Below are 57,671 nucleotides of genomic sequence, written 5' to 3' on the forward strand. Positions count from 1 at the left end.
ATAGGCTGTTGGACTTGCCGGACCCCGTTGTCGAGAGGCTTTCGGCCGAGGTCAAGAAGTTCTGGACCCTGGGCGAGAAGTACGCCGAGCGCGAATTCTTGCACAAGCGCGGCCTGCTCATGCACGGGCAACCCGGTACTGGCAAGACCTGCGCAATCGGGCAAATGATAAAGGCTGTCGTCCGAGATCATAATGGCTTGGTCGTCCTTGTCGATCACCCGCAAGTGGCTAGCGCGGGCCTCCGTCTGCTGCGTCCCATTGAGCCCGAGCGGCTCGTGATCACCGTTATGGAGGATCTGGACGAGCTTGTGAAAAAATACCGCGCTGAGGGCTTCCTTGCGTTACTCGATGGCAACGCTGAGATTGGGAAGGTGCTGCATGTCGCGACCACCAACGAGCTAGACCGTCTGGACGGGCGCTTTGTCCATCGCCCTGCTCGCTTTGACACCATCATAGAGGTTGGTCCGTTGGCCGCCCAGGGCCGCCGCGCCTATTTCAAAGCCAAGGAGCCGTCGCTTGATGATGCCACGCTCGACCGCTGGGTTCATCAAACCGAAGGCTACACCATAGCCCATCTGCGCGAAGTGATCATCGCCATCAATTTCTTTGGCCAGGACGAGCGCGCGGTTTTCGAACGGTTAGACAGCATGCGTGAGGGAGCGGAGACAAACAAGATGCCCTACTCGTAAGCTATGGCGGCCCTGATCTCGTCTTAGGACCCGAATAGCTCAACCGGAAGGTGGTGACTCGGCACGCGTAATCACGCTTCTCACTCGGGGCCGACGGACAATGGCACCTGCCCGCCTGAGGCGCGAAGTACGCTACACTCCATGATCCTGACGAACTTCTCGCGGGGCGCTGTCCACACCCCGCGATAAGTTTTTGTCGGGTCGCCGCTGGCGCTGCGGCATCGCATGCATTTCGTGGTGCCCGCTACGCCTCGCGCCAAAGCGCGGGCGCGTTGATCAAAACAGGAACCTTCAAGCCTCGAAGACCCGGCGGGTGGCGATGCTGTGTAGAGGCCTCACAGCCTGACGGTGCCGCCACCTCGAAATGATCGCAGCCAATGAACCGATTGTGGAAGTAGAAATAGATCCCTCCAGCATCGCTCCCGTACGGGTTAGCCAAGGACTAACCGCTGATCGCCAACCTCGAAGTGCGCGCTCTTGGTGGAGGCGCCGCGCGGCGGGCAGGTCGGCGCGGTCTCTGGTTGGCCAAGAACGCGCGACCGCGATCCTAATCAGCGGCAGTGATGACGGCTGCTACGGAAGACTATGTACTCATTCCGCCATCTCATCGAGGCCATCCGACAGAGGGTTTAAACCCGAACAATGCAGGGATCACCAAGGACGACATCGCGCGTGGCATTGAAATCCGGAGTGCGTGTCACGCGTAGCTTGCCGTTGTGTTGTTTCGAACAGGTCGAATGGAGGGCACACGCTCCGATGTCAGCTTGCAACAACAGCGGTCACGGTAGGTGAGCGCTATCCAACTGCAAATGCGTGCATTTTTGCCTCCAGGCAGCGACTGGCGCCCTCCTTGCAACACACAAAAGTCCAGGAGCCTAACCGCACCGGTATGGGCCTATACAGTGGAGACTGAGAACGTGCACAACAATGACTTTTCTCACCCGTAAAACAAAATGGAGGATCGAGACCGAGACGCCGCTAGTGTTGAAGCATTCCGACGCCCGGCTGGAAATAGTAGGCAAGCGCAATACCGAATACCAGGGCAATGGTGGTGATGGCCTCGAAGTACAGCAGGGAGCGGATTCCAACCCGTCCAACCTTCGAAAGATCGCCGGCTGCGGCGATGCCTTGGACCACGACGCAGAATACGACCACCGGCACTAGCATCTTGATCAGCTTGATGAATCCGTCGCCCATCTGAAGCGCGACGTCCGGGTAGATCGCGCCAACCGCAATACCCAGTCCGAGTGCGATGACAACCTGGAAGAAGAGCGACTTGAGCGCATTCCCCGCTTGGCTGATGTTCCCATCGATGCGGCTTGGCCGGCCTCGGCGCGCCGCCACTGTTGTCTTGACTGGCGATCTTTCGCCGCCTGGCAGATTTACTGCATGACCGTGATCCTGCCCGGCGCTTGTCTGACCAGTTGCTGGCACAGCGCTTTGGACCTGAGCTCGCCCAAACAGCTCCACCGCGCATTCGTTGATGATGCGGAACCGGGTGTCCAATATATACGACGACACGATCTAGAGGTTTTTACCATCAATCTTCGCCAGCTCCGGTACTTCATCACGGTCGCTTAGGAGCGCAGCTTCACGCTTGCCGCACGGCGCCTGAACCTGTCGCACTCCCCCGCTGAGCCAGCACATCCAGACGCTCGAAGCGGCATTGGCAAGCCAGCTTCTGTTGAGAACCAGCCGCAGGGTCGAACTGACCCAGGCCGGCGAGGCACTGCTGCAACGGGCTCGCGCTATCCTGCACCAGGTCGAGCTGCGTCCAGTCGATCGGCGCCGGTCTGATCGGAACGCTCGATGTGGGCGCAACAGGCTCGATTCTCCGCTGGTGTCTTGCAGACTTGCTCGCGGCCTATCGAAAGGTCGCACCGATGTCAGAATGACGGTGCATGAGCAGTCACCAGCGTTACAGATCGCGGCGCTTCTCAATCACACCACAAGTATCAGTCTCATCCGGACTGCCCCCGCCGCGCATGGCCTCACGAACATGCTGGCGTGGCGGGAAGAGGTCGTGCTCGCCCTGCCGAGAGCGCATCCGTTGGCCCGGCGCAAGCGCATCGCGCTCCGGGAACTTGCGTCGGAGGATCACATAATCCTCGACCCGGATAGCTCGGACTTCGCGCGGTATCTTCAGAAGTGCTGTGTCGACGCCGGATTCCTGCCGCGAGTCACTCAACAGGTTATGGATGCCCAGTCGATGCCCAGCTGATCGCCGCAGGGATTCGGAGTGGCGCTGGTACCGCAGTCCATCGCACGCTTCACGACGGACGAGATCGCACTCCGCCCTATCCTGCCGGCTCTGCCATCAGCCGACGTGTTCCTCTTCAGAGAGGATGAGACATCCATGGTGGTGCACAATTTCGTCAAACTACCCATCGTCTGCTCGGCCAGCAGAAGCTGGGCCGGGGTAGGATCGGGTTGTGACTGTCCCTCGCTCTTCAGCGACGTCTCGCCGAGCAATCGGGCAGCCTTGAGCACCCGCAGCAAGCCGGTCTTCTGAAACGCGATCGAACACCGTCTTAGTGCCTGCGGCTCCCGGCTCAGGGATTGCGCGACAATCTGGCTGAGAAGCCGTATTGCCTCATGGAAGAATGCTCCCGAGGACACGATCGTTGCCTCATTTATTTTGCTCCCAAGAAGACGACGGTCGATGTGGGGAAGGCCGGTCGTGGAGCTGGTCGGGGTTGCGCAACGACCGGCCTTCCCCGTGCCGAAAGCCGGCGCTGTTATGGCGCAACCGGTGTGTCGATCCGGGTCGCATGAGCCGCCGATCCAAACAGCAGCGCGCTTGCCTGCTCGCTGCGCCAGGATTTGAGGCGGCGCTGAAGCGTTCGCAGCAGCTTATCCGGGTACGCGCCCGGATATTCCGCCTGTAACCTCGTCAGGAGTTCGGCGCCGGTTCGCCACGGTCCGGCTTTGAACCACTCCTGCAGCTGTGGTGTCGCCTGAACGAGCGGATCAGGGCGACGACGACCTCGCTTCACTTTGCCGATCGGCTGGTCCGTTGGTCGAGATGCGCCCTCTTTCCAAGCCGTTCGCAAGCTGGCGAGGAACAATTCGATCGGCGGGGCCGCAGCAATCGAATCGCCCTCCGACTTCAGGTCGGAAAGACCGGCCAGACGTTGCTGTGCAGACCGAATGTCGCGCAGCAACGCGACGGGGTCCAAGCTGACGCAGATTTCCTGCAGTCGGATCCGAACCGCATCGGAGGTCCGTGGGTCGGCTGCCAGCCGCTGATGCGGCGTCGTCGGCGCGCTGTAAGATTTCCGGACGTGCGCGCCATCGCGCTGTTTTCCGATCAGCTTGAACGACGGCTGGAAGAAGTTCACGAACAGGCGCACTGAGCGATACAGTTCTGCGAGCAACGCAGCCGGTTCGAGCCCTCAAACCGTCGATAACCAACCATCCGTCGGACCACGGCTCCGTTCTTCTGTTCGACAAATGCCTGGTCGTTCTTGCGGTAGGGTCGGCAACGCGTGAAGACAATGTTCGCCTGCTCGCAATACGCTTTCAGCGTTTTGCTCGCGCATCAGCAACGGCGCACACTCCGTCCAGCCGGTCGCAATATCGGTGAGCACCAGCGTCTGGATAAAGCTGCCGCGCGCCGAGGGCCCGCTGTGGGCGACCAAATCGGCGTCGACAAAGCCCGGCGCCGGATCCTTCCAATCGGCGGACGTCCGTACCGGGATGCTCCGTCGCAATGCGCTCGCCACCGGCCGCCGGCGTTGGCGCCCACCCTCCTGTCGGATCTTGCCCAGCGCCCGGTCGATCGTCGACGCGCTCATCACCAGGAGCTTCGCGCGGATTTCTGGCGCCAGGCTCATGTGGCCGTTCCGTTCCATCGACTCGATCAGGAGCGGCAGCAGCGCTTTCAGTCTCTTGCCGCAAATCCGGTCCGATGCCTCCCAAAGAACAACCAGCGCATTTCGTTCAGCTTCCTCGTAAATCCGGCGACGCGTGCGCCGAACCGAGGATTGCCCGATATCGCCTCGGAGCAGGCGCATCGCATGCTTTCGATGGAAGCCGGTCACAACCACACACTCGTCGAGAATTCGCGCCTTCTCCGCGCGGCTCGCCTCTCTGTAGCGCTGCTCCACAGCGGCCGTCAGCTCTCTTCGAGTCGCCATGCTCAGTTGCCTCATTGTCGCCCCCGCAGTCCCATCCCACTGGGGAGCAAATTACGTGAGGCAATGGCCCAGCATTCAGGAACATTTCAGGCGACGCAATGCGCCCAACCAACAAGCTGGTGGTCGCCAGGGTGGGTCACGCATCAGCGAGCACCTACGCAACGATTGATTTTCGGAAGATTGGTCGCACTGGTGAGTCTCGAGGTGGGCCGACATCAGGGTTGGCTGGCACGATCTCAAGGCTCATCACCTCCCCCAGCAGACATTCAGCGACGCCGAGGCGCTGGATCGCGCCACCACAATGCCGTACTGCCGTACTCACCTTGAACGCAAGCGAAACGTCGACCCGTTGCTCAAACAGAGACTCTCTGTTTAGCTTGCGCTATCGCCAAATCGGACATTATCCAGCGAAATCCCGAGGGGCATGGTCCAGGTCCAGCCCGCGCATCACCTGCGCGCCATCACTGCACAGCGATGCTGTCGCGGTACGCATCGGGATCGCAGAATGTATCGAATGTATATCCGCCATCGGTCGCCGCGCAGGAACACATTCTCATAGGTTACCGTAGATCACCCGCTCTGCTGCGACCCGGCCGAACGTCAACGCAAGGACTCGACGCTCCAACCTGACGCAAGCGATCCGCCACGGTGCTACATGGATTCTTCTTACCGCGGCCCACCAGAGAAATGGGCGAACTACCGGGTAACAAATTGCACGCCTTCTGCATATTTCCTCCTCCGGTGGCCGCGCTTTGGCATTCAGGAGATTTGTTTTGTGGGGCCAAACACAAAGCCCTCTAAAGCTTTCTCAGTGCTGTACTTGGCGGCCTGGAACAACGGCCGCACATAGTGCTGTCTCTCTTCGTCCGGCACGGGCTTCGGATGGTCCAGCGATCCCAGTGCCAGTTCGATCAACTCGATCGCGCGTTCCTTGTTGCCGCTCAAGAGTACTGAGCGATCGCCCCATAAGACCGGAACTTATAGCCGTCGCCTTCCGGAGGATTCAGGGCTAGAAGGTGTTCAGACAAATCCCTGCCCATCGCAAAGCGTTCGGCACGCGGGAGGTGGGAGGTATCATTCGCCGGATCGAAGCGTTGGCTTAGAGCCACCGTCATCAATTACTCGGACCCTTTGTCGATCGCCTCGCGAACCAATTGGCGCATGATGGGCAAGCCGGTCCGCAAGTCGCGAATTTTGTGAAGCAACAGATTGGCTTGAATCGCGCGGAAGTCGATTTTGTGCGGCATCAAGGCGAGTCCCTCTTCGACCGCCGAGAGCGCTGTTGTCCACTCCTTCGCCTCCAGCGCCCCCCGAAGCTTAGCGTAGATTGGTCCGGTCACCGCCAGTTCGCGGGCTGTGCGTTGGTTTTTGCTCGATCCACTTCGCATCGGCGGCTTTCGCTTCATCGCTGGTTCGCCAGACGCCTTGGAGAACTTTCGGCAAAACATCATTGAGTCGCTTCGGACGTACGGTGAAGGCGATGCGCAGCGCCATGTTTCTCTCCAACCTATTGCCAAACGTTACGCGACTTTATTATGCGCGCTTGTCTCTGTGAAGAACGGGTGGATAGCATCGCTCGTCGTGTACGTGCACTCAGCCCTCACTTAGTGTTGCTGTATGCTCAATAGCAACGGGCGTGCCAGTGGCGATAGCGCATTAAGCTCTGATCAGGCTTTGAAAACCTCCACGGCTGCGCACCCGCCATTCGGCGGGCCCGAACAGGTGCTGGCTTATCTCGGCCGCTATACGCATCGCGTCGCCATCGCCAACAGTCGGCTGATCTCGCTCGCCGATGGCAAGGTGAGCTTTTCCTGGAAGGACTATCGGCAGAACCGCAAAACCAAAGTCATGACGCTTGATGCCGACGAGTTCATGCGTCGCTTTCTCCTGCACACGCTGCCGGATGGCTTCCACCGCATCCGCCACTATGGCTTCCTCGCCAATGGCGGACGTAACGATAAAATCGCCCTCTGCCGTCAACTCCTTGCTGTCCGCAACGCGCCGACCGAGCGAGAAGCCGGCGGCGTTCCCCTCGTCAAATGCGAGATCCCCGTCTGCCCACATTGTGGCGGCACCATGCGGCGCGTCGATGTCGTCCCGCGAGCCTGCGCGCGCGACCAGCCGTTTCGTTGTGATACGTCATGACCAGCGCCTGCACCATCCACCCCTTCTGTGATCACCTTCGCGGTGGCAACGTCCGAGGTTGCCGTGGCCGCGTTCGTCGCCGAACACCCCGCCAATCGTCCGGCCACGCCTCCCAACGCAGCAAATCCCTCCCTGGATCGCGCCCTTGGCCTGATCAATGGGGCTGCTTACATCCGATGAATGTCTCGCCGACGCACGGCGACCACAGGCGCGCCTTCCTAGCAGCCGCACCCGCTGCACTATTCCCATAGCGCCCACAACTCCGCAGCTTCGTTCAATCCAGCTTCTATGAGGTCGCACGCACGACAGAGCGCGCGGCTCGCGCCTGCCACGCGACCTCACAGAACCCTCAAGATTCCCAAATCAATTTTTCAATGATTCATGGGTGGTCGGCTCTTGGAGGGCTGACCATGGCGGGATGGGAAGACGAACTCGAACGCTGGCTGATGCCGTTCTTGGACCGGCTGGGCCATAAGACTCGATCGAGCTCACGAAGCTGGATCGCCAGGCATTCGCTCCAATTGCGTGCGCAGACGCCGGGCGGATCGAATTTTTGCAGCACCGCCAAGACGCCCGTGACATCCTTCTGCGATACACCAAGCCGCTCGGCGGCCTGGCCCAGATCGGGCGGCAAATAGCCGGCTTCATCGACGAGATCGATGAGATATTGTCCGATCCTGCGCTGCGCCGGCGCGGTGAACGCGACCGAGAGCTGCTCGGCGAGATGGTCGGCCAGCGTGATTTCCGCCGCGACGAAGGCTTCGAGATTGTAGTCCTCGTCACCGGACGCGCCGCCGCCCCATTCGGTGTAGACGCTCGGCGCGGCATCCTGCGCATTGCGTGCCATAGCCTCCGCAGGCTCTTCCGAAAAGACGTTGTCCAGGCCGGTATCCAGCGTCTGCTCGATCTCGGCGCGGGTGCCGACATCCTTGCTTATGGCGCCGCAAGTTGTGTGAATCCGGGCGTACTGAAGTTGTTGACGTGAACTTCCGAACCATCTAAGCAAGGAATAGACCAGCTCTGCGGGCCTCGAAACACTCTCATCACTCCCGGCGCTTGGATCCCGGTAGAGTGGGCTGTCGCTGCAATTTCGTCTACGCGAGTGCGGCAACGGCCTCCACTTCCGGGTCTCAGATTGTCGACAACCTCACAAGGAATGTCCGGAAGCCATCCAGCGACCTCAATGTCGGGGTGGCCATCGCGCACTATAAGCAAGGCAGCCAGCCCCTTACTCCGCGAGACTAAAGCGGCCAAAGGCCGCTTCGGACACCGCATCGCCACTTACATCCTCGCCTTCGAAGGCGAGAGCCATGTCGAATGGTTCGAAGGCAACTTCCAGGATTACCAGAAGGACAAGATGCGTCATCTCGACCAGGACTCGATCATCCCGCATCGCGTGAAGTACAAGAAGCTGACGCGGTGACGGCACTTAAGCGACAACTGCTGCGGCCACTTGTCGCCTCCCACCACGAGGAGATTGCGTAGATATAACGCTCCGCAATCTCAGATTCCGCAGGGGTGATTCATAATGTCTGCCACTTCCGACGCCCCCGTGCCGTCCAAGAGCGGATCGCTGCGGCCGCTTCCGATGCTAATCTTCGGATCGCGCTGGCTGCAATTGCCGCTTTATGCCGGGCTGATCATCGCCCAGGGCATCTATGTGGTCCGGTTCATCAAAGACCTGTGGCACCTATTCGCCAATGCGTTAAACTACAGCGACCACCAGATCATGCTGGAGGTGCTCGGCCTGATCGACGTCGTCATGATCTCGAACCTTCTGATGATGGTGATCATCGGCGGCTACGAGACCTTCGTCTCGCGCCTCAACCTGCAGGGACATCCCGACGAACCGGAATGGCTGAGCCACGTGAATGCCAGCGTGCTCAAGATCAAGCTGGCAATGGCGATCATCGGCATCTCCTCCATCCACCTGCTGCGGACATTCATCGAGGCGGGCGCGCAGACGTCGGACAAGAGCATGTGGCAGACCATCATCCACTCTGTCCTCATTCTGTCCGCGATCGGTATTGCCGCCGTCGACAAGCTCTCGAATGCATCGATCGAAGAAGCCAACCAGCGGCCGGATTGAGGGGCAGACGGTGTCGTGTTGTGCTAGTGGTTTATCACAGTGGTTTTGACTCTTTGGAGGAGTTGGGATAGGCGCGGCGGAGTTTGGCGCGGGCTTTGTCGGTTGTGAACATCCACTTGATGCGTTGTCGGGTTTTATTTCGCGGCCGTTGCCATGCAGCGATCTCGTTTCGGAGCCTTTTGGGGTCGTCGATGCGACGGCCGAGACATTGACGATGCAGCACGCTGATCTCGCACTCGACCATGTTGAGCCAACTTGCGTGTTTCGGGGTGTAGTGGAATTCGAGGCGGCGCAGGATACGGCGGGCCTCTTCAGGCGCAAATGCTTGATACAGCGCGCCGGCGGTATGAATCGACAGATTGTCCTGAACGACACGGATGCAAGCGGCGTCGGGATAATGGATGTCGACGAGTTCACGCATGCAGTGCGCGTAGTCTACGGCGGCGCGGCGGTCTGTAACCTTGACGTTGCGCCAGCCACGATGCGGGTCGAAGGTAACGAAGAGATTGACGGTGCCGTTGCGGCGGTACTCGTAATCGTAGCGCTCGCGCTGTCCCGGCTCGGCTGGAATCGGCTGACGGACCTCGCCGATGAGCTGGACGGGGGTCTCGTCGAAGCAAACCAGCGGCCGGACGGGATCCGGCGCCTCGGCGTAGAGGTCGAGCACGTCCTCCATGCGGGCGACGTATTCGCCATCGACATGGGGGATGCACCACATGTCCCTGCGCCATGGCTTGAGGTCGTTCTCGGCCAGCCGGCGACGCACGGTCTCGCCCGACAGGCTGTCATGATCGGTAAGCTTGACGATCGTGTCGGCCAGCAGCGTCAGCGTCCAACGTTTGCGGCCGGCCGGCGGCTTGGCGCATGGAGGGTGTCAGAAAGAATGTGTAAGTAGGTTTCTGTGAGTTTACCTTACAAAGGAGACTCACATGACGACCGACACGACGATTACACCTGAACTGCTGGATCAACTCCTTGCTAACTATGAGAAGCCTGAAGACCTCACCGGTGCGGACGGGCTTTTCAAGCAGCTGAAGAAGGCGCTGATTGAACGGGCGCTTGGTGCGGAGCTGAGCGATCATCTTGGCTACGAGAAGGGGGACCCGGCCGGCCGCGGCAGCGGCAACAGCCGTAACGGGACCAGCGCGAAGACAATCCTGACCGAGGACGGCGAGATCGACATAGCTGTGCCACGCGACCGGGCCGGCAGCTTTGAGCCGCTCTTGATCGCCAAGGCCCAGACCCGTTTCGACGGCTTCGACGATAAAATCCTGAGCCTCTACGCGTGCGGCATGACGGTGCGCGAGATCCAGGGGCATTTATCTGAACTTGGCTTCAGCTCCCAGTCCTTGCGGCCGGCCAATCTCAGCCATACGACGTGCGAGGACTCGCCATACCCTCTGCCGTGAGCGAGTTTGGTCAGCTCCGGGCTGAGGCACTCATCGATCAGGAATTTCATCCAGCCTTCCTACGGCGAGGAGTTCGTCGATCGGCGACGATGACTGCGCCCTTAGGAAGTTCGTCGTTCGTCCGTGGACGACCCCGCGCAGGGTTGGCCTCGGCATAGATCGCGGCAAGCTCGATCTTGTCCGCATCTAGCGAAGGATAGGCCGCGACGATGCGGTCTATCGGAATGCCGGCCGCGACCGAAGCAGCGACATCATGGACGGGAACGCGTGTTCCGCGCACAATGGAGAGGCCCCCGAGAATCTCAGGATCGGAAACCACCATTTCTTGGGCGGCCGACAAACGCTCCAGGCGCTCCTTGGTCCGCCGGACGAAGGGGGCCAGGTCGATGGTGAGGAATTCGTCGCGCACGGTCCAATCCTCCTCGACCAGCGACGCCAGGGCCCGGGCGCGGAGCCGGTGAAGACGGCTCCCAACCTCGCGGATGGCGAACAGCCTCTCCTCGGCGGTCAGACGTTTGGCGCTATCGAAGTAGAACGAGATGAGCGTGCAGGCGGTCGCCGCAACGCGTCGCCCGTCATCAAGCGAAAAGAAGCCCTCTGGCAGGATGCGCTCGTCGATAACCCGATTGACGTCGCGAAGTGCGACGCGCGCGACCACGGCGGCTTCGGTCGGCTTCAGCATATGCCCGGCAGCGCCCATGGCGGCCTCCATAAATCTTTCCGATCGATCGGAATATATATTAGGGGTAGCGGATTTCAATGGGGCGGGCCGCGTTCCGCAGAACAAAGATGGCTTTTCGGGCTTACTGACCAAATTTTAGATAGAAATTTCGGTCAATTTCGGTCAGCAAAACGGCCCGTATTGCTACTGACCAATTTTTATATACAATATTCGGACCGAATTGGTAGCAAATGCCCGATCCGACGTCCGACACCCTCAATCGTATTCACGACCGGATCGCCCAGTCGGCGCCCGCTGGCGTCTGGTCGCGGGCCGATTTTCTCGACATCGCAACACCGAACGCCGTCGAGAAGGCGCTGCAGCGGCTGACCCGGCGGGGCGACATCCGCCGGCCGTATCGCGGTCTCTATGACAAGCCGGGAACCAGCAAGCTGACCGGCAAGATGGTGTTTCCGCCGCGAGCATCGTTCATCGACGCGATCGCCCGCCGCGACAAGCTCCGCGTGCTGGTCGACGGCATCACAGCCGCGAACGACCTCGGCCTGACGACGGCCGTTCCGGCGCGGTCGACGATCTATGCCGATACCTATCCGCGGACGATCGAGATCGAGGCGAGCGCCGGTGATCCAAAGGCGACCAAGCCGGTCTTCTACAAGCTCGACTTCAAGCGCATTTCGGCCAAGACGGCATTTTGGGCCGGCCGTCCTGCCATGCGCGTAGTCCAGGCCCTGACATGGTATCGGGACGAGCGATCGAGCCTCGATGCGGTCGTGAACGGAATCGTCCGGCATCTGTCGCGTGATCCGAACCGGGAAAACATCGCACAAGATCTACGCGACAACATTCACGCGATTCCCGCATGGATGTACCCGCTGGTCGACACGATCACCCGCAAACTCCACGCGGAGGCTCACGGCGACGACGAGCCGAATCCCGAGGGCGCAAAAGGCGGCCATGCAGAAAACGCTCATTGAAATCCTGCGCTCGAGCGCCGACGAACGCCGCACTCTCTTTGAGACGGTTGCTGCCTATCTGGAAACGCAGGCGCAGAACATCGAGAAAGACCTCTATGTCTGCTGGGTGCTCGACTTCCTGTTCAACCGGCGGGGTGATGATCCCATCGGTCTGTATTTCAAGGGCGGCACAAGCCTCAGCAAGGCGTATGGACTGATCCGTCGCTTCTCCGAGGATATCGACATCGGCATCTACAAGGCCGATTTGCACGTCCCGCTGGAAGCCGAGATTGCTGCCCTCCCCTCCATCAATCAGCAGCAACGCGCGCTCGCCGAGAAGGTCGACGAGGCCGCACGGCAATACATATCGGGGCCGCTCAAGAACGAGTTGACGAAGGAGATCGTAAGCGTCGAGGCTGCCGCCGAACAACCGGAGCATTTCTCCCTCGGCTTCGGCTTCGATACGTATCGCAACAAGGAAGCGCTCGACATTCTAGACTAGCGACGCTTATCACATGTCCCTTCCGCGCATTAAGCCGAGCACATGACGGAAGGCGCAAACTAGGTTAGTTTGCGCAGTTTTCAAGGATTGCCGTGATCGGCACAATCTTTCTTGGATCTGCAAAGCTATCGATCCGGTCAGCCCAGTGCTGCATCAGCTTCGTGCGCGAGCCGATCAGGGCAAGCGGTCCGTGGCGTTTATAAATCGCCTTCACCGAATCACTTTCGAGATGCGCCAGCTACAGTTCAATGACATCGCCATCCCACACCTTGGCGTCCTTGATCTCCTCGTGGTGGCAAAGGGTCGAAAACGTCGTGCGGAAACCATGAGCGCAATGTTCGGTCTTGGTGTCGATGCCGAGAGCGCGCAGCCGACTACAGAGCGTTCTGTTGGACAGCGGTGCATCTTCGGCGCAAGCGAAAACATAGCGTCGATTGCCGGTGACCTTCTGCACGCCTCGCAGGATAGTAATGGCTTTTCCACAATGATTTGGGCCAATCACTCCATGCGAACTGCAATAGCGGAAATGCGGCACGTCTGCGGCCGCATTATCGCCGAGGAAGGCATCGCGGGCATTAGCCGCATATCGAAGGAGACGATCGCAGACTAATTCGCGATTCAAGAGGCGCAAGCGATAAGCATCCTTGTCAAAGTTCTAGGCAGGGATGAGGAGAGCTATTCGCAAAGAATCGTATGATGCCATCCCCGCAGCACTCTCAGGACATTTGAGGACGTCCGGAACGCTCGGATCGTGGTAGCTGAGCCTCGCACGAATGCTGCTCGCTCCGAACACGTTGCATAACTCAGCATCGGAGCTGGCACCGCCGCAGACATGCCAAGACCTCAAATCAGATTGAGGCGAATTGCTTTCAGGACGGCCACGGTCCTGCTCGTCGTCTCGAGCTTTCGCATAGCGTTCTTAATGTGAAAATTGATCGTATTCTCGCTGATCTCCAGTATCTGTGCGATTGCCCATGACGATTTTCCTTTTGCCGCCCAACGCAGGCACTCTTTTTCGCGATCGGACAGCTTAACTTCGCTGTCGCCGCTGCTACCATCTAACATGCGGTGCTCCATGAGTTCCGACAACATAGGATAAGACAGCAAGCCTTGTGCCATTTGCGTCGCTCGCGAGATTCAGGCGTGAGGACACGCGCTTGGGAGAATTGGCAATCGATTGCGTCGCGTAGCGAGTCAAGCAATTGCGACACACGTCGGAAACGCGACATCGTCGTTTCAGTAACTGCTGCAGATCAAGAAGAGCGCAAGCTTAAAGCGGAATGCGTTTTGTTCCGCTCAACTGCGGCGAGGACAAGAAGGTGAGCGGCCGCATCGTCATGAGGACCGAAGCTCCGTAGCGAAATCGCGCTGACAATAGTTCGCTCCGTCATGAGTAAGTCTAGATCACTTGTCATCTCGATCAGAGCAATGAAGTGCTACGTCGACGAGACCTTAACAACTGTCGAACAGTGCTTCTTTGCATTTTCGGCACCAGCGATCGAGCATCTTGTTGTTGTCAGGGCTTTGTCCGGAGTCCCGCGGCGCGGCTGGTCCACTACCAACGCCTATCGCTAATGGACGTCCAGATGAAAGACGCAGGCCACCTATCGGTCGTTCCGTAGAACACCTGCAGCAGCAAGGCGCTCAGCAACTGCTCCGGCGGAATCGGAGGCGTCCCTTGCCGGCGTTGAGCCTCCCAAGGCTGCGGTTACAAATCACTTAAAACATCCTGGACAAGTTCCCGGACGTTCCGCAGCGGATGGTTTGCTGGCACCCCCTTATCCAGCGCGATGTACGAAAACAGGCCGCCCTGATCCGTAAACCTGCCGCGCATGATCGCCTCCACCGAATCGAGATGATAAAGTGAATCATCAAGCCCACTCTGTGGCGAGCGAGTTCTTCAGACTGCTAGTCTTACTGCGTCATAAATTTCGATAGCTACTTGAGTTGAGATGGCTCTGATGCAACAAGGGCATCGAGATAGTGTAGAGACGAGAGCGGCATTCAATTTTCTCCGAACGGTCGCAATCGAATGTGGAACGTGCCGTTCAGCAAGGGCGGATCCCCTCGGCCGATGATTTTCGGGAATAGTAGCTTCCTTGAAGATTTGGTGGAGGCTGCTTCTGAGGGGGGAATCGTCTCTCGCTCCGCTTCGTTTTGAAGGTGATTTCCTTGGGGGCCTCCAGCTTTGCGCCGATGTGCACGGTCTGTCACCCACTCCCGTGGTAGATATAGCCGATAGGCGACCGGCAAGCTCGCATGATGGTTCGCTAGCGAAAGCGTCACGGCAACCTGACAATTGTCTTGCTTGCCGAACTGACTGCAATATTGCCGCGCAACCCCGACCGAATGCCGCCCCTTCTTAGGAAAGCCCGTATCATCGATGATCCAAGCTTCGATCTCTCGGTGGCGTTCGATTCCGGCAGCACTAACTCACGGACCTTGGCCGACACTTGCCGGTCCGACCAGTCGCCTTGACCGACGAAATGCAACAACGCCTGATGTTGCGCTGCTGTCCGCTCAGGAGCCGTCATCGCCGCCATCGGCTCGACGCTCTTGCGATCGCACGGCATCATCAGCCCGGCACAGTGGTCGCGAAGCGGTTTGGCTCGCCCCACATGTCCGATCACGCTCGCAAGGCCCTCAATTTATGCCGAAATCCGCGACGCTACGTCCAGCGATTTATCAGACCCATCTCAGCCCCCGCATGCTGAAAAGTGAGTCTTCTCATGATTCCTGTCGACAAAGGCCGCGACACTCTGACTCAGTAAGACTAGCCGTTCCAGAACCATCTTGGGTAGATCTTGGAAGTCGTACGCTGCGGAGCATGCAACGTTCAGCGCCACTGCTGACCGGGCAAGCAACGCGTTCTTGCAGGGCCCACCTCAATTGGACGGGCTGCTGCTTGCCTCAGGCTGCGCCGAAGATCCCCGTCACTTTCTGCCAGCGGCAGATAGCGCAACAGCTCGACCTTGTCTCGGCGCATTGCGGAAGTCTTCGGGTCGACCCAATCTCGACGTCGGTATCCTTGGTCGTCGATACCAGTGCTCGCCAATTAACAAGCTGGTGGGCCTAAGGTCGGTGGTGCAATAAGCGATCACCTGCGAAAGTACGAAGCCGCGCTCCGATCAGAAGACGGTGCGTAGGTAGCCCGACGCGTGCGGTTGGCGACGCTGGATTGTCGGGTTGGCGACGCGGGACTGTCGGGTTTGCGGCACAGCAGTGAGCAATGCATCTTCTATCTACTTCTAAACGCTCATTTTTCTGTTCAAGCTCATTTGGCCTAGTGCGTGCAAATCCTTACTGGCCCGATAGAACGGGTCACATGGAGACACAAATGACTACTTGGCGCAAGCGCCGGCTTCTCTTGTCCGCAATTGCCACGCTCTCGCTGGTCGGGGCAGCATTTGCCGATCAGACTAACTCTGCAAGTTCGGTGCCATACACCTTCGCCATTCCAGATCAGGCAGGTAAGTGGGTCAACCCGAATCCAGAGGGAGCGATCAGCCGCCTGGATATTGGCCCGCAGCTCGACCACCCCTCTGTTCGCGCATGGATCAACTGTCCTACGAAGGAGTGCGATTTAGGCATCGCCGAGGCGCAGCCTTCCGATGCTGATGACGGAGGCGATGCTGATGATGGAGGTTGGAAGGTTAAATGGGATCATGTTTACTGTACGACACAGATGACGTGGAAGCTCGATGAAGATGGTGAACTGGACGTAACGACGGAGGTTCAGTTCACCGATGGCTCCGCCACGTATAAGCACAAAACGCTCGATCACCTTGTGCGGGAGAGCGCTCCGACAGTAGACGCACCGTCCAAACCTGACGACGCAAACTAAGCGTCATCCGACCATCATACCACCGACTGTGGTGCTCGACCGCGTCCGCGTGGCCGAACGAGCGCCTTGGCAAGGAACTCGGATCCGTGTCTTTCTGGGTTGCACCACAGTTCGCCGCTCAACGGGACTCATATTGAAGCCGAATGGAGGAGATCACTTGGACCAGGGTCATTGGGTAGGCGAGTTCGCGATCTGGCCCAGCAACAAAGGGCGGGTTCAAACAGCTAAGCACCACAATCTCGGGGTGGGGAGGCATAAAACAATGTGCGACTATTGGAAGGTGTTGTTCGCTTCGGCGGCGATCGTGGGTAGCGGCGTGAGCCTCGGTCACGCTGAGGAAGAACTGCCTCCACAGAAGACGATTGCGAGCAGTCAGCACGTCAAGGGCCTCGGCTGCAAAGAAGAGTTGAAGACGTCTGAAAAGAAGGCTTCAGAAAAACAAGTTCTGTCAAGGATCGCATGAGGCCCCCATGTCGCAATCGCTGTTCATCGCGTTCGTGATGTTCGCCACTGTGATGTTCTTCACGCCGGGACCGAACAACATCATGCTGCTGTCGTCGGGGCTCACTTACGGCTTCCGTCCGACCATCCCCCACATCATGGGGACCACCGTCGGCTTTGCCTTTATGGTCGGTGCGGGCGGCTTTGGGCTTGGGACCATCTTCATCGCCTATCCCGTGCTGCAGACCATCCTGAAACATGCAGGCGCGGCCTACATGATCTATCTGGCCTGGGCGATCGCAATGTCTGATCCGCCGTCGGCGGAGGAGGACAGAAGCCGCGGCCGCCCGATGACGTTTTGGGGCGCGGCCATGTTCCAATGGGTCAACGCCAAGGGCTGGGTCATAATGATCGGCACCATCACCGCCTATGCGGCGATCGCGGCCTATCCCTGGAACATCATGATCCAGGTCGGGCTCAGCCTCGTCCTGGGCATCCTCTCCTGCACCGCCTGGGCGCTGTTCGGCACCTCGCTGCGGCCGGTCCTGACCTCCCCCCGGGCGGTGCGGGCCTTCAACATCGTCATGGCGGTGCTGCTGCTGGCCTCGCTCTATCCGGTGTTCATGGACGCATGATGCCGCACCGGGCCATGCATAAACGGGTTTTCTTTGACGCGAAAAATGCTCTAGACAACGCCGAAAATTCGCGGGCGACCGGCGGTCCTATTCCCCCAAATGCCTGATTAACCGGCCGATTTTGGCCATCGATTAAGGAAACGACCATGCGTGTTTATTACGATCGTGATGCCGACCTGAACCTGATCAAGGGCAAGGCGGCGGACGGGCGCAGCACCCGGTCGATCGCCAAGGAAGTTGGGGTCCAGCCGCGGATTGTCAGCCTTTGGCGGCATCGCTATGCCGACCAAGGCCTTGAAGGGCTGCAAGACAAGCCGCGGCCCGGCAAGCAGCCTATCTATACGAAGACGACCGACAAGCGGATTCTGAAGCTGCTGGATAAGCCGTCCCCGCAAGGATTTGCGCGCTGGACCGGCCCTCTGCTGGCCGAAGCGCTCGGCGAGGTTGACGTCCAATATGTCTGGCGGTTCCTGCGCAGCCACAAGATTGACCTCGCGGCTCGCAGGTCCTGGTGTGAGAGCAATGACCCGAACTTTACGGCCAAAGCCGTCGATGTCGTTGGCCTTTACGTCGCCCCGCCGGCGAAGGCTATTGTGCTCTGCGTGGACGAGAAGCCCTCGATCCAGGCTTTGGAGCGAGCGCAGGGCTATCTGAGTTGCCCAATGGCCGCGCCTTGACCGGCCAGAGCCACGATTACAAGCGGCATGGCACCACAACATTGTTTGCCGCGCTCGAAGTCGCCACCGGAAAGATCATCGCTACGCATTCCAAACGCCGTCGCCGTGTCGAGTTTCTCGATTTCATGAACAGCCTCACCGCGGCCTTTCCGGGCCGAAAGCTTCACGTCATCCTCGACAAACTCAACACCCACAAGAAGAATGAGAACTGGCTCAAGGCCCACCCCAACGTGCAATTCCATTTCACGCCGACAAGTGCGTCCTGGCTCAACCAGATCGAGGTATGGTTCTCAATCTTGCAGGGGCAATCGCTCAGCGGCACCTCCTTCACAAGTCTCAAGCAGCTCCAGGAACACATCGATGCCTACGTCAACGCCTACAACGACAAAGCCGAGCCCTTCGTCTGGACCAAGAAAAAGGTCCGTCAACGCCGTTTCAAAGGCCGCCGTATCACTCAGCTCTGATTCCGGGTATTAGCGCCACTGCTCGACCGCTCGCCAGCGCATCTTTCCTCTGGTGAGCGGCAGCGCGTCGCCATCGGCCGGACGCTGTTGTCTCAACCCAGGCTGCTGGTGATGGACGAGCCGCTTGGCGCGCTTGACCGATGCGCCAGGATCGCCCGCAGCAGCTTCTCCGGCGGGATCGACGGCCGCCCAATCGGCGAATAGAGCGCGGCAAACTCGCGCTCCAGCACCGACAGTGCCTCGTTCACAATCTCTGGATCGCTCGCAGCGGATGATCACGCCGCACCCGCGCCTCCAGATCAACGTAGCTGAACAGCTCGCCTGTTCGATTGTCGCCGCCGCGCACGCACCATCTCCGAATCGCATCGCAGGCCAATTAATCATGCTCGCCGGTCGGCGGCGAGCGCCCTTTTTCAACAGCCTGCTCTCATGTTTGCTGTCAAGCGACTCGATCAAGCGGAGCCGCTTCCGGCTGAGCGCCCGGACGCTGGACTTCGAAGGTGCCCACGGTAGGAGCCAGGGCCAAAGACGACGGTTGATCAAGCTCTCATGCGCGGGTTGAATACCGCATGACCGTGGTTTCGTCTTAGGGCTGCCTCGGTCTAGGGGGCGAGCGTCGACAATGCCGGCTCATAACAGGCCACGAGGATTCCCCACCGCGCCCTGCCTCCTGCCCTGGGCACCGATATGGTCGAGCAGCGCTCTTCGAGCAACGCAGCCCTTCGAGCCCTCAAACCGTCGATAACCAACCATCCGTCGGACCACGGCTCCGTTCTTCTGTTCGACAAATGCCTGGTCGTTCTTGCGGTAGGGTCGGCAACGCGTGAAGACAATGTTCGCCTGCTCGCAATACGCTTTCAGCGTTTTGCTCGCGCATCAGCAACGGCGCACACTCCGTCCAGCCGGTCGCAATATCGGTGAGCACCAGCGTCTGGATAAAGCTGCCGCGCGCCGAGGGCCCGCTGTGGGCGACCAAATCGGCGTCGACAAAGCCCGGCGCCGGATCCTTCCAATCGGCGGACGTCCGTACCGGGATGCTCCGTCGCAATGCGCTCGCCACCGGCCGCCGGCGTTGGCGCCCACCCTCCTGTCGGATCTTGCCCAGCGCCCGGTCGATCGTCGACGCGCTCATCACCAGCAGCTTCGCGCGGATTTCTGGCGCCAGGCTCATGTGGCCGTTCCGTTCCATCGACTCGATCAGGAGCGGCAGCAGCGCTTTCAGTCTCTTGCCGCAAATCCGGTCCGATGCCTCCCAAAGAACAACCAGCGCATTTCGTTCAGCTTCCTCGTAAATCCGGCGACGCGTGCGCCGAACCGAGGATTGCCCGATATCGCCTCGGAGCAGGCGCATCGCATGCTTTCGATGGAAGCCGGTCACAACCACACACTCGTCGAGAATTCGCGCCTTCTCCGCGCGGCTCGCCTCTCTGTAGCGCTGCTCCACAGCGGCCGTCAGCTCTCTTCGAGTCGCCATGCTCAGTTGCCTCATTGTCGCCCCCGCAGTCCCATCCCACTGGGGAGCAAATTACGTGAGGCAATGGCCCAACATTCAGGAACATTTCAGCCGGCGCAATGCGAGTTCCATCCTGTTTGCCGCGCGGCAATCGCGTCGGCATGTAGAATGGAGGGCGGCAATGAGGGACCTCGCGACATATACGCTCCTCCGATTGTGCATCTGCATTGATCGCATCCTGGGTTCAATCTAGATCGTCTTGCGACCGCGCGAGATCTATATCACGAGGCGCTTGCTAGCCTTCTGTACATGGCAAATCCACCGCATCACCTCGAGCGAATCGCATTCCACCTTTCGAGCATTCTGGACAATCAGCGTCCTTACGCGGTTCGACCAAGTGCAGCTTCCCGCTCAGGGCATTGATGTGCTGGTAGTGCAAGGGACGATCAGCGCGCAGACTCAGATAATCCATTAGAAAATCATTCACGGCGTGCCCCGCGGAGAGCGCATTAAGACTGATAACGCTGGGGTTCGGCTCCTCAACGCCATAAGCCTGCGCCTTTCGTTCCGCATCTGTCTTGGCCTCTTTGGCCAAGAGATTAGGATCAATCAGCTGATTGCACCAAAGGCAACCCGCACCTGGACGAATCGGGCGAATGGCACTGAACGCATCGATCACCCGCCCCTGCTCATCAGCGCGGATTTTCGAGCCCAGCTGAACAGCTGGAATAAGATACTGATGAACCAGCGCGTTCACTACTAAGCGTGCCCGCATTGAGTCCGCCGCAAGGAAGATATAATCGCAACCTTTCAGGCGATCTGCCACTGAAGCTTTGGTCACATCCGCATTGAAGTGCTCGATGTGAGCGGATGGATTGGCCTGCTGGATAAGGCGCCGCGCCAACTGAACCTTGGGCGTCCGATTTGCAGCATCGGAATGCGATGCTCCGATAAGTCGTGCAAGGTTGGACGCTTCAACCGCATCGTCATCAACAAGCGTGAAGTGACCGACGCCCAAGCGCGCCAGGTATTCCACTACAAGGCTACCGATCCCGCCTAGGCCGATCACCGCAACATGAGCGCGCGATAAGGTCTGCTGGCCCACTCGACCGAACATACGAATCTGGCGATCGTATTGATCGTCCATCGAGCTCAAATTTCTCGATAGATGCGGTGCGAGACGATCAATCTTCATACCAACTACGCTCGCCTGATCGAGTTCGCAACGGCTGCCGTCTGGCATCCAGAGATCTGCCTGCATGGCCCGCCGCCCCAATACCAGAGCACCAACCGGCTTGCCTTTGGCGATTTGCAAGAGAGCTGGATAGCCGCGCTCATGAGATCGGACATCGATATCGCTGAAGCCGACCTGCCGATCGCTGCCGTGATTATGAACGGCCAAATAGACTAACCGCTCGTCGCGGGCGCGCGTAATCAGCCGATGAATGAATTGCGGCGTTAGGGCGCGGTGACCGATTGCGCCCGCTACATAGTCGACCCCGTCCTTAGCCAGATGCACTTCCCGAACAGTGAGGAGTGGAATCGTATCAAGTTCGGACAGACCAGCGAGTAGGATGGCTCCGTGCTCATCACCATCCTCCTGGTAGAGATGATGCCAAAGTAACTCGTAATCCGGACGGGTGATGTGGAGCCTGCACTTGGACATCACGACGTTCTCTCTAAGAAATCCAGAACCTTGAGAACCTTGGCACAAACTTTTTGCTTGCCGTTCTGGGCCGTGCTGTTGCGGCGGGAGATCTGCAGCGCCGGCCTTCCTTCGAACGCATGTCCTGCAGTGACCGGCGGCGCAAAGCCCTGACCGTCAGCGCGCCGAACCTCCCCACCGATAAACATGGGATAGATGTCGGCATAAGGATATTGCGCCGGGATGTGAAAGCCGACCCACGTCTTGTTAGGGACAAACCGGTCGCTAAGCACGACCGGGTCGACCGTTAGATAGACGCCGCCCTGCCCATCATCCCGCGTGTTGAGGGAGGCAGAGGGAAACTGCTTCTTCAGATCTTCGATGGCGGCAGAAACTTCCACTTTCATGGCAATTTCTGCCTAGGAGTTATCGTCCGGCGCGATCGCCGTGAACCGAAGATGTTCGCGCAGACGGACGACGTCATGATCGCCGACGATACGGCTGGTACCGTTAGGCAGTTCCTCCTGCAGCACAAAATTGGGCTGGATCGCCACACCTTGAGCAATGGCGGCGGCCTTGATCTCTGTGCCGCTGGCGGAGTGGCCTATGAGGTTCACCGACTGTTCGTTGACGGTGATTATGACTACGTGTTCAGGCTTTCGCGCCACGAACACCATTTGATCTTGGAGTTCTACCGGCTCATGGTCTTCGACGCGGCGATGGGTACCATCGTGGAGCACCTGGTCCAGCAAATAGTCATTGCCGATCTGAACGTCCTGCTCGATCGCAGCGATCTTGATTTGCTCGCCCATTTCACGCGGGCCCAGCAGCTTTACCGGGCGCTCGTTCACTTTCACCGTCACCAAGTGGTTGCGTCCGAGGCCTTCCGTCTCAAGGATATCCGCGCGTTCGGTAGCCATACGTTTTCTCCTTGCAATTTCGAAGTCGAATTGCTATTAAGCAATAAATAGCAACACCGAAAGAGAAAGTCAATTGCTAAATGGCAATTTCCGAAACTGCAAGAAACGCCAATAACACCAAGGGCTTTAACGGAGATGCCTTCTATCGAGCGCTGGAGACGACCGTTCAAGCCCGCGATGTCAACTGGAAAGAGGTATCAGAAGCAACCGGCGTTAGCGCTTCGACCCTGACACGCATGGCGCAGGGACGGCGTCCGGACGCGGCTAGTTTGGCCGCGCTTTCTGCCTGGGCGGGGCTTAATCCGTCGGATTTTGTCGACGCGCCCTATCGCGCTAGCCCACCAGAGCCATTGGTGCAAATTTCTAGCCTTTTGCGGGCTGATCCGGCCTTGGACGCTGAGGCCGCGGAAGCAGTGGAAGCAATCGTACGCGCGGCTTACGAGCGCCTGAAGAGGCCCCTCAAGTAAGCCCGCTAACCCCTCAGCATTTTAGCTGCCACTGACGGCTTTCTGCTGCTTGCAAACGCCTCTCCTCCACGACCTTGACGATGTCGGGGATTACGTGCTCGTCCATCTCTTTGAGGAACTCCTGCACCAACTTGGCATCGACAGGCGCAAGCCCCTGAAGTACTTCAGGTTTTTCATTTGTTTTGTCGTGTGCATCGTCAGCCATCGGTGATCTCCCTCAAGTCGAGAATGGGCTTCGCCGCCCATCGATAACGCTATTTCGTCTGAGTTGGTCGCAAGTTGCGGTCCATGCGCGAGAACCCTCCATGACCGGTATTGGCAAGTTGCATGCCACCCATGCCGGAACCCGCCTGACCAACCTGCTTCCGATCGAAAATCAAGGCGTCGGTGCGGCTGTGGAACAGCCAGAGGGGCATCTGCTCGCGTAAGCTGGCCGTGGCGTCGATCACCGCCCGCGCTTCAACCCTTCCATTAGCCCACTGTTCCTCCGTTGAAAACTCCACTACCCAGATAAACTGGGCGTACGGCAGCGTCATGATGTACTGCAGGAGTTTCGGATCAAATTCCGATGCATGCTCTCGCGCGAAATGGCGGTAAGACGAGCCGGTGGTGATGAAGTAGCGGATGATAGTGTCGTCCTTGGGTGGGAGACCGAGGGCGGGACCCAGCTTGAACAAGGCAGGAGCCAACCGATCAACGGCGTCGGCCGGATAGTAGACCTTCTCAGGAAGCGCCACGATAAAGGCGTCAATTGCCTCCGCAGCGTAAGGACTTCCGATCGACTTCGGAATGGACATGTACGGCAAATAGTTGTCGTCGACGACGGCAAGCGTTTCAACTTCATCCCAAGCATACCGGAGACGGGCGTGACCTTTCACCGGTTGACGCCATTCGTAGCCCACGAGCGCGACCGCATGGCGACGCGAATGCATCGCGGCGAACAGAGGGAAGCCAGATTCTACGTACGCAATCAGTTGCCGATAGAACGGATGGTCCTTAGTGCCTGTCGTGGCGTTGCGCGCGATATGGATAGGGAACGTGCCGGCCTCTTGAAACACGCGTTCGGCATGAGCGATCTGCAATCCTTTAGACGGCACCAAACCGCCCGGATTGAACTCGTGAGCCATCATCGTGATCTCATGGACCAAATATTCTCGATGAACGTTGTAGCGCTCGCTGTAGTGCCGCAAGATGGACCAGCAAGCAGCATGCGCGCACACAGAAATATCGACATGCTGATCCATCGAAGGAAAGCCGCGTATCACAAGCTTATAGCCGAGCAGATGCACCTTATGGTCGGCAGCGATGATGAAACGACCCGCGCCGTTGCGGATGTCCGGAGAGAGCACAGTCCTGCCGATTGTAGCAATGCCGGTCGGCCGCAATACCATGTAGCCGAAGTAATGATCATTGAGCTCGCGATCGGGACAAACTACCGCAAAGTTGGCGTCATCGAACTTCACAGTCTGGTCAAAAAAATGCAGCCGCACGCAGTCGCCGCGATAATGCTGCCCCTTCTTTGAATAGAAATTATAGTAGGTGCTGCGATAGTCTTTATCGATGTAGTTGTACTCAATGAGGACGCCCTTCACTGCATCCGAGATCCCCTGGCTCAGAATCTTTGCGACCCGGTCTGGGTTGTACTCGGAGGTGATGTGATTAGATAACTGCGCGAGATCGGCGCTCGTCGCCAGAGAAATCCACTTATACATTAGAATCCGTCGTGGTCAGAAGCGACGCGCATATGCATCGTAGTAAAAGTCATCATTAGAAATCCTTGATCAAAAAAGGCGATTCCCTCCTACCGCCGGCTACACGGAGGTGTAAGCCACCGGCTCATCTTGGTCAAATCTAGAGGATGAGGCGTCCTAAACCGGCTGGCTGGTGAAGGTCACTTGGAGCTCAGTTAGGGCGTGGTCGAGTAGCTCGGCCATTTGGCATTGCCCTCACATATCCGGGCGAGCGGCTTTCCCGCACCCGGCTCTTCCCGAGAGTAACCCGCGTCATATCCGCGGCGATGGAGGCAAGCGATGAGTGAGCGCGTCAAGATTACGCCAAGTCATCTCTCTCGACAGGCTGTCGTCTATCTGCGCCAATCCAGCGCCGCACAGGTCGAGCACAACCGCGAATCAACGGACCGGCAATATGCGCTTGCCGGCAAAGCGCGTGACCTCGGCTGGCCCGATGAACGCATCATCGTTATCGACGAGGATCTTGGCCTCTCCGGTTCGGGCTCGGTGGCGCGTTCGGGCTTTGCCCGCCTCACCGCCGAAGTGGCGCTCGCGCGTGTCGGCCTGGTGCTCGGTCTCGAAGTCTCGCGGCTCGCGCGCAATAACGCCGAATGGTACCGCCTGATTGATCTGGCCGGATTTACCGACACGTTGATCGGCGATGCCGACGGCAGGCCGTCTTCAACGATCGCCTCTTGCTGGGGCTCAAGGGCACAATGAGCGAAGCCGAACTGCACGTGCTGCGGGCTCGCCTCAACGGCGGAATCCGCAACAAGGCGGCGCGTGGCGAACTGCGCCGCGGCCTGCCGGTCGGCTTCGTCTGGGGCGAGGCTGATGGCGAGGTCCGCCTCCATCCCGATGAGGCCGTCGTTACCGCCGTTCGCAGCGTTTTTGCGCGCTTTGCCGAGATGGGATCGGCGCGCCGCGTTTGGCTCTGGTTTCGGTCCGAGCGGCTCACGTTCCCGCTGCAGCTGCACGCCCGTGCGGATATCCGCTGGGTCGAGGCAAGCTACACCGCCATCCACCAGGTCTTGACCAATCCCGTCTATGCCGGCGCCTATGTCTATGGCAAAACGCGCCAAGAGACGATTCTCGATGGCACTGGTGCGCGCAAGAAGCGGATTCGATTCTTGCCGCGTTACCAATGGCAGGTTCTCATCCCCGAGCATCATCCAGGGTTCATCGACTGGCAGACCTATGAAGCAAATCAGCAACGTCTTGCCGCGAACACGCGACCCCAGCCGCACAAGGGCGGCGGCGCTGTGAGAGGGCGGCGCCCTCCTGCAAGGTCTTGCCAGTTGCGGCCATTGCGGCCGCCGCCTGCATACCCACTATCGCGGACGCAATTCTTCACTGGTTATCACTGTGCTGGCAAAGTGCTGGTCGAGAACCGAGGCGTCTATTGCCTCAACATCGGCGGCGTTCAAATCGATGACGCCATCACCCAGGCGTTCATCGCCGCCTTAGAACCCGCAAAGCTGGCCGCGACACTCACCGCCGCGGAACGGCTTGAAGCGGATCGCCAGGCGGCGCTCAAACGATGGCGACTTGCGGTGGAACGCGCCAGCTATGAAGCCCAACGCGCAGAACGCCGCTATCGCGCTGTCGACCCCGACAACCGACTGGAGGCCGCAAAGGCCGATCTTGCGCGTCGCGAGGCCACTCGCCCTCATATAATCAGCCAACAGGAGCATGACCGCCTGCTCGTGCTTGGGCCTGATCTCATCTCCGTCTGGAACGCAAGCACGACGACGCCGCGCGACCGGAAGGAGTTGTTGCGAACGCATCGACGAGGTCATCATCAAAGTCGATCGCAGTGCCTTTGCCGCCCATTTGACGCTGCGTTGGAAGGGCGGTGCGCTGACCGAGATCGATCTCGCCCTGCCCCGGTCGCGGCCAGCGACGATCCGCACGGACGAGGACACCGTTGCGCTCCTGCGACGACTGGCCGTGCATTATTCCGATGCTGTAATTGCCGGCATCCTCAACCGGCAGGGCCGCACGACCGCCTATGGCCACCGCTTCGACCGCAACCGCGTCGGTAATTTGCGCCGGCACTGGAAGATTTCAAGCTTCCAAGAAAACCCGCAAACCGCCGGCGATCTTCTGACCATCAAGCAAGCCGCCGACGCGCTTGGTGTCGCTCCCTCGACGATCCATCGTCTGCTCAACGACGGCATGATCGCCGGTGAGCAGCTCACGCCTGGCGCTCCCTGGCGCATTCGGCTGACCGATGAACTCAAGGTGCGCTTCAACGGCGAAACGCCCGACGGCTTTCTGCCGATGCGCGAGGCTATGTGGGCGCTTGGAGTCTCGCGCCAAACCGTATTGCAGCGAGTCAAGCGCGGCGAACTCGAAGCCGTGCACATTATGCGCGGGAAGCAAAAAGGACTCCGCATCAAGGTCTTAACCCCGCAATCCAGCCTGTTCGACCCAAACCGCATGAACCAGGGTGTATTATGAAGCCACGTCCAAATAATCCTTCAGATCCGCGTCTACGATCCACTCGTTCCCAGCCTGTATTTCGCGCCAGATCTTGGTTAGCGCATCGGCTGTCTTTCGACCCTTCCGATACCCAAAACTGCTGGGATCAAAGACCTTCTCAAAGATCGGCTCCAAGCGATTGGCCAGCGCCTGTTGGCACACTCGATCATAGATCGAAGGTATGCCCAAAGCTCTGGTCTTGCCGGGAGCTCCTCTTTTCGGGATCTCCAACCGTCGCACGGGCAGCGGCTGATAGGTGTCATCTCGGAGCGAGCCGGCGTATGTGGGTGCCCGCTCGCCCGCATAGTGGGCCGCGCCTGAGATCGCGATGCATCCGCTCGATAGGCGCGGACGTGCATGAGCACGGGAGCGGACGGGACAGCGACCTCGCGCAGCTGTCGCTGAAAGGCTGCGGCGTCTGCCGACGAGTCGGCCGGAGCGGCATCCGTTTTGTTGACGCACCCGATTCATTATCTGCACTCATTTTCGAAGATGAAGGGGAGCGCTGATGGTTGCGCCTGGACTGGAGCCGACACATCGCCGGCGTTTGACGGTTCAGCTGCCAAGCGGAAGTGGGGTCACGGCGCACCCGATCGATTTTCAATCGGGCCCCGTTGTCGACCTGTTCGACGGAGCCCGCGCCGGCTTCGAGCTCATATAGGATTTCCTCTCGGTGATAACGGTCTGCTTGAATGCGTCACCATAGCGACGCTCTAGCACGAGACATTCAGGTAACTACATCCCGAGCCCCGCGAATTGCATCGATGCGTGCTCAGTCTCGAGAAGGGGGTACCACGGGGCGATGCTCAACAACGACTTACAGAACGCAGGCGTGAGCTTGCCACGGTGAATCACAACGTTCTCCTTCCCCGTCGCAGCTCGAGCGCTCTGCCAATCCCGATTGTAGCCACGCTGTTCATCGGACTTCACGTGGCAAGCGGCGAATTCGGCGTCACCCAGCGACGCCAACTGCCACGCATGTACCGGCCGCGTCGTATGGATGTGCACCCACATCGGGCTTGGCGGCCTACCATTGCGCAGCGGCTTGGGCTGCAGCTTGATCTCGAACAGCGTCCCTGGCTCGCCCTTCAAGGCGCGCGGTGGATCCACAGACGCCAGTTCCTCTGCCGCCCGCAACCGTTCAAGGTACTTCTGCGACGGAAACGCGTAGGTCTTCATGCAATCGATCGTGATCGCCGCCTTTCGCGCGTCCAATGAGTTTGCCTGTCCCTGAATCTCGGATAACATCGCCTTAAGCCGGACTATTTTTTCGTGCACTTCGGGCACTTGCGAAGGCGTGAGTAGGCCACGTCGGCGAGGCTCCTCCAGCGCGGCTACACAGGCCTCGATCTCGGCGGCCTGCGTCTGCAGGCGCTTAATGACGAGATCCACGACGTGGTCGGCGTCCTCGGGCTTTATTTGGCGTGCTTGCGAGACGGCCCTTTGCTGAGCCGGTAGATCGAACTGCAGCAGCTCGTCCAATCGCTTGAGTAATCCCGTCAGTGCTTTGCTGGAGGGCGGAGCTTGCCACATCTCCAGGTGACGGGTCGCCGAGAATGCGCCCCTCGCGCGTGCCTCCTCTGCGCTGGCGAGTTTCTTCGTACCGAGATCCGAGAGTACGATAATATTGGCTGTCGGGGCCGTCGCAGCATCGGGCCTGGCGAGCTGCGGCTCGCGCAGCCTGGCCGTTGAACTCCCCTCGCCTGCGGCCGGTGCGCGCTTGCTTTCCCCTTCCTCCGCGCCGCGTGGCCCTCCAGTCGCCAAGACAGTATTTTCCGGTATTGCAGCCTGGGCAGGCGGTTCAATCAGGACTGGCTTCTTTGGCTGCACTGCCAGAAATCGCGTGACTTCGTCCGCGGTGACCCATGCACCCTCTGCGATCTGGTCCAACAGTCCCAGTGGAAGGTCGGCACCGGCTCCGGCACCCCTTAGCCTGGCAACGATGCCGTGCGCCCCTGAGGCAAATTCCGAAAGCCGTTCCATGACTCCTTCCAGAACGGTGCAGTGCTCTGCGTCGAGTGCCTCTCCGTTGTTGTACAGAACGGCGTGAGCCGTAGAGAGAAATGCCGGAAAAACATCGTCGACAAACGTCCCGAGCAGACGCACCCGCCCGTTCTCACTCATGAGGGCGTCGCTCACGGCTGGTTCGAACGTGCTCGCCTGAGACTCGATCAGCAGTCGTGCGAGAGCAATCCGCGATTCCAGATACATGCAGTTCGTATAAAGTGCCCAGCCAGTATGCAGGCGGAGTGCGGCCTCTTCGGCCTTCCGCATCTCGGACGTAGTGCTTGGCAAGTTGGCAGTGGCCGCGCAGACGGACTGCATCCGATCCGAGCGCAGTACCTTCTTTCCCCACCATTCCATGCAGGCCAGGTAGTGCTTCGCCACACTGGATACCGCGTGGCTCAGCTGGGCGGGCGGAACGTTGGAATCTCGCATCTTGCCGAGCACGGCTGCGGCTTTCTTCCTGCTCGCCTCCAGGTCGTGACCAATCGAGGCGGCCACGCCGTTGCATTGGTTGCCTGCAGCGAGAGTCTCGTCGCGAAGTCGGCGAGCCTGATCGTCGGAAAGAAGCCTGTGCGCCATATCCGGGGGCAGGCTCGCGTAATAGTCCAGAACTTCCGAGCCTGCCTTGACGGCTTGGTCAATCAGGTCTTGCGCCTCCGACTGGTTCCGGCGTCGCGTGGCCGCATACTCGTTCCAGGCTTGCGTGGCCGCATTCCGAGAAGCATCAAATTCCTTACGCAGGCTGCGCATTGTTTGCTTCGCTGCTTTGATTCGCTCGCCACTTGAGGACCTCGGGACTGCCACACGCGAAGTTGGTGGCCCGCTCACGAGCGGCACCGCTCTATCTTGAGGTCCGGAGCGCGCCTGCTCCAGGACGGAGTCAAAAGATTGCCTGCCTTCCCCGGGGGCTGACCCGGGCTCCGGGGTCGACCTGCTCGATCCCCATGTGCTGTCGGCTCCTGCAGGCCCAACGTGCGATTCGCCGGGCCGGCCAATGCCCCTCATATTCCACCTCCAATGACGTCGAGAATGCGCAGCCTGTCTCGCTAGACTGGTTGGCTGACGAGTAGCTGACGAAGATGCTGATTCCGCTCGAAATCGCCCACGATCCGAAATGAAATCGCCCGCCATTCCGATTTGAAGTCGCCCACCGTTCCGAGATGAAATCGCCCACCATCCCGGAATGAAACCGCCCGGGACGAAGCGGCCTCTTCTGGCTCTGATAGGTCCTTCCTTTCGGCGTTTGGAAGGAGTGGATCGGATGCCGATGGGGAGGCTTGCGATGCGCCATGTGCGCGAGGTGAACCTGGCGCAGGATTGGCTTGAGACGGCCGGGCCAGTCCCTGTAGCGTTCGCAGAACCACGCATAGCTGAAGCTGTCAGAGTTTGCGTCGCAATACTCCTCCCACAACAGTATCAGCGTGGCGTTCGGGAGCCGCAGCCCGCGATGCACACGCGTCCAGTCCGGATGGGGACGCTCGTCGCTGGGCCGATCGGAAGGCGGCGGAAACAGGCGGTTCTCGAGCCGAATGTCGTCATCCAGCTCCGGCCACGATGGCCAGCTCAGGCCGGCGCGGCGGGCTCGGTTCAGGTACTTGCTGACCGTGCGCTGGGCCAGGCCGAGGCTGCGGGCAACGGCGCGCCGCGACATGCCGACGCTGTAGTGCAGGCGTAGAACTTCGCGATGTGGCGCCTGGGCAGTCTCTCTGTCGGCATCTCGATGGGCAAAAGACCAAGCGGCCCGGGTGGCAGACTGTCAGTGGTGAGCGCCTCGCTGTCCCCGATCACGACCGCTGGAAATAGCGATCACGATCGCCTGGAATTGGTGATCATGATCGTCTGGAACGCGCATCAATCTCCACAGCAGTCCGTCATCCCGAATGAGTGCGCCGCGAGCTGGCTCTCAAAACAAGAACCACGCTTCAGCTTCAGTGCGGCAGCAGTGGTATGAAGATCTCAAGGCTCTGTTGCGAAGCGACGGAGCAGGAGGTTCTCACAACCTTCAGGCAAAAAGCACAATGTTGCGGGAAGCGGGCTTTAGAACAACCATCCGACAGCAGACGAGATATTGGTTCGGTACGTCCTCGCGCATAGCGCAGATAGTGAACGAAGTCGCCGAAGACCGATCGGCTTATTTGCTCGGCTTGCGTTTCGCCCAAGGCGGCAAACACACAATCGCAACCTCGACATCGAGTGGAATGACCACGCTCTTCGATCCTAACTATGGAGAGTTTACTGTCCGATCAAGCCAGATGGGTGAATTGTTCAGAGGTTTCGCCGATCGTTACAGGAACCCCAATGGGCGTGATATCTCGACAATCACCACACAAAAGATGACCTGAATGCCGGCCAGAGCGCCTTCTGCGAAGGCGCGGATACGTGCTCGGCCCGACACCTTGTCACGGTGTAAGCAAAAGCATGCCATCCAGATACTACACTTTAGTAACTCCCGCTGAATCCGCCTCCGAAGTGGCATGCTCCACCCGAAGCTAGTGCGACTGTGCCCGCTCTACAATCCGCTTTCTCGGGCCACTTCTGAAACCGTTGACCAAGTTTACCAAAGCTTGTGAGATGAAATCACGTAACCTCGCCGCTGATTCTCCCCTGCGATTGCCACTGTGGCCTCTCGGCTGTTCTGTTTTCTCGGCCATTTGCTGAAACCATTCACCAGGAGCGTTAGGTTCTGCGGAGCGAAGTCAGAGAGCTAGCGACGAAACACTTCGGCGGCTTTAGGAAAGCCCGCAGCCTCGAGTGCCGCGCTTCATCGGTCTTTGGGTGCGATCGTATCCACATAAGCAATCGATCCCTCAATCTGCGCGAGGACCGAGACCGCCTCCTGGGGTTGTCGCCGACCTCGACATATACGGCACTGATCATACCAAGCGCACCCTATCCAGATGCCAGCGGAAGCGCGGTACCCGCACTCAATTCGAAGAGAACTCCACTGCGAAAGAGCAGGAGTTTATGCGAGGACGTTAATGCACTCTCATGATTGGATTACCTTAATTGCGTTATGCCGCCTCAGAAGCGGATCCCGAAGACCTCCGGACAGATCACGTCGAGGACTGATGCCGAGAAAACGAGGTGGTAGGCCTAGGCTACCTTCACGCAGAGCTCCGCGCCAATTTTGATTGGGATCGTTAAGCGCAAAAACCCGTTTGCTGGATCGCGGACGAATTCGAGAAAATCCGGCTCGGCGTTGTCGTTCATCACGTAGCCGCCAATCCGCACTTGCGGCGCGATGATCTCTATAACTTGTCGGGCCAAAGAGGGACCGTCATTCGCAAGCCAGCCGTCTATCAGAACAAAATCCACCGGACCACCGAGATCGCGCAGAGTTCGCCGAGCGTCCCCTTCCCTAATCTCGGCGTAGTCTGAGAGACCTACATGGCGCAGGTTGCGACGCGCTGCTGCTGCCTTCGCGGAGACGAGTTCCGATCCAATCACGATCCCACCGCCATTGTCACGCATTGCGGCGGCGAGATAAAGCGTTGACATCCCGGTAGACGTCGCAAATTCCGCTACTCGCTTTGTGCGCAGCCATCGACAGAGCAGATAGATCAGTTCGCCCTGCTCAGGTGCAATGCCGAGATCGTACTCCACGTAATCGAAGGGATTGCGGCTCGCTTCGGGATTGTTACGCGGTCCCCCAATCAAGGGGATACTGCTCCGAAAGCAGGCGCGCAGTTACCGCGTGAAAATTCTCATCCTGAATGAGACTAGGCGCAACGGCAGGCGACATGGCTTGATTTCTCCCTTCGTGGAATGCATCTCAGTTCGAAGGCCGGGAAGACTCTAGGATCACTACGTGTCGGTCGGCTCGAGCTGTCTGCTATGGCGCGTAAGTAATACATAGAGCTTTGTGGGAGCTTCCGTGCTACACGGGCCCTTAAAACTAATCTGTCAGTAAACCATCAGATCCTGCCAGCTTCAGCCTGCTCGACGGCATCGTTCAAGTGGGACGCAAGAATGTACGAGCATGTCGCCTCTCACGTCGTGCGGCTCATCGACCCAGGAACTTCGCAACTGTCATTCCACAGCTATGTTGCGGCCTCCTGGTCTTCGAAGCTGCTTCCATTTTCCTGTAACCTTAGCTTGCGCTTGCCTCGGACCCTTGCCTAATGCAATTATTAGTAGCAACCGTTCATTTCAAATTTGTGTCGTGCAAGTAGAGTTCAAGAATGTGTGAAGTCTAGTGTCGCGGCTAGTCGTTCGATGACGGCATTGCCTAATCTCGCAGATCGAAGCGGACTATCGGTTGTTCGATATTCTCATGGACGCCTGGCGGCATGGAGGCATCATTGAACTGGAGGAAGCAGGGTTGACTGACGGCCAGGGCCAAGCGATGCGAACGCGCAAGACGCAACAGTCCTATGGGGCTACGCGAAGCGCACTGCCAAGCGCATGCTATCGACGCGCCGCGCCATGCGCACCGGCCGACAGAACAGAACGAACACGGGGATTCCATGCTGTGAGCGCCTTCTGAAGGGTAACCTAAGCTCGTCCAGAACTACGATCGACAGCTTGGGGTGCAAAGACGGTCTCGCTGCCCACCTAGATCGCGATCGATATCGACTGGCTAAGCTGGTAGGTTTTCAGGTTAAGCTATGTCACCGAATGGACGCGACTTCACCTTCGATGCCAGTGGACGTAGCCGGACATGCCATGGTCCGGGTTCGCCCACGCGCCGCTGCCAACACCGAGGCAACGGGAAACGGACAGCAGATACCTTTTTACCCTAAGTTTTCGTTCATCAATGTTCGCGTTCAACGTGAACCGAATGAACCGGCGCATGCTCATGGCTGGCGCCAAGTTCGTGAAGCCTGTGATGCAGGCGATGATGTGCTAGCTCCAGAGTAGCTCGCAGCCGCGCGTGCCGCGCTTCATCGGCCCTGGGGGCCAGCGTATCAACGTAGGCGATCGATCCCTCGATCTGCGCGAGGACCGACACCGCGTCTGCGATCGCAAAGATGGGTTTTTCGCCGACTCCGACATACACGGCACTGGTGTGGGCCGCGATGTCGGCCTCGCGCCCGGCGACACTGCCTCGAACACGGATCGCGACCCAGCAGGACGCGGTGACGCGTAGGGGGAAATGGCCGTTGCATGACAGATCACTGCATCGCACTTCGTCGACTACGGTGCCATTGCGAATCAACTCGACCCGCGTCGGCCGGACGCTGACCGATTCTATCCGCCAGTTGACGGCGACGGTTCCGCCAGAAGGAGGAAGCGCGATCTTGCTTCCTGGACGGCGTCCCTCCACCGTCATATCCACGAGCGGCCCGACTGTGATGAACGTATCGCCGTTGCGCACGGCATCCATCCAGTTGCGGTACGTAAAATCGCGCGCGCCGAGCTGCGCATAGGTCCGCGAGCCGCCGAGGAGCGCGGACGCGTCCATCTTGTCGGAACCCGCCACCAGCGGCAGGTGGTAGCCGATATTGAGGTACCGGTACCAGTCGGCCAGACCAAATGCGCTGATCTGCGCGGTTCGTGGGTTAAACGACATCATCTCCATCGCGTCGATCAGGCCGAGCACGATATCAGCTGCCCGCTCGGCCTGGGGATTGGGCACGTGCGGCATCACGACCAGCCCCCCTTGCTGTCGGCAACGCTCCGCCCAGTCGGCCATGATCGCCTCCAACGGATCTCCTATCGCTGCTTCGTCGGATCCAGCGCAAGACAGCGGATTGATAATCTCGCCTTCGTAGCCGAGAAGCGAGATGTGCCCCAGCACGTGCATCCGATTCTCTGTGCCAACGCGGACGACGAACTCTCCGTCGCCGCCGAAGTCCTTCGCGCCGATCGTCGTGCGTCCGTCGAAGTCGGCGACATTGCTGAACATCTCGCCCCACTGCAACGCGAGCAGGTTGACGACGTTGACGCCCTCCGCCTTGCCCTCCAGTAGGGCTGTCTGCGGGCTCAGGAAGTGGACGTGCGTATCGGAGCTAACCCAGCCCTGTTCGCGCCAGCGCAGCACTCTGTCCAGCTCGAATGTGAGGCTATCCGTGCCCGCAGTGACTTCGACGATGCTGCGCAGAGGCCGCACCTCGAAGCCCCTGCTGATCTCGACAAATACGATCCCAATCGGCAGGTCCGCGTCGCAGCTACCATCGACATAGGCGTACTGGTTCAGGCCGTTCGCGAGTTCGCCCGCGAAGTCCTCGAACCTGCCGGTGTTGACCTTGCGGTGATGTCCCTTGGGCGGTAAATACTCCCCGTGCGCACCGTGGAGATGCAGGCGCGCGGCAACACGCACACCACTGCCTTTCTCAACGATGCGGATCTTCACGGGCCGTGTCGCCGGCTCGATCGGCACAGCGTCCAGCGAGATGCCTGCTGCATTTTCAATGCCTTCCAGCGATCGAAGGTCCCGAACGTGCAGGTGTCCGTCGTTGGAGCGCAGGTAGAGCCATGCGTCTGGGTGGGCGGAATATTCGACGATGACCTCATTCTCGGAACGCACAGGCTGCACGTCGGGCTTGTCACTTAGCCAATCCGCTCTGGAGTACTTAAGTACCGCCCGGGCGGAAATGACGTTGCCCAAGTCCATGCCGATCTGTTCGCCGCGATGGTCGACATCCAGTTCGCCAAGTTTGTTCAGATGCACCCCGGGCGGCAGCCGCATCCTCAGCTTGCGACGGCCCTGAAGGCGCAGCGGATGCTCCGACAGCTGTGTCATGCTCACCGCATAGACGAGCGAAGCCTCTTGCTCCGGGCGCAGGCTCAGGCCCGCGAGCTCCTTCTCTGGATGCGGATTCGGCAATGCGTAAAGCCACAGGTTCTCACCTTCACGAATTCTAATGCGCCCCGATTCAGTGCGAACCTCGCTGTTTACGAAGCTGGCGCCCGGCGCCCGCCCGAGCGCGAAGTTTTCTCCGCTGCTCGCATGCACGATAGGACCCCGCAGCGGCACGGCCCCAAATGCACTCGCGCTCCATTCAGTGTGCCTCTGCTGAATCGCAAACCGCCGCAGCACGGGCACGTTGGCCGCGCTTCCGTCGGCATATCGGAGTGCGTACGTCGATACGCGGTCGCCGAGTGGGTTGCCGTCCACAAAGTGCGCGGCCGGCCCGATCTCGCCAAACCCTTCAGGCCTCACAGGTTGATGGTCCGTTACTGCATGCACTAAGAGTACGTAGCTGGCCAATGTGGGTGACAGTGAGATCTCGGTAGGAGCCTCCCCAGGCCGCAAGGCCAGCACATCCGGCCCGGCTTCGTCGCCGAATAGAAACGGGATGCCGCGATGCGTCTGCGGCCCCCGCAACGAGTCAATCCAGCTGGTGTCGCCCGCGCGCTTGCCGAGCCGCTCGTCCAGCTCCCGGCGCCTGGCATTGAAATATGGCTTCAGATCAACGGGCGTGAAGTGCGGCGATGAGGGTGTTTTCATTCGATGGACTCCAGTTCTGGGAAGTCGTCGCCGAGTCCTATTGATTCGGCAGTAAAACGTTGAACTTTTTCGACTGGATAAAGTCGCATGACGTATGGACAAAATTGACGAGAGGTAACTTGCGATCGGAATTCTGAGCGTCGACGGCAAGCAGATGGACCGTGGTACTGTCATAGTGGCGTGTGAGCGGGCTCCTGAATGCAATGAAGAACTCGTGTGCGCATCGCTCCTGCTGGCGAGGACGGTGCTCATGTACTGCCATCAGCTGAGGTATAACGCTGTAGACCAGGCCTACAGTGGAAGCGAAGCATCTCAGTTCGACGCAATCGTAGAAGCATTTCTTTGGGGACCTCGGTGACGTCGGTGACATCCCCACCTGAGCGCAACCCGCCGGTTTTCGGCTGTCGCTCCCGAGACAGCTCGGACTTTGCGACCGCCGGCGCATCTTCAGTAGATCCGGCCAGCCGGCACTAGCCCCGTGAGAATGGCAAGACATTCAAACAGGAAGCAGCTACCGAAGATCAGCTCGACGTTCTCTGCCGCGTCCATGTCGCGCACGACTGCTCTTCGGGTAAAGCATCCACTCTTCCAGGCGTACACTCGCCGCCGGAGCCGACGCTCTCCGCGATCAGCTGCGTCACGGTACGCTCCGCGAAATATCGGTAGTTGGCGCCTCGTGAGGGCCAAGTGCGGCAGCCACAATGCCGATACCCCGGCGATGGCCGTGGCCGCGGTATCCCGGCTGGTGTTCGGGATTGCCGGATCGTCGAAGCCCCAATAGGAAACCGGTATGCGGGTCGAGCGTGGATGATGGGGTGACCGAACCATCCGGACGCACCTGGATTTCGAGCACCCGCCGCATCTAAGCGTTGGCGACCGCCTCGATCTGAGAGTCGCCCAGCTGGGCCAATTCCCAGTAAAGCAGGCTTGTCGCTTAAAGCGAGTCGATGCTGCTCTCGGCGGCCCCAACACCACTGGCCTCTTCGGCATCAGTGCCCAATGGGATCGGTCCCATGCGCAGATCAAACATTTCCTGCAGCGACCTTGCCGCCGTGAGTGCAACTTCACGTGAGGTTTCATTTCCGAGGAGGACGCTTCCGAGCGCGGCACGCTGATAGAAGCCGAAGCCCTTGAAGGCTGTCCAGTGTTGGCGCGGCAGCATCCGGCACAGGGCGGTATCCGCGTTCGCGATTGGGAGCCGCCCTGGATCAGCGAGATACGTGAGTCAAAGCTCACCGACGAACGCCCTCCTGTCCAATCACCATCAGGGATGGACGTCCATTCTCCGTCCACAATGCGAGTCTGCGCAATCCGCGCCAGCATACTCTCGTGCGCGGAGAGGTAGTCGCTTCTCGGCAAGGTTTGCCTCCTAAAATTCCTCCGCCCGCCTTGGCGCGGCGCGCGGAGTAGGCAGTCAGACGGGGTTCAGTTGCCGATGTAGACGCGGCCGCGCTTCTTGGCGATTTGATAGACCACTACGCTCAGCAGCGCTATCAATGATCCGTAGATGGGGAATATCCAGGTCATGTGCTCGCGTTGCAGCCACACCATGAGATACGGTGAAGTCCCGCCAAACAACGAGACGCCCAATGCATAGCCGAGGGCTACCCCGGTGGTTCGCACCGCACGCGGCATCAGCGTGGTGGCGACGAAGTTGTAGAGGCCCATGTTGAAGCCTACGATAGCTCCTCCGAACACCATGACGATGAAGAAAGTGGAGATGCTCTTCTCCGAATAGACCAATGTAAGGAAGAAGCACGGGATGAGCAGCAGGCGCAGCAGCGTGAACGCGCGCGAGGGTCGCACCTTGTCCGCGAAGGCGCCGACGTAGGGGGCGGCAACCATCCAGCTCAGCCCCATCAGCGTCAGGATTCCGAACACCCAGGTGCTGTTCTCCTTGAATACCGTGTTGGCCATGTTGGGCAGACCCGCAATCCATGCGTAGTTAGCGATCTGCACCGATCCGATGACCAGAATGACGGCGAGCAACGAGAGCCGGACGCTCCATAGCGTTTTCCATACGCCGCTGGTAGTTTTCTGAATGCGCGACAACTCATCTTGGCGATGCATCGCGCGATTGACCAAAGTTTCCGGCATCGCCTTCCGCAGATAGATGATAAACAAACCGAGCACGCCACCAAACGCGATGGGTATACGCCACGCCCACTCGCGCATCACCTCAGGCGCCACCGAGGCACTCACCAGAAAGGCGACCATGCTGGCCCCGATCGCACCCAGCTGAATGAACGTACCGCCGATCAGGCCAAGGTAGCGCCCTTCGTTGCCCGGTGGTGCCAGTTCGATCCCGATGGCATTCGCGACACCCGACTCGGCGCCAAGGGAAAGTCCTTGAATGATTCGAATAAGAAGCAGCGCCACAGCTGCCGTGACGCCGATATGGTTATAGGTCGGCAAGATGGAGATCAGCAGTGAGGACAGCGCCATCGCGGTCACCGAGATCATCATTACCCGCTTATGGCTGATGCGATCTGCGACTGGACCAAGCAACGCAGCCCCGAGCGGCCGCGCGAGGAAGCCTGCTCCAAACACTGCTAGCGCGGCAAGCAGAGATGTGATGGGGTCACTGGAAGGAAAGAAGTGCGGCGACAGAAACGCGGCCATCACGCCGTAAATGTTCCAGTCATACGCTTCCAGGGCTACGCCTCCGCCGAGACCGGCCGTCATTCTCCTGGTGACAACCAGCTTCTCTGGCCGAATCGCTGCGGCAGTGGGTTGAGTAATATCGTGCATGTGTCCGGCTCCGCTAAGCTGTGAAAATCGGCTACGAATATCGATCGACGGAAAATTGAGGACCGGATCGCGTCTGGCACAGTCAATAAAGTAAGCGGCACTTCGCCAAATTGGCCATTGACGATCCTATGCGGAAGGTCCAAGGCTCCTACCGTTTCGTCTTAGCTTTGACGGCTTTGGCGAATTCCAGCGCTGCAAGCTGATAGTGATTGTCCGGAGCCAGCGTGTGACCGAGCTTCATGATGATTTTGTCGATCGATTGCGCATGAGCAGAGCCCGCAAATGCGAAGGATGCAGGTCGATAACGATCTAACAAAATTGTGCAAGGTGCTGCTCACGGCGTCTTCCCCTAGCATTTCTATAACCCGACGGTTGACCCCGGTTAGGGAGAAGTATGGCGATCTGCCATTTTCCGCGTTAGGACGCCTTTCCATATTTCTTGTACTTTTACACGAGATGTACTTGGAAGCGGGACCACAGAATCGAGCAATATGACGTTGCGCTGCACAAATATCTCGGCGTGTCACGAGCCGCATCAAACGGCATGACTTCGCGCAACACCGTCTGCTAATTGCCATGCTTCGTCAGGCACAGTTGGACAAGACTGCCCACGAATCCAACCGCTCGGATGGGTTGAGAGAGCGAAAAGGCATTCGAATTCGCAAGATTGCAGCCATCCAAAACTCACAAGGGCCATGCTGGCAAATGAAGCCGACACTGGGCGTCCAAATCTATACTCTCGCAGAAGGAGTATGTAGTGGGTTTGAAGCCAAAAACTCTCCGAAACCGCTTCCACCGCGTGCCATCACTCCATAAAAATTATATTTCTCTGCGGATATTTTGTCCCTTGGATCAAGGCAGGATTGGAACGGTTTTCCTTGATTCGACGGCGGTGTTCATTCCTCGAAGCCATCCCGCATGAAAATCCGCAGCCTCCAGTGGCATTACCTTTTTGTCGTCCCTAAATTGGCGCTCACCTATCAGCGGCTTAAATTCTCCAGGCGCAGTGCGTACGAACTCCGCCCAGGCGGCTATCACCTCACGAACCTGGTCAAATCTGATCGGGATCCTCCGACGACGGCAGGCCGTTCGGCCAAGCCCCTGCCCCGGACCTCGCAGCATGGCCTGATAGGCCTGTCGGTTTTCAACCTTCTCGGATTAGTGCCGCACCATGGATCGGCAGCTTCATAAAGCGCGATTCAATTGCGGCCGTCGCGCTCTCCAGGAGTATCATCAATTCCTGCATGCGAACCTGAATGTAATACTGGTCAAAGTCTATTGGATGGGCGGCAGCATGCGAACGCTTCATCAATGATGTACTCGGGGATGCTCTCAAACTTATGCGGGTTGAGCTGCATCACGTACTCATTCTCGATGTGGTACGACTCGTTGATAAACTTGCGGATCACGTCATCGTCGTGTTCGATGTTGAAAATCCGGAACAGCTGGATTTTCTCGTAGCGACGTCCGTGGCCGCGAGTTGACGAAAAGGAGCGCCGCAAGCATTGGCACGATCTGGCTTCGGCCGCCAAAGCCTTCAGCACGGCAAGCCAGGCGTTCGAACTTGACCGGGTGCTACGGACCATCCAGCGGCTGCCTCCATACGTTGAGAACCGCTATTCTCCAGAGCAGCCCGATCGCATGGCGGTGGGGAACATTGTCATGGGTACACAGTACATCGCGGGAGAGGCGGCGCGGCAGATCGGGGAACTCTCTATTCGATCAGCTTTGAACCCACCCGCGCCGCGCGTCTATCCGATTTGGTGGACCTGCTAACCGCCGTTCCCACGATAACGGCGGTGTCCATTCGACGGACCATCGGAACGACCGGGCTAGCTCATCTTCCATCCATTAGCAAAATCTCAATGTGCCTCGAATGGGAATGCACCCATAGAGTAAGACGGGTGCGCATTGTAGCGCTCGCAAAATCGCTCGAAGATCGGTCGAAATTCTTCGACGGTGGATGCCCTGACCGCCCCTCGCCGAAACCGCCAAGAGCATCCCGAGTTCGCACGTATTGATCTCGTCCAATAGATCGTAATCTGGAAATTCCAGGTCTTGCTTTCGAATGCCGCTGGTCGTCCAAAGGATGTGATTGCCGAAGTAAAGACACGAAAGTCTGCGCGCCGCACCGTTCTTGTCCTGTCCCAGCACGCCATTGAGGCCCATTGGGATTCGGCGATCAAGCGTATCGAAGAACTTATGGAAGGATTGGTTTGCGGCGGCACCAAGCCAATAGGGAAAGCGCCGCCGGAGCCTGCGGGCTCGAGAAATGCGGGGTCAAAGGATTCGTCCCATGCAATTGGCCCTTCCTCCTGCGCGGCATTGAAGGCCTTCTCGAGCTTAGTGACTTCGATGATCCAGCGCAGGACGGTCATGCCTCGATAGATCTTCGTGACATAATTATCGTTGATCCGAAGCAATCCTAATCCGGCCCGTCGGCACAATTCATTCTTGATCTCATCCCGCTCAATCTGCTCGGCGCTCGATTGATGAAGTGGCCCGTCATACTCGACCGCCAGCAGCGGTCTGGTTTCGTCGTCCGCAACGACAAAATCGCAATGGCTCCGGGTATAGAAATCAAATTCGCGGTTTGTCAGATGCGTTCCGCCCTTCTGGATGAGGTCGGATAGGCGGAATTTGGTGAATACCCGCAGGGCATTGTCAGACGCGATCTTCTGCAATTCATGTAGAACGGCTTCTTCAGAGCCGTTGACGATTGAATCGACAACCTTCATGGAGATCCATCATAAGATGTTTCGTTCCTGGGCAAAGCTCGCAACAGTTTGTATCACGCTATCGAGCCACGCGAATCGATGATATTCAAGGATACGAAATTCGCGAGCTGTAAACGCGTTAATTAGCTTTGGCGCCTCGTTTCGATAGAAGATATAATCGCGCGAATAAATTTGGGTCACGTCGTTCACAATATTAACCTCGGCGGCAGTGAGGCCGAGGGTACAGATTGGCGGGTTGGTCCAGTACCTGTTGGAAGCGAAGGCAAGCACTGCCAAAGTCGGCGTGAGCGGCACGAGACAGCGATACTGCAATTCAGTGGTATAGCCCGCCAGGGTGTTCAGATAGCCTTCGCCCATGATGAATTCGCGCTCGCCCGAGCGGAGGAGAACTATCTTACCGCCGCGCTCTAGGCACTGCACGATTTGCTGATAATGTTGATTGATATTCAAGGCGATGAGCGTGTCGTCGTGCTTTCCGACCTGCTCGCCGGTCCGCCCCCAAATTCGTTCGGTCGTGAGATGTAGCTGGCTTCGATTTGCAGGACAGCGGACCAGCAAGGAAGCCAGTCCTTCGCCGAGCATCTTGCGATCATCGCAGCTTATGTCATGCGATGTAATCCGCTTGTCGATCGCGGCATTGTCTTTGACATCGGCGTACGATAGGCGCTCCAATTTCGCAGCGAGCGATGGCAAGGCGCTGTCGGCATCATCAAAGAGCGGCTCGATCGTTCCTGCCCACGGACCATTTAGCTTGACGTGGTGACCGTTGGTAATCGCACCGAATTGCTTTGGCGGTGCCCGCAGCGTCTTACCTTCCCACGAGATGCGCGTGACCTTACCTTCCTTGTCCTTCCAGAGTTCGGAAAGACCTCGGGGCCACCAGTGATGAAGCGCGGTCTTGAGGGGCTTACCGTCGATACCGACGGTTTTGGTCCGACCGACCATTGCAGGTCCTAGCCTTTCAGGTTTCGCGCCGTTTCCGCGTGAGGCATCAGGAAAGTCGCAAGCGTCTCGACGACGCCATTTAGAGGACCGGGATCGATCGCGACGTCCTGGATAAAGGCAGTCCATTGTTGGATCTTAGTCGGATCGTTCGCGAACGCTTCGCTGAGAGCATCTGGCTGCTCAGTCGGAATCTGAGTCTTCCTGCGGTCAAATGTAGCGCGTATTGCGCGCGCGAGCCGGTCATCTTTGAATTCGTATGTCCGGGAGAGCAATCGCTCAAGCGCATACTGCGTGAGTAGGAGCTCGAACGGCTCGTTGCGCTCCTTCGAGAGATTGAGCAGGCGCGCTCGGACAGAAGCTCCGACATTCTTCAGCGGCTTACGCATTGATGGTCAGCGTCTCAAGCCGCGGCTGAACGATTTTTTCCCAAATGCCAGCCTCGACCGCGTATTTTGCGATTTCTGAAGGCGTCGCCTTGCGCATCCTGAGCGCGTCTTTCATCGCTTGCGTGGCGTGCGCAAGGCCTGTGGATGCGTTGTAGAAGGCTTTTTGGCGCTGACCACTCTTGAAGAGATCAACGATCGTCTTGGCCGATGTATAGATCGGTACCGAGACGCCTTCGATCATGTGACGCTCAATGCCCTTGTCGAATTCCTTCGGGCCGAAGCGCATGATCTGAATGTGGGGCCGTGTAATCTTGGGCCGCCAGTCGCGCGGACCGATCGCCATCCATACATAGGGAGGGATGCGGTCCGTCAGCTCATGAAAGGCGAGCGCGGAGTCGTAACAGATGACGCCCTTTGGAACGAGCTTGGCAGCAACGGCGAGCGAATGGTTAGCTTCCAGTGGCGCGTCAGGTAGCTGGTAAAGGCCGCGACTAAGTTGATTGAGCGCGCCCTTTTGCTCCATCCGCGAAACGGTGGCCGACGTAATTCCTTCTTCGATGAATTCGGAAAGCCGCATCATGCCCCGCTTTTGGAGAAGCGAGATCGCCCTATCCTCCTGGCGTTGCGGTTGCTTTCTCATGGAACTCAAATGATACAAAACATTGCAACTGTCAAGGCAACACGCAAGGATTTGCATCCTAGTCTGAGATAACGCATTGATGTTTTTACAATTTACACAACTCAAGGAGACTTTCAACTGGACCCCAGTCCTCTTGTCAAGCTACAACTTACGGCTGAAATTCATCGAATTTGGGGGAAGCACTTTGAATCGCGGATCCGAATGGCACCGTTGGGAGCCACATATTCATGCGCCGGGTACGGTTCTGGCCGATCAGTATCCCCCCGGGGGCTGGTCGCAATATTTGGACGCGCTTGAAGCAGTTTCACCGGCTTTGTGCGCCATAGGCGTAACCGACTACTGCGTTACCCGATCCTACGAGCGCATCCGGGCAGAAAAAGATAAGGGCCGCCTGAAGAATTGCGAATTGTTATTTCCCAACATCGAGCTTCGGTTGAACACGGGCACCGTGAAGGGAAATTTTGTCAACATCCATCTGTTGGTAAGCCCAGAAGCACCGGATCACCTCGTCGAACTGAATCGGTTTCTTTCCCGTCTTATTTTCCAGGCGTTCGATGATGAATTTGCATGCACGCCGACCGAACTCATGCGTCTTGGGCGCAAAGCAAAACCGAACCTGACCAATGATGAAGCGGCGCTTGCGCACGGCTGCACTCAATTCAAGGTATCGAGGGAAAATCTGATCCGCGCCTACAATGGAATGCCTTGGGCGAAAGAGAATATCCTCATTGCAGTTGCCGGCAACGCGGATGGCACATCAGGTGTGCGCGAAGGAGCCGATACCACCTGCGGCAGGAAATTGAAAAAGCTGCCCACGCGATATTTGCAGGTAGCGCCAAACAGCGCGATTTTTGGCTCGGCCGCGGCGCACTGAACGAAGATCAACTCAGAGATCGATATGACGGTCTCAAACCCTGTTTATGGGGTTGCGATGCGCACGAACTGGCACGCATCGGAAAGCCCGACGAAGATCGCTTTTGCTGGATCAAAGGCGCGCCGACATTTGACGCTTTGCGCCAGACCTGCATTGACCCCGAGAGGGCCTTTGTAGGAGCTGAACCGCCATCGCCGGCTCTTGAGTCCCAAATCATTAACGAGGTTGTCGTTGAGAACGCTTCCTGGATCAGGACGCCAAAAATACCACTCAACCCAGGCCTGATTGCCGTAATCGGTCCACGCGGATCAGGAAAGACAGCCCTGGTCGATATCATTGCCGCCGGCGCCGACGCTTACACGGAATCGGAAGTCAGACCATCCTTCCTTGCGAGGGCCCGTGAGCATCTAGAATTCGAGAGCGTTCTCCTAAAATGGAAGGGCGATACTGCCCTGATTGAGCGCTCGCTGGCCGAGCCCGATGACCAGCCGTCCGATTCCTATCCACGCGCACGTTACTTGTCGCAGCAATTTGTCGAGGATCTCTGCTCGAACGAAGGAATGCCGGAGCTAATCAGGGAAATTGAGCGCGTCATCTTCGAGGCTCATCCCAGTCTCGAACGCGATGGGGCAGCTGATTTTGAAGAGTTTCTCTACATGAGGGGCGGAAATCATCGTGATACCCGCGATCTCGAGACAGCAGCGCTTGCCGAGATTTCGGACCGGATCGGTCAAGAAATGGAAAAAACTCGGCAAGTCGCGGCACTGACCAAACAAATCGACGACAAAAAGACAATAATCGCGCAATACCGATCAGACCGAAAAAAGTTACTTCCCAAAAAGGAAAACAAAGCCGGCGAACGTCTTCAACAACTCATCGAAGCAGCGGAAACTGTGCGAAGCAATATTCGCTACTTTTCGATGGCACAAAATATCGTCACAGCCATCACAACTGAAGTAAAGGATTTACGTCAGAATCGCGCACCCGCAACTTTGCGCGCAATGCAAGAGCGACACCCTCTCCAGGCCATGACTGCCGCCGATTGGCAAAATTTTCTACTCCGCTTTCAAGGCGACGTTGATACCATTTTGGCAGCAAAGGCGAAGGCCGCAATCGACAGCGCAGCCTCATGGAAAGGGAAAGCGCCTCAGGCCGCGATTCAACCCGATGGCGCTTTTCTCGCCGACAATGCCGACCTTAAGAACACATCATTGGCGGTACTGGAAGCCGAGATAGATCGATTGAGCAAACTCGTTGCCGCCGACAAACTTACGGGAGATCGGCTGGCTGCGGTTACGAAGCGCATCAACGAGGAAACTGCCGCGCTGACCAAATTGCAGGAGCGGCTCGTAGATTGCGAGGGAGCGAAAGCGCGAGCTGAAGAACTCGTGAAGGCTCGCGAACAGGGCTACATGCGCGTGTTCGATGCCATCGTGGGCGAGGAAACGGTGCTGCGCGAACTCTATGCGCCCCTAATGGCACGGCTCGCCCTCGCCGGCGGAACCTTGGCAAAACTCTCCTTCAACGTCACAAGAATAGTTGACGTTGACTCGTGGGCAGCAAAGGGAGAGGAGCTTTTCGATAAACGCGGTGGTCCTTTTAAGGGCGTCGGTTCTCTAACCCGCGAGGCTCACGACATGCTTGCCGAAGCATGGGAAACTGGAGACTCGAAGACCATCACCGAAGCGATGAACGCATTCCGCGCAAAGCATGCCTCAGCTTTGCTTGAGAACGCTCCCTATCCTCGCACCGACGCAGCGAACTACCGGCCATGGAGCCGCCGATTTGCACAATGGCTTTATGGCACCGACCACATCTCGATCGAATATGGAATCGAATATGATGGAATCGACATCCAAAAGCTGTCCCCCGGCACGCGTGGTATCGTGCTTGTCTTACTGTACCTCGCCCTGGACGATAGCGATGATAGGCCGCTGATCATTGACCAACCGGAAGAAAACTTGGATCCCCAATCGATCTACGCGGAGCTCGTCCCTCTGTTTCAGGCCGCGAAGCGCAAGCGCCAAGTGATCATGGTCACACACAATGCCAACCTTGTGATCAACACCGATGCCGATCAGATCATCGTCGCCGAGGTAGGTCCATATACCGCCGATGGACTGCCACCGATCACCTATCGGAGCGGCGGGTTGGACGAAACACCAATTCGCAAGCTCGTCTGCGATATCCTTGAGGGTGGTGAAAGAGCCTTTCAAGATCGCGCCAGACGCTTGCGGATTGCACTCGCACGTCGGGATTAAAGCCGTGCCTGCTTGTACAAATGTAGAAACGTGGCGCACCAGCACTCCGGCTGAGGCGGCCGAGTTCCTGAAGGCAAGCAAGTCGCCCGGCAAATGTGCGAGAGAAATACTAGCCGTCCGCACAAAATTGAAGCCGGTTGACGTTTACGCTTATCTTAGAGCCCGTTTTGGGAAGCCGAACGGCTTTCAGAACTTGCTGCGCAAAGACGATAGCGACAATATTGTTCACTGGGATTTCCACCTTAAGGCAGGCAACGAAGACGTATACATTTGCGGACACCTTCGCGAGATTCACTTACTCGTCTCTGAGAAACTATCCGATGAGGAATGGAAAGAGCTCATCAACGCAATTAAATCGGATTTCCGCCGCGTCGCCAAAGAAAAATCTGCAATTCTAAAGAGTTTCGAGAAATACATTCTTTTTCAGAACAAGTACGCCGCAATTGCGAACCTATGCGCTGATCTGCATGCCGACATCGTAGATTGTCCGGCTCCCGTTAAGACGGTCTATCCAGACAATTCGAAGGAAAGCCTGGACGCATCTCGAAAGTCATTTGATGAGCAATCTCGACGGATCGAAAAGCTTTTTGGCGACTGTCTGAAGCTGCGGTTATTGATGCCGGTCTTGGCAGAAGCCTACATCAACATGCTTATTCTCACATTCTGTAGGAGTGCCATTCGGGACGACGAACGCGCATATAACGCTTTTCTGAGAACCACTATTCCAGAGCGTTTGGAATTTCTCAGCGTAAATTGCGATGGATTTGCCAGGGCTGTCGATAAGAGCGTTCCGGGCTATGCGGAGTTCATGACGATCATCAATCGCCGGAATTTCGCATTGCACGGCAATGTTGATCCCGTCCGAGAGCCCATCGAGGTCGTTTATTTTGAGGAGCGGCGGCCACTGTTTGTACAATCTGGCAATAGTGTCGAGCTGCTCTTTGACTATATGGAATCCCAAGCTAATCCGATCACTCTCTTGGCGGAATACGCCCAGTGGTGCAGTGTTATCTAGATGTCGCCCGAAACGAGGTCACACGCTCACATTGACAGCAAGGGAAAAGCCTAACGCATTGCTAACAAGTGGCCGGAATATGTTCTTGGCCCGGAAGATCCACTCGAGTTCCTCAACCCAGGAATGCCATGTTCATTCTTCGGAGCGTGATTGGCCTTGCCCGCCAATGCGCTGTTCCATACTGCGTGGAGTTGCCCCGAGGAAGCGCCGCAGCTTAGATTCCCTCCAATGCAACGGCGCCGCCCCTCCTGATTTGCTCGAAAATTTCCCGAGCTTCTACGGTTGGTGCGAAGCATAAAATTCGATACGTATCCAAGAAGGCCCACCAATCAGATCAAAGGCCTATAGCCGGACCGCGAAGGCCAAAAAAGAGCCGCCAGATTTATCGCCACAGGTACGTGCTGTGTCCGTTCCGATGCCATGCCTGGACGAGGCACAGTTGGACGTTTTTTGTTTTTCGATCTCTCGAGCTCTCAGACGCTGAGCAGCGCCATAGCCCTCTCTCTGGTCGTTAATAGGCACGGGCGCAAGGCCAAGCTGCCCGCCCAGCCACTGCCGAGCGGAGGCGCCCACTCTATAATGCGTCCCGGGAAATGCGGCGGGTGCCGGTGATGGAGCGACCTAACACGAGCACGAGAAGATCATGCATCTGTTCACCGGTTTGAGCCACATGCGCCAGTGCGGCGACGACAAGTTGCGGATGTTCGTGACCGGCGGACCGCCAGTGCGCGGTAGTGGCGGCATTCCCTGCGCATCATCGTCAGCTCGCGCTAGTTGCCGATGTTGCGCACCACGGGCGCAGGATAGTCTGGGAATATGCCGGGCATCCGTGGCAGGTTGCCGACATAGCGGTTGATCACACGGAACAGTGGGCGAATGGCTTCTTGGTTGGTCGTGATCGAATAGATGGGGTGATTGCGGTTGCCGCTCTAAGGGCTCAGCCTGGAAGGGAAGCCGGTGAGCCGGCGGCAGCAGGAGCGCGAATATGAAGCACTATGTTGGTCTGGATGTTTCGCTAAAGGAGACGGCTATCTGTGTTGTGGACGAGAATGGCGTCGTCATTCGCGAGGGCAAAAGCACTTTCTGAGCCGGAGGCCATTGTCGCCTGGCTCAACGAAAGCGGATTGCACATTACTAAGATCGGGATTGAGATTGGTGGTCTCGCTAGTTGGCTATACAGCGAATTACGTGCTGCCGGTCTACATGCAGTCTGCATCGATCCACGAAGACTGCGTGGGGTAACTAAGACAATGCCGGTTAAGACCGATCGAAACGACGCCCGCGCCATTGCACAGGTAATGCGGGTCGGCTGGTACACCGTTGTTCATATCAAGGGTGATGTGAGCCAGGAGCTGCGAATGCTTCTGAACAATCGCAAGACGCTTTTGATCAAGCAGATCGATATCGAGAACGAAATTCGCGGCGTCTTACGCGTTTTCGGATTAAAGCTGTCTGGTCGCATATCTCAAGCGGTGTTTGAGCAGCAAACCAATGAACTCACTGATGGCCATCCACGGCTCGCGGTGATGCTACGCCCAATGCTTGTGGCTCGAGCCGCGCTGCGCGAACAGTACGGCGTCCTACACAGGATGGTACTTGAAATAGTGCGCCGCGAACCGACGTGTCAGCGGCTCATGACGATACCAGGCGTAGGAGCGCTGATGGCAATCACTTTCCTAACGACCATTGATGACCCAGTTCGCTTTCAACGCTCCCGCGACGTTGGCGCGCATCTCGGCCTCACGCCACGCAAATACGCATCCGGGGAAACCGATCGGAATGGAGCTATTTCGAGGTGCGGCGATGTGATGCTCAGGACCATACTTTATCAGGCAGCGCTTGCACTTCTAACCCGCACCCAGCGCTGGTCTGCATTGAAAGCCTGGGGTGTAAGGGTGGCCAAGCGACGCGGTCTTCGCCGCGCAGTCGTGGCGGTCGCGCGAAAATTAGCGATCGTGATGCATCGGATCTGGGCAGATGGAAGCGAGTTCCAATGGACCCGCGAGGAGGCGATCGCCTAATCGACTAGCAATTCAGCGGATCCGCCGAAAAGGCGGCACGACGTCCTGCGAGGACGAGGTCGGGATGACTGCGCCGTAACCTCTGCGCTTTGTAGCACGCGCCTAATAGATAGCAGCTCCCGATCTTCGGACTACCATCCTGAGGCGGCTATAAACGTCGACCTCGTAGACAAGAGCGAGCCTCGCAGGCTGTCGGTAACGAGCTGAACGAACCCTTGTGCCAGCAATCGCAATCAGACAAGAGGGATCTCAGCCGGGCCGATTATTCCAAACTCAACGCCCTCTGGAGATCACGGGCTCGGTGTACGAACCTTGCCGATGATCACCGGGTATTCAAATACGACGCCTCCCCGATCGTATTCTTCTAGCCAAGCATCAGCGACCTCGCACGTCGCAAACACCCTAAGATGATCTGCGTCGCCGACCTGCTTGCATGTATCGACATAAATCCAGACTGTTCTCATTGGCGATCCTCACATTGAAAGCTTGCGCTGGCTCAATGCGGCTTTTGCGTTTCGGGTTGGATTCGCGAACGTTGTGTCGCTTCAATGCCACGTGGATCGGCGTGCCCCAGCGCAATTCCGCCTAGTAATCACCTCTATCATAAGTTTGAATTCTTCGCGACGCGGAAACTTCGGCCCCAAGTCTTCGATGGATGATTGGGGCGACAAATTGGATGACCCCAGTCGTCGAAAAGCACTTCAATCGAGAGAAGGACGCGCTTACTTGGTCGGAGCGGGTATTAACCCGACGTCCGCAAGCGATGACAGTGCAATCTCAATTGTACGATCTTCAAACAGTCTCAGTTTTCGTTCACCCGCCGTCTTTCCCCCGGGCCAACTCGCGAGCCGCTCGCGGATCGCACGCACGTTCGGTTGGACGGCAGTTTCATTGACGAGCCAATCAACTGTCGCAAGAAGCTCCATTCCCAAAGGCGATTCGAATCCATCGATTAGATCGGAGGTCTTCTCAAGCGCGGAACGAAACGCCTTAACATCGGGAGACGTAAGATAAGCGGCAATCTTGTCCTTCTTTGAGTCATCGAAATGGACAACGTCAAAGGGGCCTGCGTCGCCCAAGCGCTTGTCGCAATGCAAGTAGCTTCCATCGAGCCCGTTCAAAAGGTGCTTGAGATTCTCGGAATACGGTCCAAACTTGTTCGCGGCGAACTTGAAGTTCATCTGATTGTCGAGATTCAACTTCACGACAAAGCGCTCTAGAGCGTGATGGCATTAGGTTCGATAGCCTGAATTTTTGAGGTAGTTGGCACATTCTTCTGAAGTGAAGGCGTCGAGTGCGTGGCCGACTGCGGTACAGACGGCCTCGACGGTTCGCGCGGCAGCTTTACGAACCAAGTGCTTTAGCTTGGCAAAGACCTGCTCGATCGGGTTCAGGTCGGGCGAGTATTTTGGCAGGAAGAAGAGTTTGGCGCCGACCGAACGGATGAGCTGGCGAACCGACTTGCTCCTGTGGCTGCCGAGGTTATCCAGGACGACGATGTCGCCGGGCTGAAGGGTCGGCAGGAGAACCTTCTCGATATAGGTGCGGAAGCTCACGCCATCGATCGGCCCCTCGATGAACCATGGCGCATCGATCCGGTCATGGCGCAGGGCCGCCAGGAAGGTCATGGTCTTCCAGCGGCCGTGAGGAACTTTGGCGTGAAGTCGGTGTCCGCGCGGCGCCCATCCCCGCAAGGGGGCCATATCGGTCCTGGTCCAGGTCTCGTCGATGAAGACCAGCCGCTCAGCTTCGACGCGACCTTGATACTTTGCCCACTGGGCTCGCCGCCGCGCCACCTCGGGACGATCGCGTTCGCCAGCCGCCACGCTTTTTTTTGAAGCTGAGCTTCGCGGCATGCACGAAGTCCCACACCGAGTGGTAGTCGACCTTCAGGCCACGACCGGCCAGCTCGGCAACGAGCCCCCGTATAGTGAAATCGCCGTCCTTGATCCGTTGTGACAGCCAGACCGCGTGCTCGCCCGAAATTGCCTTCGGCTTGTAGCCGCCGATCTGGCCAGGCTCAACGCTGCCGGTCTCATCGACCCGCTTCATCCAACCGATGGCTGTGCTGATCGCCACCCCAAACTGCTTGGCGGCCTGATTGCGGGACATCCCGCTCTCAATGGCCGCCACCACGCGCTTGCGAAGATCCAGAGAGTACGGCTTGCCCATCCATGCTGGCCTCCAATCCAGTCAGCATGGTGAATCAGAAACACACTGATTTGGGAATCCCAAATCGATTCAGACTAACCCCATCCCGCTTTAGGAAGTAAGCAAGCTTCTGTATTTCGAGAAGCGTGCAGTCGAATCCTAGGATCGAATATCGCCGAACCAACTCAGCGATGAGCGCGCGGGTCGCGGTTAGCTTCTCCATGACCGTTCTCTTCGCCACATTTTGGTACTTCGCTGTCGGCTCATATACGATCACATCTACATCGTTTAGCTCACCGAGCGCGGCTTCGATCTTCGGTCGGACATCTTTCCAAGCCAATCCACCATTGCCCGCGCCCAAAGGCGGCAGAGCAACTGATTTGATGCCTGTTTCCTTGATGACACGCTTTAGGTCTTCCAAGCCCTGGACGATCCACTCAATTCTTGACGGGAAACGCCAATGAGCTTTCGTGGGGAAGTTCACAATCCATTTGGGTCCGAACATCTCCCGCCGTTCGGTGACAAACATTTTGCCGATCTGAACTTCATCCGACCGACACGCCGCTTCGTACGCGTCGAAGTTTTCGGGGTACGCTTCCTTAAACATCAAAGCGACGCCCTTGCCCATAACGCCCACCGTGTTGACGGTGTTGACGAGAGCCTCGGCGTCTTGTGTAAAGCGGATCATGTATCAAAGGAACCAATTAGGGCGAGCGACTATCTGCAACTTTAGACCTTTCGAATCGCACAACTGCTCAACTTCGGTCTTTACCGCGTCATTGAAGCAAGCGATGCCCATCAGCGCACTCAGCGGCAATTTCTTATGCCAAAGCTTCCGCCTGGTATTTCTCGAACTTGTCCATGTCGTCTTTCTTGAAGTTCTTCTCCTGCAAGACCGACCAAATGATCCAACTTAGGTCACTTAGATCATTCGAGAACTGAGCCAGCTTCAGGTATGCATGTCTGTCAGTGAAGACGAACGGAACACTCTTCTCCTCGAGATAGTGAAGTGACGTAACCAAGATTACCATGTCCTCGATGGGTCTCTTCGGAATACCGTTGTACCCGGTCTTGATGTTGTAAAGCATCGGGCTGAACGGCGTGAAATAGAACGGCACGTAATCGCCAAGGGTTCCACCCGGCCCGCACGGCACCGGGTGCGCCTTGCGCTTTGAGATCAGCTCTTGGTTGCCGATCTCAACGTACTTCGAGTTATTGGCATCGTTCGCGCACATACACCCGCCATCGCTCAAGACCTTCTCGACGTTGCTCTTATGGCAAATACGGAAAATGAACGCTTTCTGCGGGTTTAAAAGTTCCTTGGACATCGGGCGACCATACGCTGATGCCACCGGCCGACGAAAGACGCGCCACCCCCGTATTCACAGCGTCGTCGACGCGCAGCCGTCCTGCGTATTGAGAACAAATTAAGAACAAGTTAAGATTCGGTCAATAGGGAACTCATCTTTGCGCTCAGCTCGGAACGCCCGCTTATTGAAGGCGTGAGCACAACGTTTGAAGCCAATCTGTAACAGTCCGTTCTTCACTCTGCGGACGGTCACAATCAGTATGAGCAATCTCAGCCCAAGGTGCTTGCGCAATCTGCTATCGGACGCGGCGATATTAGATGCGGCTGCCGATCAGGCAAACGCAGCTTGCGGCGGGGACGCGCGCGAAGCCGTGAAGGCGCGGTTGATTGCGAACGAATTCATAGAGCGGGAAATGGAAAGAGCTGGTGTATCGCGGGGTACATTCGCGGCGTGAAGCACGGAAGATACAACACGTATTCAGATACTTATGCCAAATGCTAGACTTCATCCTGGGGCTGTTCGGGCTTGCGCTTCCGGTTAGGTGGACCAGCCGCCTGTATTTGGAAGCCCAACTTCTGGAGAATGGAATCGATATAGCACGCCTTTCGAAGCACTGCGTTCAAGACCTTGCGGCAGCTCAGAAACGAAGCGACTTTGGAGCCGTGGGAAACAATCTGGAAGTCTCGCATTCCGACCGTCATCGATGGTCAGGCGATTATGATTATGCACGCAATTCAGGGCACGAGAGCAGTACGACCATCTGCGGTCTATTATGCGGCGGCACGGGGTTGAGCTAAGCGGTTGCGACACGTTTTTCAGTGAGTGCCCTGCCCCGCCGAGCGCGTGAAGCTCTGCCAGCGGATCACCCGTCTCAGCCGCCGCGCCTGTGATGCCGGAAGCGCGATCCAGCCACACGTCAATGGCTTTGGTTCCAGCGCGGAGTACCGCGGATCGCGCGGGCCCTATACCCTTCTTGACCCACGTGTCGAACGCGTCGTCGGAGCAGCCGCAACAGGCCGCTGCGTCGGTCTTGGTTAGCTCGCGCGGGGCGATCTGGCCGCGACGTAGCATGCTCGGCCAATTGCTCGGAGCGTTCTCGGCCGCTTCAACAAAGGCGCTCCCCAAGTTCGGGCTTAAAGCCGATCTCGAGTGGTCCGCCCTTTCCTTTGCTCACCGTGACAAGATGACGACGGCCATCGTCGAGTGCAGACGCTACCTGGTCTTGAATCTACTCTGCACTCAACTGCCTTCCCCAAACATATCGCGTGACCACCAACTCCATCAGCCGCTTTAGGTCGGCGGGCAACTGTTCGGGTTGATGACAACCGTCCGTTCGAGAAGCGACGGTCAAACCACCCGATGCCAAGCTAACGGCAAAGCAAAGCCACATTCCTTGCCTGCTTGGCCTCTACGCCGCAGCTCTCGATGATCGATGCATGGATGGTCGGCATGTTGCGGCACCTCAACTCCTGACCTGACAAGTCGAATCGACAGCCGAGACAGAAACCAACTCGCGGGCTACCTCGGAGAACGCTTCCCGGTTGGCGGGCGCAAGGCATGCTTCTGTCCGAAAACACACGTGTGTCCGAAAACACACGTACCTATGTTGGGAACCCGCCAAGCTGATTGCGAACGCAAATTTCGGCCGGGAAACGGCAAGGGATTCCTCTGGCCCAAATCATGCACTGCGCTGGGCGAGTTACCTGGGATCGATCTCGTGCTGGGAGACGGGCTTAAAATGTGCGGGACGAAAGCTTGATCGTGCTCGAGCGCGAGAAGTGCCAAGAGGACTCGTTCAACTGCTTACTTGCATGCTTTCAGCGTCCGATTCACTCGATAAGAATCGAATTGCGAGCGTTAGCTATGGAGACACTATGCGCATCTGCGGTATCAAGCTGACGCATGACGGAGCGATCGCTCTTGTCGAGGATGGACGGCTTGTCTTCTGTATCGAGCAGGAAAAGCGGAGCAACAATCCCCGTTATCAGCGCATCGACAATCTCGATGCAGTTGTTGTCGCTTTGGCGGAGCACGGTCTGGCCCCGCGGGATGTCGATCAGTTCGTCATAGACGGCTGGTGGGGGGACGTAGAGTCGCAGTTCCACGTGCTCAGTGGGGCGGCGCCTATCACTCTAAAAGGGGCAACGTATTTCGAACGCCATGCCGAAGGCCTTCTCACTTCGCCCGACGGCGTTGGCCTCATGCTCGACGACACGGTCTTCCCTTATAAAAGTTATCCGCACGTCACAGGCCATGTGGCATCCGCATACTGCACTAGCCCTTTTGCCAAAGCCGGACAACCCGCGTTCTGCCTGGTGTGGGACGGCGGCACCTTTCCACGTCTATATTATGTAGAACGCCGCGCAGCCCGGTTCCTCGGATGCCTGTTCCCGATGATCGGCCAAGTCTATGCTGTCGCGGGCCATCACTTCGGACCGTATAAGCAGGCGAACCGCACCAGCTGGGACCTTGGTGTTGCCGGCAAGCTGATGGCCTACATCGCGCTCGGGTCTGTTGATGAAGAAATCGTCACAGTATTTCAGGAGCTCTATGAAGAGCGCTTTGCGGCCGATACTGAGCTTGTCCATCGTTACAGCGCGAAGTCCTCGCGTGGCGAGGGCTCCCCGCTTGGGCCTGTACATGACTTCTTCGAGGCAAGCGCGCTCCTGTTGAAGGCCAAGGCACCGGAAGATGTGCTAGCATCGTTTCATTGTTTTCTTGAACGTCTGCTCCTCCGCGAAATGGCGACTACTTTGCAGCGGCACTCGTGTTTACCGCCGCGCAATTTGTGTATAGCTGGAGGCTGCGGTCTCAATATCAAATGGAACAGTGCACTACGTGCTAGCGGCCTGTTCGATGGTGTCTGGGTGCCGCCCTTTCCGAATGACAGCGGCTCGGCAATCGGCGCCGCTTGCTCCGCACTAGCGGCGGACAAAGGCTTCGTGCCCTTGGAATGGTCGGTCTATAGTGGTCCAGCCCTGCAACGTCGCGATGTCCCGCCAGAATGGAAGGTCGCGCCGTCTAGTATGCGTGAACTTGCGACCATTCTCGCCAGCGACAAGCCCGTGATTTTCCTTGCCGGCCGCGCCGAGCTTGGACCACGGGCATTGGGTAGCAGAAGCATTCTCGCAGCCGCAACTTCGCCGCGAATGAAGGATTATCTCAACGACATCAAACTTCGCGAACACTTCCGGCCGGTGGCGCCGATATGCCTTGAGGATCGTGCGCCGGATATTTTCAGTCCTGGAACGCCGGACCCATACATGCTTTTCGATCACCAGACACGAGCAGAATGGCGCGACAAAATCCCTGCTGTCGTACATCTCGACCAATCTGCGCGATTGCAGACCGTTTGCAGGACCTCTGAGCACAAGGTCGCCGAACTTCTCGTGGAATATGAAAAGCTCACGGGCATTCCGCTGCTTTGCAATACGAGTGCTAACCTCCATGGACGTGGGTTTTTCCCGGATGCCGCAGCCGCCTGCGAGTGGGGACAGGTTGAGCACGTATGGTGCGATGGCATGCTGTGGACGAAAATGCCGTAAGCGAGCGATCGTAGGCTTAATGTGTCTCAAGCTAAGATGAGTGCATTTCCATGGTAGCCATCTGCTCGCCAGCGTAGTGACGTCATATCACGTCAAGATCCTCGTCGGTTTCGATACTGTTGCGGCGGAAGAGTGCTGCGCCACCAATGGTGAAGGCAGAAAGCACGATTGCATTCTCGTCAACATGGGCACCGCCTGACGACGCAAATTCGCAGTTCGGCGAGCTACTGCGTAACGCGCTTGTGATGGGAATTTTAGATGCGGCC

The 57,671-nt window shown here is 58.0% G+C and carries 43 protein-coding genes and 17 pseudogenes (1 of these 60 cut by a window edge); 24 read left to right on the forward strand and 36 right to left on the reverse strand.

What is annotated here, in order from left to right:
• On the forward strand, nucleotides 1-689 hold the 3' portion of the coding sequence (locus QA643_RS26435; protein ID WP_283028707.1) for an AAA family ATPase. Its footprint begins 229 nt before the window's first position; only the last 689 of its 918 coding nucleotides appear in the window; the start codon falls outside the window, past its left edge; it ends in the stop codon at nucleotides 687-689.
• Between the two features lie 990 nt (nucleotides 690-1,679).
• On the opposite strand, the pseudogene QA643_RS26440 reads toward QA643_RS26435, so the two are convergent.
• A pseudogene (locus tag QA643_RS26440) lies at nucleotides 1,680-1,991 on the reverse strand (cation:dicarboxylase symporter family transporter); the annotation flags it as partial.
• A 589-nt stretch (nucleotides 1,992-2,580) separates the two neighbouring features.
• Here QA643_RS26440 and QA643_RS26445 point away from each other — a divergent pair.
• Complete coding sequence (locus QA643_RS26445; protein WP_283028708.1) at nucleotides 2,581-2,910, forward strand: LysR substrate-binding domain-containing protein; 330 nt, start codon at nucleotides 2,581-2,583, stop codon at nucleotides 2,908-2,910.
• A gap of 517 nt (nucleotides 2,911-3,427) precedes the next feature.
• On the opposite strand, the pseudogene QA643_RS26450 reads toward QA643_RS26445, so the two are convergent.
• The 4 genes and pseudogenes from QA643_RS26450 to QA643_RS26465 form a co-directional block, all read right to left on the reverse strand.
• Nucleotides 3,428-4,843 (reverse strand): annotated as a pseudogene (locus tag QA643_RS26450) (ISNCY family transposase).
• A gap of 744 nt (nucleotides 4,844-5,587) precedes the next feature.
• Complete coding sequence (locus QA643_RS26455) at nucleotides 5,588-5,773, reverse strand: hypothetical protein (protein WP_283028709.1); 186 nt, start codon at nucleotides 5,771-5,773, stop codon at nucleotides 5,588-5,590.
• A 173-nt stretch (nucleotides 5,774-5,946) separates the two neighbouring features.
• On the reverse strand, nucleotides 5,947-6,168 hold the full coding sequence (locus tag QA643_RS26460) for a hypothetical protein (RefSeq protein ID WP_283028710.1): 222 nt from the start codon (nucleotides 6,166-6,168) through the stop codon (nucleotides 5,947-5,949).
• Entirely contained in the window at nucleotides 6,146-6,322 is a 177-nt protein-coding gene (locus tag QA643_RS26465) for a hypothetical protein (RefSeq protein WP_283028711.1), read from the reverse strand. Before QA643_RS26465 ends, QA643_RS26460 begins: the two co-directional genes overlap by 23 nt.
• A 198-nt stretch (nucleotides 6,323-6,520) precedes the next feature.
• On the opposite strand from QA643_RS26465, the pseudogene QA643_RS26470 reads away from it, so the two are divergent.
• Nucleotides 6,521-6,973: pseudogene (locus QA643_RS26470) on the forward strand (transposase); the annotation flags it as partial.
• A gap of 478 nt (nucleotides 6,974-7,451) precedes the next feature.
• Here QA643_RS26470 and QA643_RS26475 read toward each other — a convergent pair.
• Nucleotides 7,452-7,910: pseudogene (locus QA643_RS26475) on the reverse strand (RNA polymerase sigma-54 factor); the annotation flags it as partial.
• A gap of 246 nt (nucleotides 7,911-8,156) precedes the next feature.
• Here QA643_RS26475 and QA643_RS26480 point away from each other — a divergent pair.
• Nucleotides 8,157-8,396, forward strand: a complete 240-nt coding sequence (locus tag QA643_RS26480; RefSeq protein ID WP_283035103.1) for a hypothetical protein — start codon at nucleotides 8,157-8,159, stop codon at nucleotides 8,394-8,396.
• Between the two features lie 105 nt (nucleotides 8,397-8,501).
• On the forward strand, nucleotides 8,502-9,062 hold the full coding sequence (locus QA643_RS26485) for a TIGR00645 family protein (RefSeq protein WP_283028712.1): 561 nt from the start codon (nucleotides 8,502-8,504) through the stop codon (nucleotides 9,060-9,062).
• Nucleotides 9,063-9,096: 34 nt separating this feature from the next.
• Here QA643_RS26485 and QA643_RS26490 read toward each other — a convergent pair.
• Nucleotides 9,097-9,927 (reverse strand): annotated as a pseudogene (locus QA643_RS26490) (IS630 family transposase); the annotation flags it as partial.
• Nucleotides 9,928-9,991: 64 nt separating this feature from the next.
• Here QA643_RS26490 and QA643_RS26495 point away from each other — a divergent pair.
• A pseudogene (locus QA643_RS26495) lies at nucleotides 9,992-10,393 on the forward strand (transposase); the annotation flags it as partial.
• Between the two features lie 124 nt (nucleotides 10,394-10,517).
• Here the strand turns inward: QA643_RS26495 and QA643_RS26500 are convergent.
• Nucleotides 10,518-11,183 carry a DUF433 domain-containing protein gene (locus QA643_RS26500; RefSeq protein ID WP_283028713.1) on the reverse strand — a complete coding sequence of 222 codons (666 nt, stop codon included), beginning with the start codon at nucleotides 11,181-11,183 and terminating at the stop codon, nucleotides 10,518-10,520.
• A gap of 200 nt (nucleotides 11,184-11,383) precedes the next feature.
• On the opposite strand from QA643_RS26500, the gene QA643_RS26505 reads away from it, so the two are divergent.
• Entirely contained in the window at nucleotides 11,384-12,127 is a 744-nt protein-coding gene (locus QA643_RS26505; protein WP_283028714.1) for a DUF6088 family protein, read from the forward strand.
• Nucleotides 12,108-12,602 (forward strand): annotated as a pseudogene (locus QA643_RS26510) (nucleotidyl transferase AbiEii/AbiGii toxin family protein); the annotation flags it as partial. The gene QA643_RS26505 and the pseudogene QA643_RS26510, both read left to right, overlap by 20 nt.
• 70 nt (nucleotides 12,603-12,672) lie before the next feature.
• On the opposite strand, the gene QA643_RS26515 reads toward QA643_RS26510, so the two are convergent.
• Nucleotides 12,673-12,822 carry a hypothetical protein gene (locus QA643_RS26515; RefSeq protein ID WP_283028715.1) on the reverse strand — a complete coding sequence of 50 codons (150 nt, stop codon included), beginning with the start codon at nucleotides 12,820-12,822 and terminating at the stop codon, nucleotides 12,673-12,675.
• 258 nt (nucleotides 12,823-13,080) lie between these two features.
• On the opposite strand from QA643_RS26515, the pseudogene QA643_RS26520 reads away from it, so the two are divergent.
• Nucleotides 13,081-13,185: pseudogene (locus QA643_RS26520) on the forward strand (phosphoenolpyruvate phosphomutase); the annotation flags it as partial.
• A 266-nt stretch (nucleotides 13,186-13,451) separates the two neighbouring features.
• On the opposite strand, the pseudogene QA643_RS26525 reads toward QA643_RS26520, so the two are convergent.
• A pseudogene (locus tag QA643_RS26525) lies at nucleotides 13,452-13,646 on the reverse strand (helix-turn-helix transcriptional regulator); the annotation flags it as partial.
• A gap of 1,176 nt (nucleotides 13,647-14,822) precedes the next feature.
• Nucleotides 14,823-15,256 (reverse strand): annotated as a pseudogene (locus tag QA643_RS26530) (transposase); the annotation flags it as partial.
• A gap of 689 nt (nucleotides 15,257-15,945) precedes the next feature.
• Here QA643_RS26530 and QA643_RS26535 point away from each other — a divergent pair.
• The 5 genes and pseudogenes from QA643_RS26535 to QA643_RS26555 form a co-directional block, all read left to right on the forward strand.
• Nucleotides 15,946-16,452 carry a hypothetical protein gene (locus tag QA643_RS26535; protein WP_283028716.1) on the forward strand — a complete coding sequence of 169 codons (507 nt, stop codon included), beginning with the start codon at nucleotides 15,946-15,948 and terminating at the stop codon, nucleotides 16,450-16,452.
• 157 nt (nucleotides 16,453-16,609) lie between these two features.
• Nucleotides 16,610-16,915 (forward strand): hypothetical protein, encoded by a 306-nt coding sequence (locus QA643_RS26540; protein ID WP_283028717.1) that lies wholly within the window; start codon nucleotides 16,610-16,612, stop codon nucleotides 16,913-16,915.
• A 7-nt stretch (nucleotides 16,916-16,922) separates the two neighbouring features.
• Nucleotides 16,923-17,528, forward strand: coding sequence for a LysE family translocator (locus QA643_RS26545; protein WP_283028718.1), 606 nt, complete (start codon nucleotides 16,923-16,925; stop codon nucleotides 17,526-17,528).
• 197 nt (nucleotides 17,529-17,725) lie between these two features.
• Nucleotides 17,726-18,669: pseudogene (locus tag QA643_RS26550) on the forward strand (IS630 family transposase); the annotation flags it as partial.
• 9 nt (nucleotides 18,670-18,678) lie between these two features.
• Nucleotides 18,679-18,810, forward strand: a pseudogene (locus QA643_RS26555) (ATP-binding cassette domain-containing protein); the annotation flags it as partial.
• Between the two features lie 5 nt (nucleotides 18,811-18,815).
• On the opposite strand, the pseudogene QA643_RS26560 reads toward QA643_RS26555, so the two are convergent.
• From QA643_RS26560 to QA643_RS26580, 5 genes and pseudogenes are all read right to left on the reverse strand, one after another.
• Nucleotides 18,816-19,015, reverse strand: a pseudogene (locus QA643_RS26560) (IS5/IS1182 family transposase); the annotation flags it as partial.
• Nucleotides 19,016-19,395: 380 nt separating this feature from the next.
• Nucleotides 19,396-20,158: pseudogene (locus QA643_RS26565) on the reverse strand (ISNCY family transposase); the annotation flags it as partial.
• A 259-nt stretch (nucleotides 20,159-20,417) separates the two neighbouring features.
• Entirely contained in the window at nucleotides 20,418-21,788 is a 1,371-nt protein-coding gene (locus QA643_RS26570) for a ThiF family adenylyltransferase (protein WP_283028719.1), read from the reverse strand.
• Nucleotides 21,788-22,174, reverse strand: a complete 387-nt coding sequence (locus QA643_RS26575; RefSeq protein WP_283028720.1) for a hypothetical protein — start codon at nucleotides 22,172-22,174, stop codon at nucleotides 21,788-21,790. Before QA643_RS26575 ends, QA643_RS26570 begins: the two co-directional genes overlap by 1 nt.
• 12 nt (nucleotides 22,175-22,186) lie before the next feature.
• Nucleotides 22,187-22,687 carry a multiubiquitin domain-containing protein gene (locus QA643_RS26580; RefSeq protein ID WP_283028721.1) on the reverse strand — a complete coding sequence of 167 codons (501 nt, stop codon included), beginning with the start codon at nucleotides 22,685-22,687 and terminating at the stop codon, nucleotides 22,187-22,189.
• Between the two features lie 80 nt (nucleotides 22,688-22,767).
• On the opposite strand from QA643_RS26580, the gene QA643_RS26585 reads away from it, so the two are divergent.
• Nucleotides 22,768-23,154 (forward strand): helix-turn-helix domain-containing protein, encoded by a 387-nt coding sequence (locus QA643_RS26585; protein WP_283028722.1) that lies wholly within the window; start codon nucleotides 22,768-22,770, stop codon nucleotides 23,152-23,154.
• A 13-nt stretch (nucleotides 23,155-23,167) separates the two neighbouring features.
• Here the strand turns inward: QA643_RS26585 and QA643_RS26590 are convergent, their stop codons facing one another.
• Both QA643_RS26590 and QA643_RS26595 read right to left on the reverse strand, forming a co-directional pair.
• Nucleotides 23,168-23,359: a hypothetical protein gene (locus QA643_RS26590; RefSeq protein ID WP_283028723.1), complete on the reverse strand. Its 192-nt coding sequence runs from the start codon at nucleotides 23,357-23,359 to the stop codon at nucleotides 23,168-23,170.
• A 49-nt stretch (nucleotides 23,360-23,408) separates the two neighbouring features.
• Complete coding sequence (locus tag QA643_RS26595) at nucleotides 23,409-24,866, reverse strand: hypothetical protein (RefSeq protein WP_283028724.1); 1,458 nt, start codon at nucleotides 24,864-24,866, stop codon at nucleotides 23,409-23,411.
• Between the two features lie 318 nt (nucleotides 24,867-25,184).
• On the opposite strand from QA643_RS26595, the gene QA643_RS26600 reads away from it, so the two are divergent.
• Genes QA643_RS26600 through QA643_RS26610 form a run of 3 tightly spaced genes read left to right on the forward strand, consistent with a single transcriptional unit; the run spans nucleotide 25,185 to nucleotide 27,347 of the window.
• Entirely contained in the window at nucleotides 25,185-25,604 is a 420-nt protein-coding gene (locus tag QA643_RS26600; protein ID WP_283028725.1) for a recombinase family protein, read from the forward strand.
• Entirely contained in the window at nucleotides 25,601-26,929 is a 1,329-nt protein-coding gene (locus QA643_RS26605; protein ID WP_283028726.1) for a recombinase family protein, read from the forward strand. Before QA643_RS26600 ends, QA643_RS26605 begins: the two co-directional genes overlap by 4 nt.
• A complete protein-coding gene (locus tag QA643_RS26610) occupies nucleotides 26,835-27,347 on the forward strand; it encodes a helix-turn-helix domain-containing protein (RefSeq protein WP_283028727.1) in 513 nt (170 codons plus the stop codon). The genes QA643_RS26605 and QA643_RS26610 overlap by 95 nt, the downstream gene beginning before the upstream one ends.
• Here QA643_RS26610 and QA643_RS26615 read toward each other — a convergent pair.
• The 3 genes from QA643_RS26615 to QA643_RS26625 all read right to left on the reverse strand — a co-directional run bounded on the left by QA643_RS26615 (nucleotide 27,342) and on the right by QA643_RS26625 (nucleotide 31,026).
• The gene (locus QA643_RS26615; RefSeq protein ID WP_283028728.1) at nucleotides 27,342-27,839 is read right to left on the reverse strand and encodes a reverse transcriptase domain-containing protein; all 498 of its coding nucleotides are present in this window, start codon (nucleotides 27,837-27,839) and stop codon (nucleotides 27,342-27,344) included. The genes QA643_RS26610 and QA643_RS26615 overlap by 6 nt on opposite strands.
• 264 nt (nucleotides 27,840-28,103) lie before the next feature.
• Nucleotides 28,104-30,125: a hypothetical protein gene (locus tag QA643_RS26620; protein WP_283028729.1), complete on the reverse strand. Its 2,022-nt coding sequence runs from the start codon at nucleotides 30,123-30,125 to the stop codon at nucleotides 28,104-28,106.
• Nucleotides 30,126-30,255: 130 nt separating this feature from the next.
• Nucleotides 30,256-31,026, reverse strand: coding sequence for a hypothetical protein (locus QA643_RS26625; protein ID WP_283028730.1), 771 nt, complete (start codon nucleotides 31,024-31,026; stop codon nucleotides 30,256-30,258).
• A gap of 229 nt (nucleotides 31,027-31,255) precedes the next feature.
• Here QA643_RS26625 and QA643_RS26630 point away from each other — a divergent pair, with 229 nt between their 5' ends.
• Nucleotides 31,256-31,717 carry a YopT-type cysteine protease domain-containing protein gene (locus tag QA643_RS26630; RefSeq protein WP_283028731.1) on the forward strand — a complete coding sequence of 154 codons (462 nt, stop codon included), beginning with the start codon at nucleotides 31,256-31,258 and terminating at the stop codon, nucleotides 31,715-31,717.
• 751 nt (nucleotides 31,718-32,468) lie between these two features.
• Here the strand turns inward: QA643_RS26630 and QA643_RS26635 are convergent.
• The 9 genes from QA643_RS26635 to QA643_RS26675 form a co-directional block, all read right to left on the reverse strand.
• Nucleotides 32,469-33,032, reverse strand: coding sequence for a class I SAM-dependent methyltransferase (locus QA643_RS26635; RefSeq protein WP_283028732.1), 564 nt, complete (start codon nucleotides 33,030-33,032; stop codon nucleotides 32,469-32,471).
• Between the two features lie 1,096 nt (nucleotides 33,033-34,128).
• Entirely contained in the window at nucleotides 34,129-36,768 is a 2,640-nt protein-coding gene (locus QA643_RS26640) for a CehA/McbA family metallohydrolase (protein WP_283028733.1), read from the reverse strand.
• Nucleotides 36,769-37,702: 934 nt separating this feature from the next.
• Nucleotides 37,703-37,930 (reverse strand): hypothetical protein, encoded by a 228-nt coding sequence (locus QA643_RS26645; protein ID WP_283028734.1) that lies wholly within the window; start codon nucleotides 37,928-37,930, stop codon nucleotides 37,703-37,705.
• A gap of 263 nt (nucleotides 37,931-38,193) precedes the next feature.
• Nucleotides 38,194-39,519 (reverse strand): MFS transporter, encoded by a 1,326-nt coding sequence (locus QA643_RS26650; protein WP_283028735.1) that lies wholly within the window; start codon nucleotides 39,517-39,519, stop codon nucleotides 38,194-38,196.
• Nucleotides 39,520-40,787: 1,268 nt separating this feature from the next.
• Entirely contained in the window at nucleotides 40,788-41,105 is a 318-nt protein-coding gene (locus tag QA643_RS26655) for a hypothetical protein (RefSeq protein WP_283028736.1), read from the reverse strand.
• 276 nt (nucleotides 41,106-41,381) lie between these two features.
• Nucleotides 41,382-42,257, reverse strand: coding sequence for a DUF2726 domain-containing protein (locus QA643_RS26660; protein ID WP_283028737.1), 876 nt, complete (start codon nucleotides 42,255-42,257; stop codon nucleotides 41,382-41,384).
• A gap of 9 nt (nucleotides 42,258-42,266) precedes the next feature.
• Entirely contained in the window at nucleotides 42,267-43,202 is a 936-nt protein-coding gene (locus QA643_RS26665) for a hypothetical protein (RefSeq protein WP_283028738.1), read from the reverse strand.
• A gap of 8 nt (nucleotides 43,203-43,210) precedes the next feature.
• The gene (locus tag QA643_RS26670) at nucleotides 43,211-43,588 is read right to left on the reverse strand and encodes a hypothetical protein (protein ID WP_283028739.1); all 378 of its coding nucleotides are present in this window, start codon (nucleotides 43,586-43,588) and stop codon (nucleotides 43,211-43,213) included.
• Nucleotides 43,581-44,168, reverse strand: a complete 588-nt coding sequence (locus QA643_RS26675; protein ID WP_283028740.1) for a transcriptional regulator — start codon at nucleotides 44,166-44,168, stop codon at nucleotides 43,581-43,583. The genes QA643_RS26670 and QA643_RS26675 overlap by 8 nt, the downstream gene beginning before the upstream one ends.
• Before the next feature lie 244 nt (nucleotides 44,169-44,412).
• Between QA643_RS26675 and QA643_RS26685 the strand changes: the two are divergent.
• Both QA643_RS26685 and QA643_RS26690 read left to right on the forward strand, forming a co-directional pair.
• Nucleotides 44,413-47,363 (forward strand): annotated as a pseudogene (locus QA643_RS26685) (TrlF family AAA-like ATPase).
• Between the two features lie 4 nt (nucleotides 47,364-47,367).
• Nucleotides 47,368-48,378: a hypothetical protein gene (locus QA643_RS26690; protein WP_283028742.1), complete on the forward strand. Its 1,011-nt coding sequence runs from the start codon at nucleotides 47,368-47,370 to the stop codon at nucleotides 48,376-48,378.
• Between the two features lie 639 nt (nucleotides 48,379-49,017).
• Here QA643_RS26690 and QA643_RS26695 read toward each other — a convergent pair.
• Nucleotides 49,018-49,286 (reverse strand): annotated as a pseudogene (locus QA643_RS26695) (SOS response-associated peptidase); the annotation flags it as partial.
• 77 nt (nucleotides 49,287-49,363) lie between these two features.
• Between QA643_RS26695 and QA643_RS26700 the strand changes: the two are divergent.
• Nucleotides 49,364-50,399 (forward strand): annotated as a pseudogene (locus tag QA643_RS26700) (IS110 family transposase).
• Nucleotides 50,400-51,121: 722 nt separating this feature from the next.
• Here QA643_RS26700 and QA643_RS26705 read toward each other — a convergent pair.
• The 5 genes from QA643_RS26705 to QA643_RS26725 form a co-directional block, all read right to left on the reverse strand.
• On the reverse strand, nucleotides 51,122-51,604 hold the full coding sequence (locus QA643_RS26705) for a hypothetical protein (RefSeq protein ID WP_283028743.1): 483 nt from the start codon (nucleotides 51,602-51,604) through the stop codon (nucleotides 51,122-51,124).
• A gap of 27 nt (nucleotides 51,605-51,631) precedes the next feature.
• A protein-coding gene (locus tag QA643_RS26710; protein WP_283028744.1) for an IS630 family transposase occupies nucleotides 51,632-52,571 on the reverse strand; the annotation gives its coding sequence in 2 pieces (ribosomal slippage) (nucleotides 51,632-52,226 and nucleotides 52,225-52,571; 942 coding nt in all).
• A gap of 34 nt (nucleotides 52,572-52,605) precedes the next feature.
• Nucleotides 52,606-53,238 carry a macro domain-containing protein gene (locus tag QA643_RS26715; protein ID WP_283028746.1) on the reverse strand — a complete coding sequence of 211 codons (633 nt, stop codon included), beginning with the start codon at nucleotides 53,236-53,238 and terminating at the stop codon, nucleotides 52,606-52,608.
• Nucleotides 53,239-53,241: 3 nt separating this feature from the next.
• Nucleotides 53,242-53,349, reverse strand: coding sequence for a hypothetical protein (locus QA643_RS26720; RefSeq protein ID WP_283034940.1), 108 nt, complete (start codon nucleotides 53,347-53,349; stop codon nucleotides 53,242-53,244).
• A gap of 22 nt (nucleotides 53,350-53,371) precedes the next feature.
• Nucleotides 53,372-53,878 carry a DUF4433 domain-containing protein gene (locus QA643_RS26725; protein ID WP_283028747.1) on the reverse strand — a complete coding sequence of 169 codons (507 nt, stop codon included), beginning with the start codon at nucleotides 53,876-53,878 and terminating at the stop codon, nucleotides 53,372-53,374.
• Nucleotides 53,879-55,734: 1,856 nt separating this feature from the next.
• Between QA643_RS26725 and nodU the strand changes: the two genes are divergently transcribed.
• Nucleotides 55,735-57,405 carry a nodulation protein NodU gene (gene nodU, locus QA643_RS26730; RefSeq protein WP_283028748.1) on the forward strand — a complete coding sequence of 557 codons (1,671 nt, stop codon included), beginning with the start codon at nucleotides 55,735-55,737 and terminating at the stop codon, nucleotides 57,403-57,405.
• 40 nt (nucleotides 57,406-57,445) lie between these two features.
• On the forward strand, nucleotides 57,446-57,604 hold the full coding sequence (locus QA643_RS26735; RefSeq protein ID WP_283028749.1) for a hypothetical protein: 159 nt from the start codon (nucleotides 57,446-57,448) through the stop codon (nucleotides 57,602-57,604).
• Nucleotides 57,605-57,671 lie beyond the last annotated feature (67 nt).

The organism is Bradyrhizobium sp. CB3481, assembly GCF_029714305.1.
GTDB lineage: Bacteria > Pseudomonadota > Alphaproteobacteria > Rhizobiales > Xanthobacteraceae > Bradyrhizobium.

Bases quoted from the DNA above. Each gene is read 5' to 3' on its own strand.
- QA643_RS26445 (WP_283028708.1), top strand. From the start codon at position 2,581: ATGACGGTGCATGAGCAGTCACCAGCGTTACAGATCGCGGCGCTTCTC.
- QA643_RS26465 (WP_283028711.1), bottom strand. From the start codon at position 6,322: ATGGCGCTGCGCATCGCCTTCACCGTACGTCCGAAGCGACTCAATGAT.
- QA643_RS26480 (WP_283035103.1), top strand. From the start codon at position 8,157: ATGTCGGGGTGGCCATCGCGCACTATAAGCAAGGCAGCCAGCCCCTTA.
- QA643_RS26485 (WP_283028712.1), top strand. From the start codon at position 8,502: ATGTCTGCCACTTCCGACGCCCCCGTGCCGTCCAAGAGCGGATCGCTG.
- QA643_RS26500 (WP_283028713.1), bottom strand. From the start codon at position 11,183: ATGGAGGCCGCCATGGGCGCTGCCGGGCATATGCTGAAGCCGACCGAA.
- QA643_RS26505 (WP_283028714.1), top strand. From the start codon at position 11,384: ATGCCCGATCCGACGTCCGACACCCTCAATCGTATTCACGACCGGATC.
- QA643_RS26535 (WP_283028716.1), top strand. From the start codon at position 15,946: ATGACTACTTGGCGCAAGCGCCGGCTTCTCTTGTCCGCAATTGCCACG.
- QA643_RS26545 (WP_283028718.1), top strand. From the start codon at position 16,923: ATGTCGCAATCGCTGTTCATCGCGTTCGTGATGTTCGCCACTGTGATG.
- QA643_RS26570 (WP_283028719.1), bottom strand. From the start codon at position 21,788: ATGTCCAAGTGCAGGCTCCACATCACCCGTCCGGATTACGAGTTACTT.
- QA643_RS26575 (WP_283028720.1), bottom strand. From the start codon at position 22,174: ATGAAAGTGGAAGTTTCTGCCGCCATCGAAGATCTGAAGAAGCAGTTT.
- QA643_RS26580 (WP_283028721.1), bottom strand. From the start codon at position 22,687: ATGGCTACCGAACGCGCGGATATCCTTGAGACGGAAGGCCTCGGACGC.
- QA643_RS26585 (WP_283028722.1), top strand. From the start codon at position 22,768: ATGGCAATTTCCGAAACTGCAAGAAACGCCAATAACACCAAGGGCTTT.
- QA643_RS26590 (WP_283028723.1), bottom strand. From the start codon at position 23,359: ATGGCTGACGATGCACACGACAAAACAAATGAAAAACCTGAAGTACTT.
- QA643_RS26595 (WP_283028724.1), bottom strand. From the start codon at position 24,866: ATGTATAAGTGGATTTCTCTGGCGACGAGCGCCGATCTCGCGCAGTTA.
- QA643_RS26600 (WP_283028725.1), top strand. From the start codon at position 25,185: ATGAGTGAGCGCGTCAAGATTACGCCAAGTCATCTCTCTCGACAGGCT.
- QA643_RS26605 (WP_283028726.1), top strand. From the start codon at position 25,601: ATGAGCGAAGCCGAACTGCACGTGCTGCGGGCTCGCCTCAACGGCGGA.
- QA643_RS26615 (WP_283028728.1), bottom strand. From the start codon at position 27,839: ATGAATCGGGTGCGTCAACAAAACGGATGCCGCTCCGGCCGACTCGTC.
- QA643_RS26620 (WP_283028729.1), bottom strand. From the start codon at position 30,125: ATGCGCAGCCTGCGTAAGGAATTTGATGCTTCTCGGAATGCGGCCACG.
- QA643_RS26625 (WP_283028730.1), bottom strand. From the start codon at position 31,026: ATGTCGCGGCGCGCCGTTGCCCGCAGCCTCGGCCTGGCCCAGCGCACG.
- QA643_RS26630 (WP_283028731.1), top strand. From the start codon at position 31,256: ATGAGTGCGCCGCGAGCTGGCTCTCAAAACAAGAACCACGCTTCAGCT.
- QA643_RS26640 (WP_283028733.1), bottom strand. From the start codon at position 36,768: ATGAAAACACCCTCATCGCCGCACTTCACGCCCGTTGATCTGAAGCCA.
- QA643_RS26645 (WP_283028734.1), bottom strand. From the start codon at position 37,930: ATGCTGCCGCGCCAACACTGGACAGCCTTCAAGGGCTTCGGCTTCTAT.
- QA643_RS26650 (WP_283028735.1), bottom strand. From the start codon at position 39,519: ATGCACGATATTACTCAACCCACTGCCGCAGCGATTCGGCCAGAGAAG.
- QA643_RS26655 (WP_283028736.1), bottom strand. From the start codon at position 41,105: ATGGTCCGTAGCACCCGGTCAAGTTCGAACGCCTGGCTTGCCGTGCTG.
- QA643_RS26660 (WP_283028737.1), bottom strand. From the start codon at position 42,257: ATGAAGGTTGTCGATTCAATCGTCAACGGCTCTGAAGAAGCCGTTCTA.
- QA643_RS26665 (WP_283028738.1), bottom strand. From the start codon at position 43,202: ATGGTCGGTCGGACCAAAACCGTCGGTATCGACGGTAAGCCCCTCAAG.
- QA643_RS26670 (WP_283028739.1), bottom strand. From the start codon at position 43,588: ATGCGTAAGCCGCTGAAGAATGTCGGAGCTTCTGTCCGAGCGCGCCTG.
- QA643_RS26675 (WP_283028740.1), bottom strand. From the start codon at position 44,168: ATGATGCGGCTTTCCGAATTCATCGAAGAAGGAATTACGTCGGCCACC.
- QA643_RS26715 (WP_283028746.1), bottom strand. From the start codon at position 53,238: ATGATCCGCTTTACACAAGACGCCGAGGCTCTCGTCAACACCGTCAAC.
- QA643_RS26720 (WP_283034940.1), bottom strand. From the start codon at position 53,349: ATGGGCATCGCTTGCTTCAATGACGCGGTAAAGACCGAAGTTGAGCAG.
- QA643_RS26725 (WP_283028747.1), bottom strand. From the start codon at position 53,878: ATGTCCAAGGAACTTTTAAACCCGCAGAAAGCGTTCATTTTCCGTATT.
- nodU (WP_283028748.1), top strand. From the start codon at position 55,735: ATGCGCATCTGCGGTATCAAGCTGACGCATGACGGAGCGATCGCTCTT.